Source organism: Labrys sp. Lb11 (genome assembly GCF_057554225.1).
The window spans coordinates 908,286-964,048 of record NZ_BAAJOT010000002.1 but is presented as its reverse complement, the minus strand read 5'-3'; the positions used below and the strand labels follow the sequence as shown (position 1 = coordinate 964,048).

Sequence of the window (55,763 nt, the reverse complement as noted above, 5' to 3'; positions counted from 1 at the left end):
GCCCAGCAGCACGGCGATGCCGAGGAGCGAGGTGGCGACCGGGCGCCGGATGAAGGGGGTGGAGACGCCGCTCATGGCGGCGCCGCGGCCGGCTGGCGGCGATGCCGGCCTCCCTCCGCCGCGGATGCCGGCGCCGCCGTCGAGTCGCTGGGCTCACCCTCGCCTTCGTCGGCGCCGGAGACCTGGACCTTGGCTCCGTCGGTCAGGCGGGCGAAGCCGGTGGTCACCACCTGGTCGCCGGCGGCGAGCCCCGCGGTCACCACCGCCCGGCGATCGTCCTGCTGGCCTACGGTGACGGGGTGGACGGCGACCGTCTGGTCCGGCTTGAGGCGGTAGACGAAGGTGCCGTCCGGGCCGCGCTGGATCGCCATGGTCGGCACCACGATCACACCCTTCAGCGTGTCGACCAGCAGCCGGGCATTGACGAAGGCGCCCGGCCACAGCGCCAGGTCCTCGTTGGGGAACACCGCCTTGAGGCGCACGGTGCCGGTGGTCTGGTCGACCTGATTGTCGATCACCTCCAGCGTGCCGCGGCCGGCGACCCCGCCGGCCTCGTCCAGAACCTCGACCGGCAGCGGCCCGGCCGCGCTGGCCTTGTTGATGCGCCCGAGCTGCTGCTGCGGCACGGTGAACAGCACGGCGATCGGCCTGATCTGGGAGACGGTGACGATCCCGGTGGTGTCACCGGCCTGCAGGAGGTTGCCCTCGTCGACCATGCGGATGCCGGTGCGCCCGTCGATCGGCGCGGTGATCACGGTGTAGCCGAGGGTGACGCGGGCGGCCTCGATCGCGGCGTCGGCGGCCTGCAGCAGGGCCTGCGTCTGCGCCACCACGGCGCGCTGGGTATCGGCCTGCTGCCTGGTCACCGAATTGCTCGCGACCAGGGCGGTGTAGCGCTCGAGGTCGCGCTTGGCGTTCTGAAGCGTCGCCTCGTCCTGCGCCTTCTTGGCCAGGGCCTGGTCCAACTGGGCGCGATAGGTCCGATCGTCGATCCGGGCCAGCACGTCTCCCTTCCTGACGTCCTGGCCCTCGCGGAAGCTGAGTGCGAGGAGCTGGCCGTCGACCTGCGGGCGCACGGTCACGGTGTTGAGCGGCTGGGCGGTGCCGACCCCGTCGACATGCACCGGCACGTCGGCGATCGCGGCGGGGGCGACCAGCACCGCGACCGGTCCCTGCTGCCCGCCGCCGAAGCGCCCGCGCCGGCCGGCCTGGCGCGGCGCCGGCTGCTGCTGCGTCGTCTCGGCGGTCTGCGGCGCCGGCGCGCGCAGCCAGCGGTCGCGCGTGAGGTAGGCGCCGGTGCCGAGCGCACCGACCAGGACGAGCGCCGTCAGGTTGCGACCGAGCCGCTTCATCACGACCGTCCCGGCGCGGCGTCGGGCTTGTCCCAGCCGCCGCCGAGCGCCTGGACCAGGGCGACGATGGCCTGGAAGCGCGACAGCCGTACCTCGACCAGGGTGTTCTCCGCCTGGAACAGCGTGGTCTGGTTGTTCAGCACGGTGGTGATGTCGATCGTGCCTTCGCGCAACTGCTGTTCCGACAGCCGGTAGGCGAGGCTGGCGCTCGTGACGACGTCGCGCTGCAGCGCCTCCTGCCGCGTCAGCTGGCGGATGGCGACCAGCGCCTTCTCGACATCGGCGAAGGCCGAGACCACGGCCTTGCGGTAATTGGCGAGGGCCTCGGCCTCCGCGCCCTTGGCCTGATCGAACTGGCCCTGCAGGGTGCCGCCGTCGAAGATCGGCTGGGTCAGGCCGGCGGCGATCGAATAGAAGGTGCTGGAGGGCTGCAACAGGCTCTTCAGCGCCAGGCTCTCGATCCCGCCCTGGCCGGTGAGCTGGATCGAGGGGAAGAACTGCGCCCGCGCCGCCACGACGTCGGCATGGGCGGCGGCGAGGCTTTCCTCGGCGGATCGGATGTCCGGCCGCCGCGTCAGGAGCTCGGACGGCAGGCCGGGCGTGATGCGCGGGCTGGCGAGACGGTCGAGGCTGCCGCCGGGGATCGACACCCGGGCCGGGGCGTGGCCGACCAGCACCGCCAGCGTCGCCTGGTCCTGGACGATCTCCTGCTCCAGCGGCGGGATCGAGGCTTTCTGCTGCGCCACCAGGCTCTGCTGCTGGGCGACGTCGAGGGCCGTGGCCGTGCCCGCGGCAAGGCGCTGCCGGATGACGTCGAGCACCCGGCCGGCGTTGACGACATTCCCGCGGGCGATGCGCAGGCGATCCTGCGTCGCCAGCATGTCGAAATAGGTGGTGGCCGTGCTGGCGAGGGCCGTGATCTCGACCGTGTCCCGGTCGAAGCGGCTGGCGCGGGCGCTGGCCAGGGCCGCGTCGAGCAATGCCCGGTTCTTGCCCCAGAAATCGATCTCGTAGCTGGCGCTGAGCGACAGGCCGTAGCTGGCGCGGCCGCGGCGCGGACCGGACGATGCGAGCCGGGCGCCGCGGGCGCGCGAGACGTCGGCGGCGCCGTCGAGCGTCGGCAGCAGGGCGGCGCCGTTGATCTCGGCCTGGGCGTCGGCCTGCCGGATGCGGGCGACGGCGGCGGCGATGTCGAGATTGCCGGTGCGCGAGGCTTCGACCAGGCGCGTCAGCTCCGCGGACCGGAAGCCGCGCCACCAGTCGGGCGACGGCGGCGCCGCGTCTGGTCTCGTCGCGGCCTGCCGGTAGCGGGCGGGGACATCGAGATTGGGGGCCGGCGCCGCGACGGTGACGCAGGCTGCGGCCATGGCGCCGAGACCGGAGACGGCGGCGAGCCGCAAGCCGGTGCCGGCTCGGGACTTGCCTCCGGCTGCCTCGCTCTGCGGCAGAAAACGCACGTCTCTACTCCCTGATCGCCGCCGTGTGAGCCCGGCCGGGCTCGCTTCGAACGCGGATCGCTCGGGAAGAGGTCTACCGGTTCCGCCGCCGGGTTGCTACCCGGCGGCGGACGAAGCCTAGGCCGGCCGGGTTTCGGAACGATCAGGGGAATGTAAAGAAATGTGAAGCGGGACGGGGGTCAGCCGCGCCCGTCCCGCACCATCAGCGCCAGCAGGCCGCGCAGCAGGGCCTCGGGCGTCGGCGGGCAGCCGGGGATGTGGAGGTCGACGGGGACGACGGCCGCGACGCCGCCGAGGCAGGCGTAGCTGCCGGCGAAGACGCCGCCGTCGCGGGTGCAGCCCCCGGCCGCGACCACCCATTTCGGCGCGGGCGTGGCCTCGTAGGTGCGCCGCAGCGCCTCGGCCATGTTGCGGGTGACGGGGCCGGTGACCAGCAGCACGTCGGCGTGCCGCGGCGAGGCGACGAAGCGCAGGCCGAAGCGCTCTAGGTCGTAGAAGGCATTGCCGAGGGCATGGATCTCCAGCTCGCAGCCGTTGCAGGAGCCGGCATCGACCTGGCGGATCGACAGGCTGCGGCCGAGTCTCGCCCGGGCGGCATGGTCGATCTCCGCCGCCAGCGCGGCGAGGCCGGGATCGAGGAGGCTCGGGCCGGGCTCGGTGAGCGGCGCGGAAACCAGGCCTTGGAGGAGGAATTTGCGCATGACCGGACCTACAGGTCGTGCCCGGAATAGGAGCAGTTGAAGGATTTGTTGCAGATCGGGAAGTCGGCGACGATGTTGCCCTCGATCGCGGCTTCCAGCACCGGCCACTGGAACCAGGAGGGGTCGCGCAGGTGGCAGCGCTCGACCCGGCCCTCGCCGTCGAGGCGCACCCAGGCGAGGATGTCGCCGCGGAAGCCTTCGGCCAGGGCCAGGCCCTCGGCCGGCACGCCCGGGCCGGCGAGCGGCGCGGCGAGGGGGCCGTCGGGCAGACGGTCGAGCATCTCGCCGACCAGAGCCAGGCTCTGCTCGACCTCGCGGATGCGGATGCGCACCCGCGCATCGACGTCGCCGGCCTGAAGCACCGGCACCTCGAAGCGCAGCGCATCATAGGGGGCATAGGCGAAGTCGCGGCGAGCGTCGAAGTCGCGGCCGGAGGCCCGGCCGACATAGCCGCCGCAGCCATAGTGCCGGGCGAGTTCCGGGCGCAGGCGTCCGGTGCCGACGGTCCTGTCCTGCAGCGAGGCCGTGCGGTCGTAGAGCTCCACCAGCGGCGGGAAGGCTTGGCCGGCGGCGACGAGGAGGGCGCGGACATGGCCGGCGCCTTCCGGCTGCAGGTCGGCCGCGACGCCGCCGGGCACGACGGCGTCCATCATCAGCCGGTGGCCGAAGCAGGCGGCGGCGGTACGCAGCACCCGCTCGCGCAGCACGCCGCAATGGGCGAGCATCAGCGCGAAGGCGGCGTCGTTGCAGATGGCGCCGATGTCGCCGAAATGGTTGGCGAGACGTTCGAGCTCGGCCATCAGGCCGCGCAGCCAGACCGCCCGCGGCGGCGCCTCGACGCCGAGCGCCGCCTCGACGGCACGGGCGAAGGCGCAGGCATAGGCGACGGTGCTGTCGCCCGAGACGCGGCCGGCCAGGCGCGCCGCCCGCTCCAGCGGGGCGCCGGCCATCAGCGCCTCGACGCCCTTGTGGGTGTAGCCCAGCCGCTGCTCCAGCCGCACCACGGTCTCGCCGTTGGCCGAGAAGCGGAAATGGCCGGGCTCGATGATGCCGGCATGCACCGGGCCGACCGGGATCTGGTGCAGATCCTCGCCTTCGACGGGCAGGAAGGCGTAGGCGACGGGGCCGGTCGGCGCCGAGGGCGCAGCCGCCAGCGGATGGCGCCGGTCCCATCGGCCGTGATCGAACCAGGGGCGCGGGTCGGGCAGACCGACGGGGACGAGGCCGACGAGGTCGTGCACGGCGCGCTCCGGCCGGATGGCCGGCGGATGCATCCGGCCGACCGAGGGGAAGCGCCCGTCCGGGCATGGGAGGCTGGCGACGCGGACGGCACGAGCCCCGGCGTCGTGCAAGGCCATGTGGACGGCGGCGTCCTCGCCCCACAGCCCGAGCAGCGGCCACGAGCCGGCGGCGAGCCCCTCGGCCAGCGTTCGCCAGGCCTCGGCGTCGACCAGGGTCCGCGGCCCGGGCCGCTGTGCGGCGGGGCCGCCGGAGGCGAGGATTTCGGCGAGCGTCGGCATCCCGGTGTCTCCGCTCATCCCAGCAGGCGTGCCACGTGCTGGAACCAGGCGACCAGCGGCGGCGGCAGATAGAGGCCGGCGGCCAGCACCAAAGCGATGTGGGCGAACATCGGCGCATGGGAAGCCTGCGCCGGGGCGGTGCTGCCGCTCGGTTCGCCGAAGGCCAGGCCCTGGAGGCGCAGCAGCAGGGCGCCGAAGGCGACGAGCAGGCCGAGGACCAGCGGCACCGCCAGCAGCGGCTCGCGGGCGAAGGTGGAGCTGACCAGCAGGAACTCGCTCATGAAGATGCCGAAGGGCGGCATGCCGGCGATGGCGAGGACGCCGAGCACCAGGCCCCAGCCGAGGAGGGGGTGGGTCGCGGTCAGTCCCTGGATGCGGGCGATCTTCTGCGTGCCCTTGATCTGGGCGACATGGCCGACGGCGAAGAAGATCGCCGACTTGGTCAGGCTGTGCATGGTCATGTGCAGGAGGCCGGCGAAATTGGCCAGGGGACCGCCCATGCCGAACGCAAAGGCCATGATGCCCATGTGCTCGATCGAGGAATAGGCGAAGAAGCGCTTCATGTCGCGGCGGCGATACAGCATGATGCCGGCGAACAGCAGCGACGCCAGCCCCATCGTCGCCATCAGCGGCCCCGGCGCGATCGCCCCGGCATTGGCGGCGAGCAGCATCTTGAACCGCAGCACGGCATAGAGAGCGACGTTGAGCAGCAGGCCGGAGAGCACGGCCGAGATCGGCGTCGGCCCCTCGGCATGGGCGTCCGGCAGCCAGGCATGGGCCGGCACGAGGCCGACCTTGGTGCCGTAGCCGAGCAGCAGGAAGACGAAGGCGACGTTGAGCAGGGCCGGATCGAAGGCCGGGACGCGGGCGATCAGCACCGTCCAGACCATGCCGTCCAGCCCTTCGCCGACCACAGGCCGCGCCGCCATGTAGACCAGGATGGTGCCGAACAGTGCCAGCGCGATGCCGACGCTGCCGAGGATGAAGTATTTCCAGGCCGCCTCGATCGCTTCGTGGGTGCGATAGAGCCCGACCATCAGCACCGTGGTCAGGGTGGCCATCTCGATCGCCACCCACATCAGGCCGATATTGTCGGCCGAGAGCGCCAGGTTCATGGCGAAGAGCAGCACCTGGTACATGGCATGGTAGAAGCGCAGATGTGCCGGGGTGAGCCGGCCCGTCTCCACCTCGTGGGCGATGTAGCTGGCGCTGAACACGCTGGTGGTGAAGGCCACGAAGGTGTTGAGGACGATGAAGATGATGTTGAGGTCGTCGACCAGGAGATAGGCGCCGGGCTCGGGCGCGTGCACGAACAGCGACAGGGCGGCGAGGAGGGTCAGGAAGGCCGAAGCCGCGTTGAGGCGGGCCGAAAGGCGATAGTCCGGCAGCAGCGCCAGGGCTGCGGCCGAGGCGGCGGGGATCGCCAGGATCAGGGTGAGGCCGTCGATCATGACCCGCCTTGCTCGCCACGGAACCGGTCGAGCGCCTGGACGTCGACGGTGTCGAAGCGCTCGCGGATGCGGAACAGGAAGATGCCGATCACGACGAAGGCGACCAGCACCGAGAAGGCGACGCTGATCTCCACCACCAGCGGCATGCCCTTGGCGCCGGTGGCGGCCAGGATCAGCCCGTTCTCCAGCGACATGAAGCCGACGACCTGGCTGACGGCGTTGCGCCGCGTCACCATCATCAGCAGGCCGAGCAGGACGACGCAGAGCGCGAAGGCCAGGTCCTCGCGCGCCAGCGGGTCGGCATCGGCGGTGACGCGCAGCATCACCACCATGGACAGGGCCACCAGCCCGATGCCGGCCAGCATGACGGGGCCGATGCCGGCGATGGTCTCGACCTCGCGATGGATGCCGAGGCGGGCGACGATGCGGTGCAGCGCCACCGGGATGACGATCGCTTTGAAGGCCAGGGCGATGATCGCGGTGATGAACAGGTGCGGCGCGTCCTGCACGTAGGCCTGCCAGGCGACGGACAGGGCGAGCATCACCGCCTGCAGGGCAAAGACGTTGAGCAGGGCGGGCAGGCGGTCCTGGTAGAGCATCATGAAGCTCAGCAGCACCAGGCTGCCGGCGAACAGGTGGGCGAGGTCGAAGGCCAGGTTTGCCATCTCACAGGCTCCGTGACACGAAGAGCAGCAGCGTGCCGAGCAGGCCGAGCATCAGGGCGGCGCCGAGGAAGTCGGGCACGCGGAACACCCGCATCTTGGCGACGCTGGTCTCGAACAGCGCCAGCAGGAAACCGCCGAGGGCGAGCTTGGCGACATAGGCGAGGACGCCGGCGCAGAGAGCGACGATGCCGGCGCCGGGCGGCGCCAGGCCCCAGGGCAGGAAGACGCAGCCGATCAGCGAGAGGTAGAGCACCAGCTTCAGGGCGGCGGCGAGTTCGATCACCGCCAGATGCCGCCCGGAATATTCCAGCACCATGGCCTCATGGACCATGGTGAGCTCCAGGTGGGTGGCCGGGTTGTCGACGGGGATGCGGCCGTTCTCGGCGATCGCCACCATCACCAGCGCGATCAGCGCCAGGCCGAGCGAGACGCGCAGGCCGACCGCGGGCGAGGCCATGAAGCCGGCGACGCCGGAAAGCTGGGTCGAGCCGGCGAGAAGGGCCAGCGTGAAGACGATCATGATCGTCGCCGGCTCGGCCAGCGTCGCGATCATCACCTCGCGGCTCGAGCCGATGCCGCCGAAGCTGGTACCGACATCCATGCCGGCGAGCGCCAGGAAGAAACGCACGCTGCCGAGCAGGGCGGTGACGACGATCAGGTCGGCCGACCAACTGAACAGCAGGCCGGCGCCGAAGGTCGGAACCAGGGCGGCGGCGACCCAGGTCGCGGCGAAGACGAGATAGGGGACGGTCCGGAACAGCCAGGAGGCGTTGTCGGCCAGGACGACCTCCTTGCGCATCAGGCGCACGAGGTCGCGATAGGGCTGAAGCAGGGCCGGCCCGCGGCGACGCAGCAGCCGGGCCTTCACCTTGCGCACGAAGCCGAGCAGCAGCGGGGCCAGCGCCAGCACCAGCAGCATCTGCGCGCCCTGGACGGCGAGGCCGGCGATCATTGCCATAGCGCCAGCACCGTCAGCAGGAAGATGAGCGCATAGAACACCAGGCTGAGATATTGCCGGATGGTCAGGAAGTGCAGCCGGTCGAGCCGGTCGGCGGCGAAGCCGACCGCGGCGGCCAGCGGGGCGTAGATCGCATCCCAGGCCCGATCGGCGAGCTCGAGCCGGAAGCGGGCCGGCGTCGTGGCGCCGGGCGGCGGCATCTCCACCGTCTCGCGCATGCCGTAGGCGACCGCGCCGAAGACGCGGCGGATCGGCTGCGAGAAGCTGCCGGCGCCGTACTGGGTCAGCGGACCGGCATCGGGAAAGCCGCAGTCCCAGGGCGGGGCACGGCGCAGGCGACGGGAGGCGAGGCGGTGGATGGCCGCGGCCGCGAGGGTGGCGGAGGCCGTGATGAAGAGGAAGACCAGGAGGCCGTTGTAGGAGCTGCGGCTTTCGGCGACCGGCACGATCGACAGCCAGGCCACGCCGGCCTGCGCCGGCATCGCATGGCCGATGACGAGGCGCACGGCGGGGGCCAGGGCGTCGATCGCCAGGCCCGGCAGGATACCGGCGACCACGCACAGGCCCGCGAGGGCGCCCATGGCGCCGAGCGACCAGCGATCGACCTCATGGGCGGCTCCGGCCGCCGGGGTGCGTGGCCGGCCGAGGAAGACGATGCCGTAGACCCGCACGAAGCAGGCGGCGGCGAGCGCCGCGGACAGGGCGAGCAGGGCGCCGACCGCCGGGACAAGGAGCTTCATGCCCCATTGCGGCAGCTGCGGGCTGAGCAGGATCGCCTGGAAGGCGAGCCATTCGGAGGCGAAGCCGTTGAGCGGCGGCAGGGCGGAGATGGCGGCGCAGGCGACCAGCATCACCACGCTGGTGACGGGCATGCGGTGGATCAGGCCGCCGAGGCGGTTCATGTCGCGCTCGCCGGTCGCGCTCAGGACGGCGCCGGCCCCGAAGAACAGGGCGCTCTTGAACAGCGTGTGGTTGAGCGCGTGGAACAGCGCCGCGGTCAGGGCCAGGGCGGCGGGGGCCGGCAGGTCGCTGGCGGAGAAGCCGAGCGCCAGGCCGAGGCCGACGAAGATGAGGCCGATATTCTCGATGGTGCTGCAGGCGAGCACGCGCTTGAGGTCGTCCTGCATCAGGGCGCAGAGCACGCCGAGCACGGCGGTGCCGCCGCCCACCGCCAGGACGGGGGCGCCCCACCACAGGGCAGGCGGGCCGATGAGGTCGAAGACGATGCGGATGAAGGCGTAGACGGCGACCTTGGTCATGACGCCGCTCATCAGCGCCGAGACGTGGCTCGGCGCCGCCGGATGGGCGAGCGGCAGCCAGACATGCAGCGGCACGAGACCGGCCTTCGAGCCGGCGCCGACCAGGGCGAGGCAGAGCACGGTGCCGGCGAGCAGCGGCGAAGGCCTGGCCTGGCGGATCGCGGCAAAGGCATAGGAGCCGTCCGCGCCGGCCATGAGGCCGAAGGCGAGCAGCAGAGCCAGCGTGCCGAAGCTGGCCATGACGATGTAGACGAAGCCGGCCCGGGCGTTGCCGGGATCACGGTGATGCGCCATCACCAGCGCCCAGGACGCCAGCGACATGAACTCCCAGGCGAGCAGGAAGCCGAAGGCGTCGGCGGCCAGCACCACCAGGTTCATGCCGGCGAGGAAGGCGGGAAAGAAGGGCAGCACGCGCTGCGGCTCGTGCTCGTGCCGGCCATAGCCGACCGCGTAGAGGCTGGCGGCGCCGGCGCCGAGATTGATCACTGCCAGGAAGAAGGCGGCGAGCGCGTCCATGCGAAAATGCGCGCCGAGCCAGGGCAGGCCGAGCGGCAGCACGACCTCGGACGCAACGGCGCCGGCGAGGAGCTGGGCCGCAGCAGCGAGGAGGCCCGCCAGCGAGACGACGAGACAGGCGGCGTAGATGGCGGCGCTGCCGCCGCGGCGGCGCGACGCCGGGACGGCCAGGGCCGCGAGGCCGAGAAGGGCCGCCACGCACCACAGCCCGACAGCCGTCATGGCGCCTAGCCCTCCGCCGCGTCCGTGCCGGACGGCCTGGAGGTGACGGCAGGCTCCTTCAGCCGCACGCCGCGTCCCCCGCCCTGGCTGACGGCGCCTTCGCCGATCAGCTCGATGCCGGCGGCGTCGAGGGCGCCGACCAGCTTCATCAGCGAATCGACCGTGCCGCGGATGACGCCGTCGCTGGCCTCCATGCGCTGGATCGTCGGCACGGAGAGGCCCGACAGCTCGGCGACTCGCCGCTGGTCGATGCCGAGCAGAGCCCGGGCCGCCCGCAATTGTGCCGCCGTGATCATGGCAGGACCATCAAAACCCACATCAGAACTATGATTTGTGGAGTTTGTCAGAAAGATAGTATGATTTCAAGTATGATTGATGATGTCTGAGACATCATCATCGAGCTGCGACACTGGGACCGGAGGCCGATAGCGCAGGGCGTCCACGAGCGGCCTGAACGCCGGGGAGGCGTGCCGGCGACCGGGGTAGTAGAGGTGGTAGCCAGGGCGCGGCGCACATGGACCTTTATGACGGTGCCGGCGCTCTCGCGGCGATCGGCAAAATGGTGCCGTTCTTCAGGAAGACCCTTGCGCCCGCGCCTGCGGCCCAGGCCGCCGGGTGAGGCCCCGAACCCGGGCTCAGCGCAGCCTTTCCAGGGGCCTGGACGTCGCGTCGCGCCGTCCGATCTCGATGGCGACGACCGTGGCGGCGAGCGAGGCCGCGACGGCGCAGGCGAGATAGGCCCACGGCACCGTGACGGCGTCGGGCGGCGGATCGAACGCTCCCTGCAGCAGCTTGACCAGCATCCAGGCGACGAGGGAGCCGGCCGCAAGGCCGATGAGGCCGCCGAGCCCGAAGACGAGGATGCCCTCGGCCCAGAGGAACGCGGCGGCCTGGCGCGGGCTGGCGCCGAGCAGCGCCAGGATCGCGAAGCTGCGCCGCCGGTCGGCGAGGCCGAGAGCGAGAACCAGGCCGGTGGACCCGACGAGGGCGAGGATCGCGAAGCCGAGCTCGACCTGGGTCAGGCCGCGGACACTGACGGCGGTCAGGCTGGAGCCGATCAGGCGCACCTCCTGGTCGATGTCGCGGACGCGCAGGCCGGGCATGTCGGGGAGGGCGGCCTGCACGGCCTCGCGCACCGCTGCCGGCTCCCCGTCCGCCCGGATCAGGACGGTCTCGGCCGCGTCCGTCCCGGTGGCCTTGGCGACATAGGCGGCGTTGGCGACGAGGAAGGAGTCGCGCGGGGCGGTCGGGAACTCGCGCACGACCCCGACGAGCGTGAACGGTACGCTCTCATAGGCCCGGGTGGCGGCGCTCAGGAGCCGCAGATTGATGCGGTCGCCCGGCGAGAGCTGGAAATCCGACACGGTCTCCTCCGAGACGAGGAGGCCGTCGGGCGTCCGGGCGAGCTCGTCGAGGAGGCCGCGGGCGTCGCCGCCGGCAAAATAGGCGTCCGACATCGTGGTGGCCTCGTCGATGTGCCGGGCGTCGATGCCGTAGAGATCCTGGAGATCGGTGCCGACATAGGCGTAGCGATGCTGCAGCGGCTGGGCTGCGGCCACGCCGGGGAGGGCGGAGAGACGGCCGAGCACAGCGCCGGCCGGAGCGGACGCGTCGCCCGCAACCACCACGTCCGCGCCGTTGGTCAGCCGGGCGTCGACCAGCGCCTGGCTCTGATAGCTGGCGTTGAAGATGGCGGTGGAGGCGGCGAAGGCGAAAGCCAGCGCGGTCAGCCCGACGCCGGCTGCCAGGCGCCGGCGTTGGCGCGACAGGGCCGAGGCGACCGTACCGGCGAGAACGCCGGCGAACGGCCGGGACGCCCAGGCGACCAGGGCGCGCCCCGGTCCGGCGAGCAGGACGGTGAGGCGCAGGGTGAGCAGGCCGATGCCGCACCAGGTCAGCAGCGGCGGCAGGAAGGCCCAGGCGTCGATGGCGGTGCCGGCGACGCCCTCCGGCGCCAGCACGACCTGGTAGCCCGAGGCGGCCGTCAGCCAGAAGAGGACCGCGGCGAGGCCGAGCAGAATGGCGTCCAGGTGGATGCGGAGCCAGAGCGGGCGGCGTCCGGGATCGGGGGATTGGCGGGCGCCGACCACGGTGAGCGCACGCGCGTCCAGCCAGGCCGGGACGAGGACGACGGCGAGGCCAAGGCCGAGGCCGGCGAGCAGGGACGAGGCCAGGACGCGCAGGCCGGGCGCGGCGAGGATCGGCATCCCGAGCAGCATGCGGGCCGCGATGTCCGCCAGCGCGACGGTCAGAGCTGCGGCGGCGAGCCAGACCGCGAGGGCCTCGGTGGCCGCCAGCCGCATCAGCATCGCCAAGGATGCCCCGCGCAGCCGCAGCAGGGCCTGGCCGCGCCGGCGCTGATCCTCGCCGGCGAGAGCCGCGCCGATGGTCAGGAATGCCGCGAGGGCCACGCCGGGCGCGCCGAGGAAGAGGAACAGCAGGCGGGCATAGAGCGCGTCGGCCCGGACGGCGTCCAGGCGGGCCGCCAGATTGTTGCCGAGGATCGCCTGGCCGGCCAGCCTGAGGCCGAGGGCATGCCCGGCCACGGTCACCGCCTGGAAGGCGGCCACCGGGTCGCGTGGCAGGGCGGCCCTGTCGAGCCGGGCGTGAACCTGCCAGCGCACGCTTCCGGGACGTTGCGCGGCCTGGTCGGCGAACAGGGCCTGCCACCGGTCGAGCGGCAGGATGAGCACGTTGTCGGGCGGGGCCTGGGGCGCCGCGCCCGGCGGCACGCCGATCGCCTGGAAAAGGGCGTCGGCATCGGGCAGGTCGACCACGCCGGCAATGGTCGTCGTCGCGTCGGACCCGCCCGGGCGATGGATGACGACGGTGTCGCCGACGCCGACATGCAGGTTCGCGGCGGTCTGCTGGGCGATCATCGCGCCGTCGGACGTGCCGCGCAGGACGCGGATCTCGGCCGGGAACGTGCGGACATAGGAGCGGGCGAGGCCCAGGACCTTGCCGGCTCCGGTGTTCTGCACCGTCTCGCCGGTGGCCGCCTCGAAGCCGTCGACCGCAGCATAACCCGCGCGCTCCCGGCGGGCGATCCGGGCGGCGGCGTCGAGCGCGGCGTCGGCCGCCGGCAGAGGCGTGCCCGGCATGAGCTCGACCTGCCAGTCGACCGGCACGGACGCGATGGCCCGCGCCGTCATCGACGCTTCGCTGGCCTCGAGGAAGACGCCGAGCAGCGCGAACAGCGTCATGGTGAGCGCGATGCCGGCGACGGTCCCGGCCGTCCGCCAGGGGCGCGTGCGCAGCATGCCGCCGATCCACCAGGCGGATTGCAGCAGGACGATGCGAGCGTGCGCATGCCTCATGCGGCATTCCCCAGCGTGGCGGGCTCGCCGGGAATGCCGAGCTGGCCGCGGTCGATGGTCCAGCGGCTGCCGAGCCTCTCGGCGACCAGCGGATCATGCGTGGCGACAACGAGGGAACAGTCCTGCTCCTCGCACCAGGCCAGGATCGCATCGATGGCCGCAAGGCCGGTGGCGTGGTCGAGCTGGCCGGTCGGCTCGTCGGCCAGCAGCAGGCGCGGGCCGGCCGTGACGGCGCGGGCGAGCACGGCGCGTTGCGCCTGCCCGCCGGAGATGCGGTCCGGCAGCTTGTCGGCCAGGCCCTCCAGGCCGAACCTGGCGAGGGCCGCTCCGGCCTGCGCCCGCGCCTGTGCGGGCGCGCTGCCCTTCAGCAGCAGCGGCAGGGCGACGTTCTCCGCGACGCTGAGGGCCGGGATCAGGCTGGGGGCCTGGAAGGCGACGGCGACATCGGCCGGGCGGCCGGCGCGGACCTGCAGGCCGGGCCAGGCGAGCGAGCCGCGATCCGGCGCGTCGAGGCCGGCGATCAGGCCGAGCAGGGTCGACTTGCCGCTGCCGGACGGGCCGATGAGGGCGATCCGCGCCCCCCTCGGGATGTGGAAGCTGGCAGGCTTGAGGGCAAGGGTCCGGGCCTGCCCGGCCCCGTAGGCCCGCTGAATGCGGTCGGCCTGGACCAGCGGGGGCGCGGCGTCAGCCATGGGCCAGCTCGCCGTCGACGAGTTCGATCACCCGGTCCGCCGCCGCGGCGACGCCGCGGCTGTGCGTGGCGATCAGCGCTGCGGCTCCGTGCCGGCACCGTCGCCGCAGCTCGTCGAGGATGCCGCGTTCGGTCGAGGCGTCCACCTCGGCGGTCGGCTCGTCGCACAGCAGGACCGGAGCGTCGGTGCACAAGGCGACAGCCAGGCCGGCCCGGGCCGTCTCCCCGCCGGAGAGCGAGCGCGGCAGCGCGTCGGCGCGCGGGGCGATGCCCAGAACCTCGAGCAACTGCGGGATGGCGGCCTCGTCGCCCCGCTCGGCGATCTGCTGCTGCAGGCGGATGTTCTGGCGGACGGTCAGGTTGTCGAGCAGCGTGCCCGCCTGGGTGAGCAGGCCGATGTGCCGGGCCCGGAGCCTCGCGCGCACGGCGTCGGGACGGTTGGTCATGCGGTCGCCGGCGATGGCGGCGAGGCCGGCGCTGGGCTCGTCCAGGCCGGCCAGGCAGGCAAGCAGGGTGGACTTGCCGCTGCCCGAGGCTCCGACCAGCGCGACGGTCTCGCCCGACGCCACCGACAGGCTGACGCCGCGCAGCGCCATCACCTCGTCGTCTCCGGCGCGAAAGATGCGATAGAGGCCCTTGCCCTCGATCATCGCCATCGTCTCACCGCCAGCGGAACGAGTTGGAGATGAGCAGCCATTGGTCGGCATTGTCGGCGCCGAGCGGCGCGGCGAGGTCGAGGCTGGCCTGCTTGCCGTTTCGGAAGAACACGTAGCGCTCGTGCTCGAGCCGGGTCTGGCGGCCGGTCACCGGGTTCGGGGCGGAATTGGAGCGGTAGACGATACGGATGGCCTTGCCGGCCTGCCGGTCGATGACCGCCACCGTCCTGATCTCGACGGCGCGCCCGTCGCGGGCGAGCTGCGGGATCTCCGTCGCCTCGATGGATTTGACGGTCGGGGCCTGCGCGGCCGCCGCGATGTCGAGGGAGATGACGTCGTACTTGTCGGCGAAGCGCACGCCGTGCGCCGTCGTGCTGCGAGCCCAGCCTTCCGGCGTCTTGACGGCATAGCCGTCCGGCGAGGCGTAGGTGATGAAGACCTGGCTGTCGGGAATGTCGCCGGGCGGATTGTGCTCGGCGGCGACGGGCTGCTCCGCACCGGCAGGGGCGGGCATGATCGGCGCCGACAGGCAGGCTGCGAGGCCCAGGGCAAGGACGCCTGGCTTGGAACGTCGCGGCATCGCACGTCTCTCCACGAAGGACTGCCCCTAGCGGCAATCTTGGTAGACCGGGAGATTTAGGAGGTGCTTAGGCGTCGCGCCTGGAGCGATTTTTCGCGAATGACGCCTCAGGGCCGGGCCCAGCCCCTGGCGATCAGCGGGGCGAACAGGATGCGGTAGAGATCGGTGGCCACCGGCAGGACATGGCGGCCCGCCACGGCCATCACCGCGGCGGCGATCGCCGCTCCGACGGCCGAGACCGCGAGCGCTCCGAGCATGTCGACCGGGAAGTGCACGCCGAGATAGATGCGGCACCAGGCGACGGCGATCCCCGTGGTCGCCATCAGCAGCGCCAGGCCGTGGCGGGCGGCGATGCGATAGGCGATGGCGGCGGCGAACAGGACGGTGGCATGGTCGCTCGGGAAGGAGGAGTCGGCGGCGTGATCGAGATAGGCATGCCCGAGCCCGGCCATCTGCGGCCGCGGAAAGAAGGTGAACATCCCGATGAGCCGGGCGATGCCGAGGGCGACCAGTATGGCCAGGAAGACCGTGAGCGCCGTGCGCCTGTCCTCCTCGCTCCCGCGCGGCCAGGACCAGACCAGGGCGAGGGGCACGACCACGATCGCATAGGTCGCGACGATCCTCGCCAGGTCGATCATGGCGGGGTCGGCGTCCGCGGCGGCATTGATGGCGAGGAACAGCGACTGGTTGAGGCCGAGGGACATGCGGAAACCGCCGGGAGGCACAGGCGGCTGGGCACTGCGCACGATGATCCTGGCGGCGAAGAATTAGCAGCGAATGAGAGGGAACGGTGCCCCGAAAGGGAGTAGAACTCCCGTCGACCACGGGGCCGAAGGCGATGCGCGTTCTCCTGATCGAAGACGACCCGATGATCGGCAAGGCGCTGGCGCAGGCGCTGCGGGACGAGAGCATGACGGTCGACTGGGTGCGCGACGGCAACGACGCCGAAGCGGCGCTGCAGAACGGCGGCCATGCCCTGGTGCTGCTCGATCTCGGCCTGCCCGGCCAGAGCGGCATCGCGCTGCTGCGCGCCTGCCGGGGGCGGGGCGACACCACGCCGGTGCTGATCATCACGGCGCGCGACGACCTCGACGACCGGGTGGAGGGCCTCGATCTCGGCGCCGACGACTATATCGTCAAGCCGTTCGAGCTCCGGGAGCTGCTTGCCCGCATGCGGGCCGTGTTCCGACGCCGCCACGGCGGCCAGGCCGTTTCGACGCTGAGCGCCGGCGAGCTGTCGCTCGACCTCGAAACCCACGAGGTGACCTATCGCGGCACGACCCTGGTGCTGCCGGCCCGGGAGTTCGCCCTGATGCGCGCCCTGATCGAGCGTCCCGGCGCGATCCTGTCCCGCGGCCAGCTGGAGGAGCGGCTCTACGGCTGGGGCGAGGAGGTCGAGAGCAACGCCGTCGACGTGCTGATCCACTATGTCAGGCGCAAGTTCGGCAGGGACGTCATCCGCAACGTGCGGGGCGCGGGCTGGGCCATCGGCAAGGCCGCTTCATGACGTCGCTCCGCCGCACGGCGCTGCTGTGGCTGTCCGGGCTGCTGGCCGCGGTCGGCCTCGCCAGCGCCGCCGCTTCCTACGTGTTCTCCCAGGGGGAAACCAGCGGCTTCCTCGACAGCCAGCTGCGCCAGATCGCCTATTATGTCGACGACACGCCGAGCACCCCGCGCCGGCCGGTGCCGGAGGAGCCGCTCTACGATCCGGAAGACGATTTCCTGGTGCAGATCTGGCGTGCCGACGGCGCATCGGTCCTCACGTCCGATCCCGGCGTCGCCCTGTCCCGCCGCTCCGCGACGGGCTTCTCCAACGAGACGGTCGACGGGGAGGCGTGGCGGACCTTCGCCTATGTGACGCCGGAACGCACGGTGCAGATCTCGCAGCGGCTGGTGGTACGGGACGAGCTGGCCGCCGATGCGGCCCTGCGCTCCGCCCTGCCCATCCTCGTCCTCATCCCCCTGGCATGGCTGCTGCTGGGATTGATCATCGACCGGGTGATGCGCCGCCTCGACCGCCTGGCGGCGATCGTCGACGCCCGCGACGCCGGCAGCCGCGAGCCGATCCCGCTCGAGGGCGTGCCGACGGAGATCGCGCCGCTGGTACGGGCCATGAACGAGCTGCTGGAGCGGCTGGGGCAGGCCATGGAGCGCCAGCGCCGCTTCGTCTCCGACGCCGCCCACGAGCTTCGGACGCCCCTCGCCGCGCTGCTGCTGCAGATCGGCAATCTCCGGCGCGTGGCCAGGGGACGCGAAGCGCTGTCCCGTCTCGCCGACGTGGAGGCCGGCGCGCACCGCGCCGCCAGCATGGTCGACCAACTGCTGCGGCTGGCCCGCTACGACGCCGACGCCGGCTCCGGGCCGGCGGAGGATGTCGACCTCGCGGCCCTGGCGCGCGCCTGCGTGGCCGAGATCGCGCCGGTGGCGGCCGATGCCGGCATCGCGCTGGATTTCCAGGGCGAGGCCAGGCTGCCCGTCCGCGGCCGGGCGGCGGATTTGCGCGTGCTCGTCGCCAACCTCCTGGACAACGCCGTCCGCTACACCCCGGACGGCGGGCGCGTCATCGTCCGCTCGACCCGGGCCGGCGACGGCCGAAGCCTTCTGGAGATCAGCGACAGCGGCCCCGGCATACCCGAAGAGCTGCGCGAGCGTGTCTTCGAGCGCTTCTTCCGCGCCGCCCCCGCCGAGATCGAGGGCAGCGGCCTCGGCCTGGCGATCGCCCGCTCGATCGCCGAGCGGCACGGCCTGTCGATCGGACTGGCGACACCCGAGGCCGGCGGCGGCCTGACCGTGCGGCTCGCTCCCCTGCACGGCGCTCACGGCAGGTCCTGATTCGCCTCGCCGTGCCGCAGCCGACGCGGCGGCGCCAACGCCGGCTCAGGGGAAGTTGGTGACCCAGTCGAAGGAATAGGCCACGCTTACGCCGACGGCGAACTGGTCGCGGCTGCCGAGGGTGGTGGAGATCGGGCTGTCGCCGGCGGAGCCGACGAGCCGGTCGTAGCGACCGAACACCGTGGTCGTCCAGGTGTCGCTCCACTTGTAGCCGAGCGCCGTCATGACGCCGACCGCCTGCACGCCGCCGCTCGGATCATAGGGCTTCACCCGCCCGTTGGCCGCGGCCTCGGCCGGGGTGATGCCGAAGTTCGTGTCCATGAAGGTGGCGTTGCCGAAGGTGAGACGCGGGCCGCCCGAAAGGGTGAAGGCGCCGAAACGTTGCACCCAGTCGATGGCGAGATCGCCGCTCAAGCCGGCCTCGCTGCGCAGGCCTTGCCGGAGTTCGACGCGGGCGCGCAGCTTATCCTCCAGCAGCCAGTAATTGACGAAGATGCCGGCCTCGACGGTCCAGGGCACGGAGTCCAGGCCGGTCAGGTTGCTGTCGTCGCTGCGGCTGCGGCCGGATCGCAGGTTCACGACCGGACCGACGCTGAAGGGGCCGGCATCGAACAGCGTGAGGTCGAAGCTGTCGTCGGGAGCGCTGTACTCGTCCGGCTCGCCGATCCTGCGCCAGCTGATGCCGGGCATGCCGTCCAGCCCGTACCGGCGGGCGCCGTCATACAGCGGTGCCACCCCGATGGTGCCGGTGACGGTGATGGTCCAGCCCGTGGGGAAAGCCGGGGTGGCCTCGTCCGCCGCCTGGACGGCAGTGCTGCCGAGGAGAAGCGCGAGCCCGGCCGCAATCACCGCGAGTCGGGGCGGGGACAGGCGTGGCCGAGGAAGCGTGTATTCGAGGGTCATCCGGCGGCCGGCCTTTCCAAACATTTTCGAGGCGGTGTCATCCGCCTCTCCGGGGCGCAGGTGCCGCCGCGGAACGACGTCGAGTTTCGACGAGGCCGGCATTCCAGTCAATTGCCGGCCCGTCCGGCCGGGCCGGAAGCTTCGGACCGTCTCCTATTCGCCACGGTCCATTCTCCGCCGGATGCGTTAAGGCGGACTTAGGGGAGGCTATGAGGAGGGCATCCCTGTGCGGCGGTCGGCGCGTGCCGCCGCGCACGGATGAGGCCGGTGCCCGCGGCTAGGCTGCGAACAGGTCAAACGGGGCGCAATGCCATGAAAACCGTCATCGTCGACATCGTCCTCAGCCTGTCGTTCCTCAGCGTCACCGCCCTGCCGCTGCTCGCCGCGGCGCTCTCGCCGGCCTGACGTTCCTCGGGGACATCCCGGCCGGACCACGCAACCGCGCGTGGGCGGCTCACCGCTCGATGGTCAGATCCCGCGCGGCGTTGCGGATCGACACGGAATAGCCGGCAATTACGTCGACGAGCGTCACCACCATCAGGATGAAGAAGGTCGAGCTCGCCGCCCGCCCGATCAGCAGGAACTCGACGAGATAGGCGATCAGCACCAGGGTCGACAGCAGATGGTCGATGATGGTCGAGGTGCCGGTGCGGGTGGCCTTGAGGATCTCGACGAACAGCAGCCCGAGGCTCAGCACGATCAGCGCCTCCCCCATGGTCATGGAGAAGCTGGCGCCCGACATCATCTCGACCCGCAGGGCCAGATCTTCCCAGGGGTTCACCTCCGCGCCGATGATGAAGAAGTTGTAGACCGCGAACGGCACCAGCATCAGCGGGAAGTTGATCAGGAACATGGAACCCTTCGGCGCCTGACGGCGGCCGCCTTGCCTTAGACTTCTACCCCGGGGCCCCCACGGCAGGACGATTCGTCGCTGCGCGCCGGCACTGTGGCAAATTTCGCGCCCGGTGCAAATGCCGCAGGCGACGGCTTCCTTTCCAAATCGGCGCGCGCCGTTTAAACAGGGGCGTGCTGCTACCGGTGCGAACGGCCTGTCCACAGGCTGGGCGAGGAAGGTTTCGTCGCGCCATGAAATCGTCCAGCCACAGTGATGTGTGCGGCGGACTTGCTTCGGGAATGAGACGGATGCGGATGACCGGACGTGGATTGCTGAATGTCGCCCTGGCGGGCCTGGCGCTGACCCTGGCGCAGTCTTCGGCCATGGCGGGCACCTCGATCGTCGTCGATGCGTCCTCGGGGCGGGTGCTGCACAACGAGGATGCGACGCGGCCGTGGTACCCGGCCTCGCTGTCGAAGCTGATGACCGCCTATGTCGTGTTCAAGGCGATTCGCGACGGCCGGATCAGCGCCGACACGCCGATCACCATCTCCGCCCGCGCCGCGAAGATGGCCCCCTCCAAAATGGGCTATCCGCCGGGCACGCAGGTGACGGTGGACAATGCGCTGAAGATGCTGATCGTGCATTCGGCCAACGACATCGCCGTGGCCCTGGCCGAAGGCGTTTCGGGGTCGGTCGAGCGCTTCGCCGCCGAGATGAACGCCAATTCGCAGGCGCTCGGCATGGGCCAGAGCCATTGGGTCAATCCCAACGGCCTGCCCGATCCCGGCCAGGTTTCTTCGGCGCGGGACATGGCGGTGCTGGCGCGCGCCCTGCTGGTCGAGTTTCCGCAATATGCGCCGCTCTACAGCATCCAGGCGATCCAGTCGGGCAAGCGGGTGATGCGAACCCACAATGCGCTGGTCTATCGCTATCCCGGCGCGGAGGGCATGAAGACCGGCTTCATCTGCGCCGCCGGCTTCAACGTGGTGGCGACCGCCTCGCGCGGCGGCCAGCGGCTGATCACCGTGGTGATGGGCTCGCCCTCGGCCAAGGCGCGCACGATCGAGGCGGCCGGGCTGTTCGAGGCGAATTTCGGCAGCGGCGGTTCGGCGACGCTGAGCCAGCTGCCGGCCTCGGCCTATGCGACGCCGCCGGATATCCGTGACGTTGCCTGCGGCCGCAAGAAGGGCGGCGAGGACCAGGCGGAACGGGAGGACATGGCCGAGATCAAGCCGCCGCCTGCCGCCCCGATCACGCCGCCGAATGTCCGGCAGGAAAGCGTCTATGCCGCGCTGGTCGCCCAGCCGCAGCCGCCGCAGGCCCAGCCGCAAGCTCCGCCCTCGACCGAGGATCTGCTGCTCAGCAACTGGGTGATGGCCCCGCCCGTTCCGGTCGGCCCCTACAAGGGACCGAAGCGGCCGGCCAAGGTCGCGCCCGACCCGGTCACCAGCTTTGCAGCGCCGGGCGCCGCGCTGGGGGCCATCCGCCCCGGCGCCACGCCGGCCATACCGCAGGCGCCGCTGCCGGGCCAGATCCGCCGCGCCAACGCCAATCCGCTGGAGAACCTGGCCTCCGACCCGCTGCCCGTCGACAAGAAGCCCGCCAAGCAGCGCGGCAAGGCGGCCGGCGCGGCGAAGGCCGAGTCGGTGCCGCTGCCGGCGCCGCGTCCGGCCAAGGCCAAGAAGAAGCCGCAGCCGCCCGCAACCTGAGGATATCGGGCGACACCTCGAACCCGCAGGCGCGCACCCCTTCGCCATGAATCGCGGCACCGTGCTCCTTGGTCTCGGCATGGCCTTGGGCGCGGCCATGGCCTACGGCGCCAACGTCCCCTACGCCAAGCTGTCGGCGCAGGCGGGCGTGAGCGGTCCCGACATCATCTTCTACCGCTCGTTCCTGATGCTGGCGGTGCTGCTGCCGGTGGTCCGGGTCGGCGGCGGCTCGTTGCGGCTGGCCGGCGCGGCACGCGGCCCGGTGCTCGGGCTCGGCCTCACCACCGCCGTCGTCGGGCTGTGCTACATCTCCAGCGTCGCCTTCATCCCGGTCGGCGTCGCCACGATCGTCTACTACACGTTCCCGCTGCTGATCCTGGTGGCGAGCCCGCTGATCGACGGCCATCCGGTCACGCTCGCCCGCATCGGCATCTTCTGCCTCGCCTTCGCCGGGCTGTTCGTGGCGATCGGCCCTGCCTTCACCGCGCTCGACCCGCGCGGGCTGGTGCTGGCGGCGATGGCCGCGCTGGGGGCGACCGGTCAGTTCTTCTTCGCGGCCCGGGCGACGCGGCTGGTCGAGCCGGTGGTGGCCGGCTTCTGGGCGCAGGCGGCCCTGCTGCCGGTGGCGCTGGCGGCCTGCCTGATGGTCGGCGGCCCGGTGCCGCCTTCGGCCCTGCTCGCCGCGGCCGTGCCGGTCGGCATCACCTGCGGCCTGTTCGTCATCGCCTTCGGCCTGCACCTCTCCTCGGCCCGGCTGGCCCCGCCGGCGGCGCTCGGCCTGATCTTCTGCATCGAGCCGGTGACGTCGACGCTGCTCGCGGCCCTGACGCTCGACGAGAGCCTGACGGCGGCCCAGCTCGCCGGCGGCGCGCTGGTGCTGGCGGCGGTCGTCGCCGCCGTCGCCCTGGAGGGGCGGGAGACCGCCGCCGCCAAGGGCTGAGAGCCCCGGGCCGGGCGCTCCGGCCGACTCCCCGACATCCGCGCTTGGTGATCCCGGCTTGCTGTCCGCCTGGGGCGCCGGCCGGACGGCCGCCGTCGCGTTCCGGAGAGCGGCGCCGCGTCGGCGCGGCATGATGCGAGGCGGCATCGGCAGCGCCCGCGAGTTGCCGCACGACTTGACTGATTGAACGTTCAAAATATTCTGCAGCCATGCCCGTGACCTCGCGCACCAACTCCCGTCATGCCCCGCGTCCGGTGCGGCTGCGCCGCGCCGACGCGGAGGATGTGCGCCGCCGCCAGCTGATCGAGGCGACGATCGGGTCGATCGCCGAGCTCGGCTTCAGCGCCACCACCATCGCCGAGATCGCCCATCGGGCCGAGGTCTCGACCGGGCTGGTGTCGTTCTATTTCGGCGACAAGGACGGTCTCCTGGAGGCGACGCTGCGCCATCTCGCCCGCGAGCTGTCCCGGGCCGCCGCCCTGCAGATGCGCGAGGCGACCACGCCGCGCGGACGCATCCAGGCCGTGATCGATGCCAACCTGGCCGACGCGCAGTTCGCCCGGGGGATTGCGACGGTCTGGCTGGCGTTCTGGGGGCAGGTGCCCCATTCGCCGCGCTTTGCCCGGGTGCAGCGCGCCTATCACCGGCGCATCGCCGGCAATATCGCCTTCGCCCTGAAGCCGCTGGCCACGCGCGAGGTCGCGCTCGCCATGGCCGAGTCGATGGCCGCCATGATCGACGGCGTCTGGCTGCGCGCCACCCTCTCCGGCACGCAGGACGGCCGCGCCGCGCGCGCGACCGCCGGCGCCTACGTCGATCTCCGGTTCGAATCCCTTCGCTCCCTCCCACAGGAATCCTCGCCATGAGCCGCTACGGTGTCGTCAAGCATCATGTCGGCGGGCGCTTCGTCGATGCGCTCTCCGGCGAACGTTTCACCACGGTCGATCCCGCCACCGGCGAGGTCCTGGCCGAGATCGAGCACGCCGGCGAGGCGGACATCGACCGTGCCGTCGCCGCCGCCCGGGCCGGCTTTGCCGTCTGGTCGCGCATGACCGGGGCCGAGCGCGGCCGCATCCTCAAGCGCACGGCCGACATCCTGCGCGAGAAGAACGGCGCCCTGGCCGAGATCGAGACGCGCGACACCGGCAAGCCGATCCAGGAGACGGTGGCGGTCGACATCCTCTCGGGGGCCGATTGCCTGGAGTATTTCGCCGGCATCGCCGCCACCATGACCGGCGAGCATGTCGACCTCGGCCCGTCGGCCTTCGGCTATGTCCGGCGCGAGCCGCTCGGCGTGGTGGCCGGCATCGGTGCCTGGAACTATCCGATCCAGATCGCCTGCTGGAAATCGGCGCCGGCGCTGGCCTGCGGCAATGCCATGATCTTCAAGCCGGCCGAGCTGACGCCCTTGACTGCGCCCTATCTCGCCGAGGCCTTCCGCGAGGCCGGGCTGCCGGACGGCGTGTTCAACGTGGTGCAGGGCGATGCCCGCACCGGCAAGGCGCTGGTCGCCCATCCCGGCATCCGCAAGGTGTCGCTGACGGGCGAGGCCGGCACCGGCCGCATCGTCATGGGCGCGGCGGCCGCGACGCTGAAGCACGTGACGCTCGAGCTCGGCGGCAAGTCGCCGCTGATCGTGTTCGACGACGCCAAGCTCGACAACGCCGTCTCCGGCGCGCTGCTCGGCAATTTCTATTCGGCCGGCGAGGTGTGCTCGAACGGCACCCGCGTCTTCGTGCACCGCAAGGTCAAGGACCTGTTCCTCCACAAGCTCCGGACGCGGGTGGAGAAGATGCTGGTGGGCGACCCGCTCGACCCGCGCACCCATGTCGGCGCCCTGATCAGCCAAGACCACATGGAGAAGGTGCTCGGCTACATCGAGAAGGGCAAGGCCGAGGGCGCGAGGATCCTCACCGGCGGCGAGCGTGTCGTCGTCGGCAATCTCGCCAACGGCGCCTTCGTCGCGCCCACCGTGTTCGACGGCTGCAGCGACGGCATGAGCATCGTGCGCGAGGAGATCTTCGGGCCGGTGATGACCGTGCTCGACTTCGACGACGAGGAGGAGGTGATCGCCCGGGCCAACGACACCGAATACGGCCTGGCCGCCGGCGTCTTCACCACCGACCTCGCGCGCGGCCACCGGGTCATCGCCCGGCTCGAGGCCGGCACCTGCTGGATCAACCAGTACAACGTCACGCCGATCGAGCTGCCGTTCGGCGGCGTCAAGCTCTCGGGCCTCGGTCGCGAGAATTCGCGCGCGGCGATCGAGCACTACACCCAGCTCAAGAGCGTCTACGTGGCGCTCGGCGACATCGAAGCCCCGTATTGAGAGGCCGCGCCGTGGCGGACAGCTTCGACTACGTCATCGTCGGCGCCGGCTCGGCCGGCTGCGTCATGGCGAGCCGCCTGACCGAGGACGGCCGGCACACGGTGCGCCTGCTCGAGTTCGGCGGTTCGGATTCCTCCGTGTTCATCCAGATGCCGAGCGCGCTGTCGATCCCGATGAACTCGCCGCGCTATGATTGGCGCTACCATGCCGAGCCGGAGCCGGCGCTGGGCGGGCGCAGCCTGCACACCCCGCGCGGCAAGGTGCTGGGCGGCTCCTCCTCGATCAACGGCATGGTCTATATCCGCGGCAACGCCATGGATTTCGACGGCTGGGAGGAGAGCGGAGCCCGCGGCTGGAACTATGCGGCGGTGCTGCCCTATTTCCGCCGGGCCGAAGGGCGCGAGGAGGGGGGCGACGCCTATCGCGGCGCCGACGGGCCGCTGAGGACCAGCTACGGCCCGATGCGCAACCCGCTCTACGGCGCCTTCATCGAGGCGGCGCGGCAGGCCGGCTATCCCGCCACCGACGACGTCAACGGCTACCAGCAGGAAGGCTTCGGGCGGATGGACATGACGGTCCACAAGGGCCGGCGCTGGTCCACCGCCAATGCCTATCTCAAGCCGGCGATGAAGCGGCCGAACCTGTCGGTCGAGACCCATGCGCTCGCCACCCGCATCCTGTTCGAGGGGCGGCGCGCCGTCGGCGTCGAATATGTCCGGGGCCCGCGCACCGAGCGGGTGATGGCACGGCGCGAGGTGATCCTGGCCGCCGGGCCGATCAACAATCCGCAGCTGCTCAACCTTTCCGGCGTCGGCGACGGCGCGGCGCTGGCGGCGCTCGGCATCGAGACGGTGCAGCATCTGCCGGGGGTGGGCGAGAACCTGCAGGATCACCTGGAGTTCTACTTCCAGGTCGCCTCGAAGGAGCCGATCACGCTCTATTCCGCGCTCGGCCTGGTCCCCCGGGCGCTGATCGGCATGCGCTGGCTGGCCTGGAAGGACGGCCTCGGCGCCACCAACCACTTCGAGAGCTGCGGCTTCATCCGCTCACGGCCGGGCATTCCCTATCCCGACATCCAGTACCATTTCCTGCCGGTGGCGGTGCGCTATGACGGCAATTCCATGGCCTCCGAGCACGGCTTCCAGGCGCATGTCGGGCCGATGCGCTCCAAGAGCCGCGGCCATGTCCGGCTGAAATCGCGCGATCCGCGCGAAGCGCCGAGCATTCGCTTCAACTATCTGAGCCATCCCGACGACTGGGTGGAGATGCGGGCCTGCGTGCGGCTGACCCGCGAGATCTTCGCCCAGAAGGCCTTCGACCGCTATCGCGGCCGCGAGATCCAGCCGGGCGCCGAGGTGGTGACGGACGAGGCGATCGACGCCTTCATCGCCCGCCACGTCGAGAGCGCCTATCACCCGTCCGGCACTTGCCGGATGGGCGACCCGCGCGACCCGGCGACCGTGGTGGACCCGCAGAACCGGGTCGTCGGCCTGGAGGGGCTGAGGATCGCCGATTCCTCGATCATGCCGCAGATCACCAACGGCAACCTCAACGCCCCGACCATCATGATCGGCGAGAAGGCCTCGGACCATATCCTCGGCCGCGACCCGCTGCCGCCGTCCAACGCCCCGGTGTACCGGGCGAAGGGGTGGGAGACGGCGCAGCGATAGGGCGGCCCGCCGTCGGTGCGGCCGACGGCTGGAGCAAAGCGCGTTTTGGTGGAAACGCGCCTTGCTCCAGCTCCTTGTTTCGACGCGTCTTTGCGACTTGACGCGATTCCGTCAAATCGCAAAACGCTTCAGGCGCGGAGGAACTGCCGGAACCGCTCCGAGCGGCTGTTGGCGAAGACCTCCGCCGGCGGGCCTGCCTCCTCCACCAGCCCCTTGTGCAGGAACACGACCTTGCTCGACACGTCGCGGGCGAAGCCCATCTCGTGGGTGACGACCAGCATGGTGCGCCCTTCCTGCGCCAGGGCGCGCATGACGCGCAGCACCTCGCCGACCAGCTCGGGGTCGAGGGCGGAGGTGGGCTCGTCGAACAGCATCACCTTCGGCCGCTGGGCGAGCGCCCGGGCGATGGCGGCGCGCTGCTGCTGGCCGCCGGACAGCTGCGAGGGATAGTGGTTGCGCTTCTCGGCGATGCCGACCTTGGCCAGAAGCGCCTCCGCCTCGGCGATGCAGTCGGCCCTGGGCCGCTTCTGCACATGGACCGGCGCCTCGATCACGTTCTCCAGCACCGTCATGTGCGACCAGAGATTGAAGCCCTGGAAGACCATGCCGACATGCGCGCGGATGCGCTCGACCTGACGGCGGTCGGCCGCGACCGTGCGGCCACGGGAGGAGCGCAGGCCGATGGCCTCGCCCGCGATGGCGATCTCGCCGCTGTCGGGCACCTCCAGCAGGTTGGCGCAGCGAAGCAGCGTCGATTTTCCCGAACCGGACGAGCCGAGGATCGAGACGACGTCGCCCTGCCGAGCCTCCAGGCTGACGCCCTTCAGCACTTCGAGCGCACCGAAGGACTTGCGCAGGTCGGCGATGCGCACCGCGGGCTGCCGAGGCTCGGTCATGCGGCGTCTCCCTGGCCGGCGAGGCTGGCCGGAGCCGGCCTCAGATGCGGGGTCATGCGGTATTCGAGATATTGGACCAGCCGCGTGACGACGAAGTTGAGGGCGAGGTATATGGCGCCCGCCACGATGAACACCTCGATCGCCCGGTAGGTTTCGGAGATCAGCCTGGCGGCGAGACCGGTGATTTCCAGCAGCGTGATGATGGAGGCGAGCGCCGTCGCCTTGATCATCAGGATGATCTCGCTGCCGTACGCCGGCAACGCCTGCCGCAGGGCGATGGGCAGGACGATGCGGTGCAGGACCTGGAAGCGGCTCATGCCGCAGGCCCGGGCCGCCTCGACCTGCCCGGCTGGCACGGACTGCAGGCCGCCGCGGATGATCTCGCTGCCATAGGCGGCGGTGTTCAGGGTCAGGGCGATCACAGCGCACCAGTAGGGCTCGCGCAGGATCGGCCAGAAGAGGCTGTGCCGGATGGCGACGAACTGGCCGAGGCCGTAATAGATCAGGAAGATCTGCACGAGCAGCGGCGTCGACCGGAAGAACCAGACATAGCCACGGACGAGGAGCGACAGGACGCCGACGCCCGAGACCCGCATCAGCGCCAGGGCCGCGGCGAGCACCGCGCCCAGCGCCACGGAGCTGATGGCGAGCTGCAGTGTCAGCGGCACGCCGGGCAGGAGAGTAAGAAGCGTCTGATAGAGGAAGGGCAAATCCATGGTTCACACCCTGCGCAGGCCACGGGTGAAGCGCCGCTCGCCCCGCGCGAGCATCCAGCCGCTGGCCGACGAGATGACGAGGTAGAGGATCGCGGCGGCGAAGTAGAACGTGAAGGGCTGGCGCGTGGATCCGGCGCCGATCTGCGACTGGCGGAGAATCTCCACGAGGCCGGTGACGGAGATCAGCGCGGACTCCTTCAGGGTGAGCTGCCAGACATTGCCGAGGCCCGGCATGGCGAAGCGCAGCACGAGCGGCGCCACGATGCGGCGGAACATCAGGGCCCTGGACATCCCCGTCGCCCGTGCCGCCTCGATCTCGCCGGGCGAGACTGCGGCGAACGCGCCGCGGAAGACCTCGGTGTGATAGGCGCCGGCGACGACGCCGATCGCCAGTGCGCCGGCCAGGAAGCCCGGCAGCGAGATGAAGCCCGTCGCGCCGAACAGCCGGCCGATCGGGCTGAGCACCGAGCTCGAGCCGAAATAGAACAGGTAGATGACGAGAAGGTCGGGGATGCCGCGCAGCGCCGTGGTGTAGGCGTCGGCGACGGCGCGTGTCGTGCGCCCGCCGGCGATCTTCGCCCAGGCCCCGAGCCCGCCGATGCAGGCGCCGAACGTGAAGCCGGTGACGGCGACGGCGATCGTCATCGCGGTCGCCGTGAGCATGGCCGGGCCCCAGCCGCCGGGGCCGAAGCCGAGGGTTGCAAGGAAGGAGAGGCCGTCCATCAGCACACCGCTCCGGCTGCCGCCCCGTCCCCGGACGGCGGGCTTGCGGATCCGGGGCCGCCCCGCCGGCGCCGTGGCGGGGGGAGGGGGCCGGCCTTCGGGGTGGAAGAGGTGGCCCGCGGCTGCGGGACGATCGGCGGGAGCGAGGACGTCGTCATGGCTCTGCGAGCCTCCCCTGGGGTCTGGTCGTCGTTCTGATCCGGGTGATCCAGCGCAGGGTGAGAAGCAGCGCCACCACGCCGAGCCCTGCCGCAAGCCCGATCCATATGCCTTGTCCCTGCAGGTCGAGGCCGAAGGCCAGGGCGAGTCCGATGGGAAGGCCCAGGCCCCAATAGCCGAAGCCGGCGAGCACCATGGGGACGAAGGTGTCGTGCAGGCCGCGCAACATGCCGCCGAGAACGCCCTGCGCGGCGTCCGCGATCTGGAAGAGGCCGGCATAGAGCAGGAACTGCCGCGCATAGGCGGTGACGACCGCGGCGTCCGGGCCGGCAGGGTCGACATAGAGGGCAATGATGCCCTCGGGAGCCGCGAGCAGCAGGGCCGCGGTGGCGCAGGCGAAGGCCGTCGCCAGGCCGAAGGCCGTCCAGCCCGCGCGCGCGGCAGCGATGCCGTCGCCGGCCGCCCGCGCCCGGGCGATCCGGATCGTCGAGGCCTGCCCCAGGCCGATCGGGACCTTGAAGGCGAGCGAGACGACCTGCATGGCGATGGAATGCGCGGCGAGCTGCTCGACCCCGAAGCGGCCGACCGCAAGCATCGCGGCGTAGAAGATGCCTGCCTCGAAGAAGATGGTGAGGCCAATGGGGATGCCGAGCCTCCAGAGCCGCCAGAAATCGGTCAGGTCAGGCCGCGCGGACCGATGGCGCCAGAGCAGGCGGACGAGCTTGCGGTCCAGGGCGATCCAGAGGGCCATGCCCGCGGCCATGGCGAGGGAGCCCGCGAAGGTGGCGAGGCCGACGGCCTCGACGCCGAGGCGCGGCGCGCCGAAGCGGCCGGTGATGAGGAGCCAGCCCAGTGCGGAATTGACGGCGACGCCCAGCGCCACCACGGCGAGGCTCGCGCCGGCACGGCCGGCGGCGCTGGAGACGGCGCGCAGGATCTTGAAGGCGAGATAGGGGATGGGCGCCCAGATCAGCCAGCGCATCGTCTCCTGCGCGGCGAGGGTGACCTCGTCCGGCATGCCGAGCAGCCGGCAGGCGGCGTCGACGTTCCACAGCATCGGCGCGAGTGCGAGGCCGGACAGCGCGACGCTGACCATGCCGTGGTCGACGATGCGGCGCGTCCGCCGCAACCGGCCTCTTCGTACGCCCATTGCCGTGCTGATGAGCGCCATCGCCGCGGCGTCGAGGCCCCCGAGCACGGCGAGGGCGAGATTGAGCAGCCCGAGCGCCAGCGCCGCTCCGGCCAGCTCGGTGGCGCCGAGCTCGCCGACGAAACTGAGATTGATGGCGGCGAAGGCGTTCGGCGCGATGTTGCTGAGCATCAGCGGCAGGGCGAGCCCCACCGTTGCCCGCACGTGGTGCGGGACCTGACGGGGCGCCGCGGCACCCCGCACCGCCATCACCGCCGCCACGCCGACGACCGCCGCATGGCGGCGGGAGCCGCGCGCTGCGCCCGTGGGAGGTCGCGGCGATCGTCGTCGGCGGGATGCGCCGGATGGTCCGGGTGCGAAGGCCGAGGCATGGTGCGGAGCCCTTCAGGTCGCGGCGCGGAGCGTGCCGGTGTTGCCGAGCGCATCGCCGGGCCGGACGGCCAGCAGCGAGCGTTGGCTGATGACGATGCCCGCGGCCTTGGCGGTGACGGGGACGGGCGGGCCGCCGAGGGCGTCGAGGGGGTAGAGCCGCGCCACCAAGTCTCCGACCGCGACCGCATCGCCGATCTTGACGCAATGTTCAAGGAGCCCGGCCGCGGGCGCCTCGAACATGTTGGCGGGGAGCACGTCGAGGTGCCGGCTGACGCAGGCCCGGCCCGCCGCGGGCGCCTCGCGGAGCACGCCGAATCCGTGCAGGCCGCGTTGGGCCGCCCTCAGGAGCGTCTCGGCGACGTCGCGCTCCAGCAGCGTCGTCCCGCCGCCCTCCAGCTCGATCGCAGCGATGCCGGCCTTCGCCGCCGCGCCGACGAAGGTCGTGTCGATGCCGTCCTGGTGGGTGATGTAGGGCAGCCCGAACGCCTCCATCGCGGCGGCGAGCCGCCCTGCCGGAACAGAACAGGCCGGCGAGTGGAAATAGAAGCCGATGGCCTCGCCCTTGTAGGTCGGCCCGCCGGAATGGACGTCGATCAAGAGATCGGCGCCGGCCAGCGCCTCGCCGAAGAGGAAGGCGGCGAGGCGCTGCGTCTCGCTGCCGTCGGCATCGCCGGGGAAGGTGCGGTTCATGTTGAGGCCGTCGGAGGGGGCGACGCGGGCGCCCGCGACGGCGGCGGGAAAATTCGCCTGCGGGATGATGACGAGCCGGCCGCGCACGGCGCCGGCCTCGGTCTCGTCGATCAGCCGCTGGAGGGCGAGCTGCGCCTCGAACTCGTCGCCATGGATGCCCGCGACGACGAGCACGTGCGGGCCGTCGCCGTTGTTGACGACGCAGATCCGGGTCTGTGCGGCCGGACCCGGGCCCTCCGGTCGGGCGAGCATCTGGATGGACTTGCCGGGGCGGGCGATATCGAGGGTGAAGGACATGGACGGGCTCCGGGAACGGGATATGCCAATGCGCGCCGGGACGTCAGGACCGCGCGGAGCGGAGCGCGCCGGTCTCGTCGAAGCGTTCGGGCGAGAACGGCGCGATGGGGATCGGGCTCGCGCCCCCCACGATCAGATCGGCGACGACGGAGCCGACGATGGGGCCGAGCTGGAAGCCGTGGCCGGAGAAGCCGAAGGCATGCCATAGCGTCTCGTGCCGCCGGCTGCGGCCGATGACCGGGATGACGTCGGGCATCAGCGCTTCCAGCCCCGCCCAGCTGCGCACGATCGTCGCCTGCCGCAGGATCGGAAAGAAGTCGCAGACGGTCAGGGCGCTCTCCACCATGCGGTCGGCCACCGTGTCGGCCGTCTCGGCCTCGAGGTCCGGATCGCCGAGGATGCCGCCGCCGATGACCACGGTGCCTTCCTCCGTCTGCTTGAAGGACAGCACGCGCTCGATGCCGATGACCACCGGGTCGATGAAGCGCGGCATGCGCGTCGTGACCATCAGCGTCGAGGCGAAGTGCGAGCGCGGGAAGGCCTCGCCGGCCATCTCGGCGATCTGCCAGGCCCATGCGCCGGCGCAATTGACGATCCGCTCCGCCTGGAACGGGCCGGCCGTGGTGTCGACGGTCCAGCCGGCGGCGCCGTGGTGCAGGCCGGTGACGCGGACGCGCTCGAAGATGTGGACGCCGAGCTGCTCGGCGCGCCGGCGGAAGGACTGCGTCGTCCGGAACGGATTGGCATGCCCGTCCCGGCGCGAGATGATGCCGCCCCGGCAGATGTCGGATACGGCCGGCACCAGCCGCCTGAGCTCGTCCGCGTCGATCAGCTCCTCGAAGTCATGGCCGAGGGCGCGCATCTCGGCGACGCGCTGCCCGCACCAGGCGAGCTCCTGCGGGGTTTCGGCGATGCCGATCTGGCCGACGCCGCCGATGAAGGCGCAATGGGCGGCAAGCTCGGGTCCCAGGATGTCGTCCAGCCTTTCCCATGCCGCCATGGCGGCGACGGAGAGCGGCACCTCGGCCACGTCGCGCATCAATTGCCGGACGCCGCCGGCATTGACGCCGGACGCATGGCGGCCGGCAATGTTCTTCTCCAGGACGATCGGGCGCAGCCCCTTCCTGGCGAGATGCAGGGCCGTGCAGCAGCCGTGGATGCCGCCGCCGATCACGATCACATCAGTCTTCATCGTACTGCGACCTTTCGAGGGCCATTCGCCGGAGGCTCAGATGCGCTGGCTGGGGTCGCCGGCCGCGACCGGCAGGACAGGCCTGGAGTTGCGGTCGGCGTTACCGAGTCCGGCAAGCTCCTGGATCGGCAGCGGCTTCACCGGCAGCCTCAGGCGATAATGGCCCACCTCCTCGACGGTCCGGCCCGAGCTTTCGGCCAGGAGGCGTGCAGCCGTGGGCGCGCACATGCGTCCCTGGCAGGGACCCATGCCGCAGCGGCTGTAGGATTTGAGCTGGTTGAGATCGCTGAAGCCTTCGGCAACCAGGGCCCGCAGCCGGCCGGCCGTCACCTCCTCGCAGCGGCAGGCGATGGTGGCATCGTCGAGCGGCGCCACCGATTCCGACGGCGGGTAGAGCGCGTCCAGAACGCCGCGGAATGCCTCCTGCCGCGCCAGCGCGGCGCGTTCGGCGCCGGCGCGCGCGTCCCGCTCTCCCGGCTTGATCCGGCCCAGCCTGCAGGCCGCGTCGAGCGCGGCCAGGCGCCCGAGGGCCGCGGCGGCCACCGCCCCGCGGATGCCGGCGCCGTCGCCCGCGACGGCGATGTGTTCGAGGTTGGTCGCGCCCCATTCGTCGCAGGCGGGCTGCCAGGCCGCCTGGACGGGGTTCCAGCGATGGGCGCAGCGGATGCTGGTCGTGATCTGGATGTTGGGGATGACGCCCTCGTGCAGCAGCAAGAGGCCGACCGCGAGGCTGCGCCGCTGCCCCCCGGTCTCGAAGGAGACGGCTTCGAGCGCCTCGCTCCCTTCCGCCCGCAGGGCGCGGGCGGGAATGAGCGGAACCCCTTTCAGCCTGAGCTCCGCCAGCCAGGCGAGCCCGCCGAGGACCTGCGGCAAAGCCCCGAGCATGGCTCGCGCATGCCGGGCGGCACGCAGCAGCGGCCTTGCCGAGGTGTCCAGTACCGCCGCGACCGTCACGCCCGCACGCAGGAGCTGCACGGCGACGAGATAGAGCAGCGGTCCGCTGCCGGCGATCGCCACAGGGCGGTCGGGCACGATCGCGGAGCCCTTCAGCAAGGTCTGGACCGCCCCGGCGCCCATCACGCCGGGCAGGGTCCAGCCGGGGATCGGCACGGGCCGCTCCATCGCTCCCGTCGCCAGGATGACGCGCCGTGCCTGGGTGAGATAGGCCCGGCCGGCCTGCGAGACGCCGAGCTTGCCGGTCGCCGTCACCTGCCAGATCGCGCTTCCCGGCTCATAGCCGGCGCGGCTGCCGCGGAAGGCCTGCGCCAGGGCGAGTCCCTGTGCCAGCGGCGGGCTATAGGCCCCCGCGCGCTTGCCGGGGTTGCTTGCGGCGGCTTCGACGTTGCGGTAGGCCTGCCCGCCGGGGGCTGGCTGCTCGTCGAAGACGACGGCCTCCATGCCGATCTCCGCGGCGAGCGTCGCCGCGGCGAGGCCGGCCGGCCCCGCGCCGACGATCGCCAGTTCGCACGCGCTGCGCCCCGTCATGACGCGGCGCCCGCGATGACGAACGCCTGCGGCCTGATCCGCATGCCCTCGCGGACGGGGACGAGGCAGGCCTGCCGGTCGGGTTGGCCGTCGATCTCGACGAGGCAGTCGAAGCAATTGCCGATCATGCAATAGGGCATGCGCGTGGCGCCGCTGACCGGGGTCTGCCGGAACCGGACGATGCCCGCGGCGAGAAGCGCCGCCGCGACGCTTTCGCCGGCGCGGCAGGCGACCGGGCGGTCGTCGAAATGGATCGTCACCGTGGCGGCGGCGGTATCGAGGCGTCGGAACATGCTGAAGCTCGCCGGATGCGTTGCGGGGCCGGGTCAGGCGAAGAAGCGCGCCGGCCTGAAATCGTCCAGCTCCGCCACGGACGCGCCGGCGACCTCCCGGGCGACGCTCCGGCCGATCCAGGGCGCGAGGGTGACGCCGCTGTGGGTGACGGCGGCGTAGTAGCCGCTGAAGCCGGGGATCGGCCCGATGGCACTCAGCCCGTCGCCGGGGATGGCGCGCAGCGCCAGCTTCATGGCCTCCGGTGCGACGCCCTCCAGGTCGGGATAGAGCGCCGCGGCCCGCGCGATCATGGTCCGGGCGACCGGGGCGATTTCCTCCGGGCGGCTGTCGAGATGCAGCGGCGCTTCGTCGTGCTCGCTCTGCAGCATCAGCCGGCCGGCGCCGTCGGGACGGAAGTTGCAGCCGCTGGTGCGGATGATGCGGCGCACGCCGGATGCCGAGGGACGGGCGATGACGAGGAGGCCGATGGTCGGCGCAAGCGGAAAGCGCAACCTGTCGTCGTCGGTGAGGTCGCGGGCCCAGCGGCCCGTGCAGTTGACGACGAGATCGGCCCCGATCGTCTCGCCGGCCGCGGTGCGGACGCCCCGGATGCTGTCCCTCTCGACGACGAGCCCGGCCACCGCGCCGCGCTGCAGGCGCGCGCCGAGCCGGCGCGCCCGTTCAAGGAAGAAGGCGATGTAGATGGCCGGATCCACCCAGCCCTCGGCCGGGAAATAGGCGATGTCGACATCCCGGGCGGCCTGTGGCGCAAGGGACGGCTCGAGATCCTGCAGATCGCGGCGCGAGATCCATTGTGCGTCGTAGCGCCAGCCCTGCAGGCGGGCGACGCGTTCGCCGAGCTCCGCAGCCTCGGCGGCATCGGCGCGCCATTCCACCGCGCCGCCGCCATGGTACCAGGGCCGCGAACCGAACTCGTTCTCGAGCGCCAGATGCGCGCACATGCCGAGCCGGTTGATCGTGTGGTAGCTCTCCGGCGTCTTCTCGTTGGCGTTCGTCCAGGCGAAGCTGGTGCCGCTCGTCCCCGCGGCCGGATGGTCGCGCTCGAGCACGAGGACCTCGTGCCCGGCCTCGGCCAGGCGATAGGCGACGGAGACGCCGACGATGCCGGCGCCGACGACGATGATGCGACTCATGGAATGGCCTCGATGCTGCAGGAGGGGGCCGCAGGCGCGGCCCGCCCGTTGGTCAGTCCTTGGGGGTGATGTCCGCCCCGAACCATTTCTCGACGAGCTTGCGGTTGAAGCCGTCGGCGTTGACCTCGCGAATGGCCTTGTCGAACTTCTCCTTCAGGGCGACGTCCTGCTTGCGCATGGCGACGTTCGCGGTGCCGCTGCCGAGCACGCCTTCGACGAAGGTCGGTCCGGCGAGGGTCGCGTCCGCGAGATCGGGCGAGGTGAGCGACTGCTTCAGCACGGTGATGTTGGCCATGACCAGGTCGATGCGCCCCGACGCCAGGTCGAGGTTGTGCTGGTCGACGGTCTTGTACTCGCGGATCGTCACCATGTCCTTGAGCATCGCATTGGCGAACATGGCCGCCGTGGACGAGCCCTGCACGCCGAGCACCTTGCCCTTGAGCGCCCCGGCCATGGCGGCGATCGCCGCCTTGGCTCCGTCGGGATTCGTGCGCAGGTTGAAGTCCTGCTGCGGGCCGAGGTCCTTGGCCAGGGAATTGTCCTTCATGACCATGAAGGTGTTGGGGGCCTTGGTGTAGGATTCGGAGAAGGCCGCGACCTTCTGGCGCTCGGGGGTCACGCCCATCGAGGCCATGATGGCGTCGAACTTGCCGGCGTTGAGGGCGGGCAGCATGCCGTCCCAGTCCTGCGCGACGATTTCGCACTTGGCGTGCATGCGCCGGCAGAGCTCCTCGGCGAGGTCGACCTCGTAGCCGACGATCTTGCCGTCGGCGGTCATGAAGTTCCAGGGAGGATAGGCGCCTTCGGTCGCGATCCTGATCGTATCCCAGTTCTGTTCCTGCGCCATGAGCGGCGCGCTGCCGGTCATGCCCAGGGCGAGCGCAACCGCCAGGGCGGCTATCCTCTTCAGCATTATCGTTCCCCAATGGAGTTCTTGCGAAGTCAGGCCCGCCGGCCGTGACGGCGAACCGAATTCGGCCACCGATCGGAGGCCAACCCCGGTCGAAACACAAATACGAAAAGCTGCGACTCCTATAGTCTGGGGCTATAGCTTATGCCGTGAAGGCGGATGAGAAGCGCCATGAACTATCGACAGATCGAAGCCTTCCGGGCGGTGATGGAGACCGGAACGGTGGTGGGAGCGAGCAACCTGCTCAACATCTCCCAGCCCTCGGTCAGCGTGCATATCGCCAATCTCGAGCATATCCTGAAGGTTCAGCTCTTCGTGCGGCGCTCGGGGCGTCTCGTCCCGACCGCCGAGGCGATGCTGCTCAACGGCCAGGCCGATCAGGTCGTGCGGGGGATGGCGCGGCTCAAGCGGCTCGCGGGCGACATCCAGCAGCTCGAGGCCGGGAAGGTGACGGTCGGCGTCTATCCCGCGCTGTCGAGCTTCGTGGTGCCGCGCTTCATCGGCGATTTCGCGCGACGGCATCCCAAGGCGTATCTGGCGCTGCTGCCGGAAGCCTCCGTCACGATCGCCCAGATGGCGGCGGCCAGGCAGATCGACGTCGGCCTGACGGCGATGCCCGTCATCGACCCGGCGACGACCTGCGACCTGATCTTCAAGACCTCGTCCGTCTGCGTGCTGCCGCTGACGCATCCCCTGGCCGACCGGGAGGTGATCCAGGCGGCCGACATCGAGGGCGAGACCTTCATCGCGCTGGGGCGTGAGGACGGCTCGCGCCAGGCGGTCGACCGCAGCCTGGACGAGGCGGGCGTGTCGGTGTCGGTGCGTTTCGAGACCTACTTTGCCGACAGTGCCTGCGCGCTCGTGGTCAACGGCCTCGGGATCTCGATCGTCGACCGGTTCGCCGCGGAGCGCTGGCGCGGCGCCATCGCGATCAAGGATTTCGAACCCGGCGTGCCGTGCTACGTCTACATGATCCGCAACCGGGCCCATGTGCCCTCGCTGCTGCAGGAAAGGCTGGAGCAGGACTTCCGGCTGTTCCTGGAGGATTTTTTCGGCGGCGGTCGTTGAGCACGTCCTTCCGAACCCGCTCGCACCTGCAAGTTCGAGCGGTGTTGACCTTGCATTGAAACCGCAAAATCAATGGTGACGAGAGCCCGGAGAGGCTGTTCGCCGCCGCCCTATGGCTTTTCCGGAGCCAGGAGCCGAAGCCGTCGGAAGAGGCCGGCCAGGGCCTCGACCGTGGTGTGATGGTGCGCCATCAGCCCGGCCGCCTCCGCGCCGGCGACGTTGGCGGGGCTGTCGTCGACGAACAGGGTGGCCGACGGCGACGTCCCGAGCCGGGCGAGGCAGCGTCGGTAGACGTCCGGATCGGGCTTGCGGGCTCGAAACTCGGCCGAAACGTGGAAGGCATCGCCGAAGATCGGCGGCAGCGCCGGGACGATGCCGCCGATCTCGCGGGCGACAAGGAGATTGTTGTTGGTCAGGGCCGCGACCCGCGCGCGCTGTCCGACCGCGCGGGCCAGCGCCAGCGCCGCCGGCAGCGGCGTCGTCGCGGCGCGCAGGCTTGCCACCCAGCCCGCCAGCGTCAGAGGATGATTCAGGCGTTCGCCGAAGCCGCGGAGATAGTCTTCGGCATCGAAGGCGCCGGCATCGGCCTCGTCCTCGAAGCCGGAGTCCCAGATCGCCGTGGCGACGGCGTCCGGCGGACGTCCGGTGATGGCGGCAAGTCCGGCGATCCGCACGCCCCTGTCATAGCGGCAGAGCACGTCGTTCATGTCGAACAGGACGAGGGCGATCTGCGGCATCGGCGCGGTCCCGGGTTCTCACCGGAGTCTACGCCGGCGGCGACGGCAAGGGAATCACCGCGGCGGAGCGCCGTGCTTGCGCCGCAGCCGGGCGTCGAGGGAGAGGCCGCCCGGCCCGAGGGCGAAGAGGGCGAGGAAGCCGCCCGCCATCGCCAGGTTCTTGTAGAAGTTGATGACCTGCTCCGGGTCACCGAAGTCGGTGTGGAAGAAGACCGCGGTCAGGACGCAGAACCCCGCCAGGGCCAGGGCGGCGAGACGGGTCAGGAGGCCGACGGCGATGCACAGGCCGCCGCCGACTTCGGTGAGGATGACGAGGGGCAGCAACGCACCGGGCACGCCGTGGTCCGCCATATATTGCTGGACATCGGCATAGGCGGTGATCTTGCCCCAGCCTTCGATCAGGAAGATCTGGGCGAGCAGCAGCCGCGCCGGCAGGGCGGCAAGGGGAGCGAGCCTGTCCATGGTCATGCCGCGGGCGGAGCCCCAAGGCCAATGTCAGACCTTGCCGGTCTGGATCGCCTGGGCGAGGTCCTCATATTCCTCGGTCTCGGTGCCGATGAGAGCCTTGATCGTGTCGAGCTGCTGGCGGGCGAGGTCGAGCTTGCCCTGCACGACATAGGCTTCGCCGAGATATTCGCGGACCTGCGCATAGGTCGGATCCAGGGCGACCGACTGGAGATAGTAGCCGATGCCTTCCTCGGTACGCCCGAGCTTGCGGGTGGCGTAGCCGCGATAGTTGAGCGCCTTGGCCGTCTTCGGGTTGCTCAGGAGGTCGAGCGTGTCGAGCGCCTCCTGGTAGCGGTCGGCCTTGGCCAGGGCGAAGGCATAGTCGGCCAGGGCGTCGTCCGGCAGGATGCCGCTCGTCGCCTTCAGGCACCGGCGCTTGGCAGTGCTCCAGACCTGGCCCTTGGGGCAGGTGGTCATGTCGGTGGTCCGGCCGCCACCGTTGCCGCCGCCCCCGCCGCCCCCACCTCCGCCGCCCCCGCCACCTCCGCCCCCGCCTCCGCCTCCGCCCCCTCCGCCGGCGGCGAAGGCCGTCGCGGGCGCAAGCGCCAGGGCGACGGCCAGGACAAGGATGGAGACGGCGCGGCGCGGCCCTCTTCCGACGTGCCGATCGCTGGACATGGGTGTCTCTCCTGCATTGTGGATGCGCGGTGAACACCCCAGGGGACGATTTATTCGGCGGCGGGACGGGGACGTCGCCGCCGGCACCGGTCTGCGACCACGGCGGGCGGGTTCGGGCTCGACCATGTCGGCCAGGATGCGCGCGTCCGGGCGATCGGCATGGCGATGCTCCCCGGGGTCATCGACGGCCCGGCTCACGGATCGGAGCGGCGACCTCCGCCTCCGGGCCGGTCTTCCGCCCGACGCGCCGCGCATGACGGTCGCGGTGCGGCGCGATCCGGTGTAAGGCTCCTTCTTCCCTCCTGTTGCTGAGCTGACCCGGCGCCATCATGAAGTTCCTCGACCAGGCCAAAATCTACGTCAAGGCGGGGGACGGCGGCGGCGGAGCCGTGTCGTTCCGGCGTGAGAAGTTCATCGAGTTCGGCGGGCCGGATGGCGGCGACGGCGGGCGTGGCGGCAACATCGTCGCCGAATGCGCCGACGGCCTCAACACGCTGATCGACTATCGCTACCAGCAGCATTTCAAGGCACGCACCGGCGTGCACGGCATGGGCCGCAACCGGGCCGGCGCCAACTCGCCCGATGTCGTGCTGAAGGTGCCGCAGGGCACGCAGATCTTCGAGGAGGACGGCGAGACCCTGATCGCCGACCTCACCGAGGTCGGCCAGCGCGTCGTCCTGTGCAAGGGCGGCAATGGCGGCTTCGGCAATGCCTATTTCAAGTCATCGACGAACCAGGCGCCGCGCCACGCCAATCCGGGGCTGCCGGGCGAGGAAAAGACGATCTGGCTGCGGCTGAAGCTGATCGCCGACGCCGGGCTGGTCGGCCTGCCCAATGCCGGCAAGTCGACCTTCCTGGCCACGGTCACGGCGGCCAAGCCGAAGATCGCGGACTATCCCTTCACCACGCTGCATCCCGGGCTCGGCGTGGTGCGGGTCGACGGCCGCGAATTCGTGCTCGCCGATATCCCCGGCCTGATCGAGGGCGCCCATGAAGGCCACGGCCTCGGCGACCGCTTCCTCGGCCATGTCGAGCGCTGCCGGGTGCTGCTGCATCTGGTCGAGGGCACCTCGGAGCATGCCGGCAAGGCCTACAAGATCATCCGCAAGGAACTGGAGGCCTATGGCAACGGCCTGGCGGACAAGCCGGAGATCGTGGCGTTGTCCAAGGCTGACTCGCTCTCGCCCGAACTGCTCAAGGAACAGGTGGCGCGGCTCAAGCGGGCGGCCAAGCGGGCGCCGCTGGTGTTGTCCTCGATCGCCGGGGAGGGGGTGCAGGAGGCGCTGCGGCGCCTGTTCGAGGTGATCGAGGCCGCCCGCCTGGCCGAGGGGCAGGCGACGAAGCCGATCCTGGAGAAGAACGACACCTGGCGGCCGTGACGGTGCTGCGGACGGCCCTGGCGAAGCGCCGGGGATGCGCTATCTATTCTCTATGAGACGTCGAAGCGTGATCGCGATCGCAGCCGGCCTGGCTGCCCTGCTGCCGGCGGCCCCGGCCGCCGAGGCTGCGGACATCACGCCGCGCCAGGCGATGCAGATCATGCAGAAGGCCGGCTACTGGGGCATCGGCGGCGTGACCCACAACGATCCCTATTACTTCGCCGCTGCGGTCAGCCCGGAGCGCAAGCGGGTGCGCGTCACGGTCGATGCCCGCACCGGTGCGATCGTCAGCGTCCTGGCCCTGCCGCGAGGCGCCGGCGCGCCGACGCCGGCCCAGAGCAGCGTCGCCCTGCCGGCCGAGCCCAAGGTCACCGTCGACAAGACGCCGATCCCGCCGCGGTCCTACTACCAGCCGCCGCAACAGGTGCAGCCGATCGGCACCGTGCCGATCCCGGGCACGCCGGCGTGGACACGGGCGCCGCTGCGCTGCCGGATGGGTTATCCCGCCGGCTGCTGAGGGACCGCCGCCCGAATGCGGCAGGCCGGGCTGCGGGAGCCGGGACAGCTTTCTCGTTCCTCGCCAAACGAAAAGAGCGTCCCGGTTTCCCGGAACGCCCTCCATGCCTTCAACCGATGACCGGCTCAGGCGGCTTGCTTGGCCTCCACGACCTTGGTCTCGACCGCGTTGGCGTTGATCGGGATCAGGCGGGGCTTCTTGGCCTCCGGCACCTCGCGGACGAGATCGACATGGAGCAGGCCGTGAGCGAGCTCGGCGCCGGTCACCTGCACGCCGTCGGCAAGCTGGAAACGGCGCTCGAAGGCGCGGGCAGCGATGCCCTGATGCAGGATTTCGCCCTTGGACACGCTCTTGTCCTCGGCCTTCTCGCCGCGAATGCTGAGGGCGTTCTCCTTCACCTCGATGGTGAGGTCCTTGTCGGAGAAGCCGGCGACGGCGACGGTGATGCGATAGCCGTTCTCGGACGTGCGCTCGATGTTGTAGGGCGGGTAGGTCGGCGCGGACGGGCTGTCGAACCCGGGAGCCTGGTCGAGCAGCGAGAAGAAGCGGTCGAAGCCGACGGTCGAACGATAGAGGGGGGAAAGATCAAACTGACGCATGGCATATCCTCCTGAAGCGACATGCAGTGGATGTCCCGCCAAAGGGGCCGGGACCCGATCGCGCACCCCGCATGGGCTTGCGCTGACCGGGAGATGGGGGCAGGTTTTTCAGCTTTCAAGGGGGGATTTTCGGAAATCCCGCGGCCGGCCGGCAATGGCGCCGCGCCGTATTCTGATCTAGGGTCCCGCTCCCTGTCCTTCGTCCTCGGTGCCGTCCATGACCCACGCCCGTGCTTTCGTTCCCGCCGCCGCCATCGGCCAGCGTCCCTTCGCCGACAGCGTCGTGCTCAGCTTTGCCGAACGCCGCCGCCGCCGGGGCACGGTGACGACGCTGGGCGGGCTCGAAGTCGAGGTCGAGCTGCCGGAAACGCCCGTCCTCGTCCACGGCGACGCCTATGAGCTGGAGGATGGCCGGCTGGTCGAGGTCGTCGCCGAGGCGGAGGACCTCCTGGAGGTGCGCGGCCGCGATCCGCAGCACCTGCAGCGCCTGGCCTGGCACCTGGGCAGCCATCTGGTGGAGACCGAGATCGGGCCGAAATGGCTGCGCATCCGCCGCGACAGCGCCATTGCCGACATGCTGACGCGGCTCGGCGCCAAGGTGGCCGAGATCCAGGGGCCGTTCCAGCCCGACGGCGAAGCCCGCGCCCAGGACCGGCACGACCATGACCATGCGGGCCACCATCATCACGGGCACGACCACGGGCACGGCCATGACCACCACGGGCATGACTGCGAGCACCACGACCATGCGCATGGCCACGACCACCATCACGGCCACGACCACCATCACGGCCACGATCATCATCACGGCCACGATCATCATCATGACCATCACGGCGGCGCCTGCGGCTGCGGCCACGACCACAAGCACGGCTGAGAGGCGGACCGTAAGTCGGCCGGGCTCTGAACGCCGCGGCCGGCGCCTCAGCGGGCGCGCAGGCAGGAGAGGACCAGGTCGTCCCGGGCGGCGGCCTGGGAGAACTCGTCGAAGTGGAAAGCGAACACTCCGGGCTGTTTCCGCCGGTAGAGGCCGAATTTGAAATAGGGACCGGCGAGATCGACGCGGGCGGGGCGGACGAGGCGGTTGCCGAAATTGCCCTCCACGCGCACGATCTTGCGGCCGTTCGCCCAGATCTCGATCTCGCCCTGCTGCTGCGGGCCGTATTCGTTGTCGGTGCGGCCGCCCCTGATCCGATACACCATGTCGACCCAGTCCTTGCGCGGGTCGGGCAGCAGCCCGCCGTCCTGCGGCAGGATGCGGATGCCGGCCGGGCCGATATAGCGCTCGGGCTCGGCGACGAAGGAAATGGCGCGGAAGGCGGGAACGAGATCGCCGCGGCCGAGATGCAGCAGCCTGGCGACATCGGCTGCCTCGAGCCTGGCGCCGGGGTCGTCCAGCGATCGCAGCAGGTCGCCGGAGAACAGCCGGCCGGCGAGGCCGGGCTGGCTGCGCCGCATGGCATAGAGCGACTGCAGCGCCTGCACACCTTCGGCCGTCTCGCGGTTGGCCGGGTCGAGGCCGGCGAGCAGGTCCTGCGCCGCCAGGGTCCGGTCGAAGCCGTCCGAGGCCTGGGCGACCACACGGCGCACGCCATTGTCCTCGACGGTGATGTGGAAGACGCCGTTGTCGAAGCGCTGGGCCAGGAACGGGCTGTCGTCGCCGGGGGCCTTCCATTGACCGATCACGGTCCGGGCGCTGCCGATCGAGGGCACGTCGGCGTCGATGCGGAAGGAGAAGGCGAACCAGACCTCGTCGCCGTAATTCGGCTGCAGCGTCCTGTCGACGCGAAGCTCCGCCCGCTGGCAGCGTCCCTTCTCCTCGGCCGGGCAATCCTCGCCGCCGTCGCTGTCGCGGGTGAGGATGGTGACGGCGCCTGCGCCGCAGCGCCCGGGCGCGGCGAAGAGGATCTGCCGGGGCTCGATCTGGCCGGTGGCCCAGATCGTCGTGTCGAGCGGCCCGGCATCGAAGGAATCATGCACCGTCCCTGCGGTGCCGGGCTTCGTGGCGGCGGCGAGGAGAGCCGCCAGCAGGACGGCGCGGACGGTACGGCGCATTGAACCTCTCCAGCTGGGACGACCAGCATGCGCCGCCTGGCTGCCCCTACGCAATGCTTGCACGGCGGGCGCCGTCGCGGCATCCATGCGGGGAGGGCCGCCGCGGCCCACCAGTGCTCCGACGCCGACGGCCCGCACCCGGCCACCGGCCCGGAATCCTGGCTGATTCAATGCCTTGTGTCGTGGTTCCGTCACGGCGATCGGACTGGAGCACTGGGACCACGACACCGGGGGTGAGAGAGCCGCGCTCATGGCCATACTCGGGATTGATCTCGGCACGACCAATTCGCTGGTCTCCGTCTTCACGGAGACCGGGCCGAAGCTGATCGCCAATGTGCATGGCGAGATGCTGACGCCGTCCGTGGTCGGCCTGCACGAGGACGGCACCATGCTGGTCGGGCGGGCGGCCCGCGACCGGTTGCTGACCCATCCCGACCGGACCGTCGCCTCCTTCAAGCGCTTCATGGGCACCGACCGCGTCACGCGGCTCGGCCGGCAGCGCTTTCGGCCGGAGGAACTCTCCGCCTTCGTGCTGCGGGCGCTCAAGGCCGATGCCGAGGCCGAGCTCGGCGAGACGGTCGAGCAGGCGATCGTCTCGGTGCCGGCCTATTTCAATGTTCACCAGCGCAAGGCGACCATGGATGCCGGGCGCCTGGCCGGCCTCAGGGTCGATCGGGTGGTGAACGAGCCGACGGCGGCGGCTCTGGCCTACGGCTTCGGCGAGGCCTCCGAGGGCAAGTACCTCGTCTTCGACCTCGGCGGCGGCACCTTCGACGTCTCCATCCTCGACAAGTACGAGGGCGTGATGGAGGTGCGCGCCACCACCGGCGACACCCAGCTCGGCGGCAACGACTTCACCCTGGCCGTGGAGCGGCATATCCTGGCCGCCCACAAGCTGGAGGCGGACAGGCTGAGCCCGGCCGAGGCGGCGCTGCTGCGCCGCAGTGCCGAAGGCCTCAAGCTGGCGATGACCTCGGAGCAGGGGGCGTCCTACCGCATCGCGCTTGCCGCCCGGGCCGTCGAGGGGGACTTGTCGCGCGAGGTCTTCGAACAGCTCGGCGAAGGCTTGCTCCGGCGCCTCCGCGCTCCGGTCGAGCGGGCGATCTCCGATTCACGCCTGAAGCCGAGCGAGCTCGACGCCGTCATCCTGGTCGGCGGGGCGACGCGCATGCCGATGGTGCGCTCGCTGGTGGCGCGGCTGTTCGGCCGCCTGCCCTTCATCCATGTCGATCCGGACACCACCGTGGCGCTCGGCGCCGCGGTGCAGGCGGGCCTGGTCCAGCGCGCGACTGCGCTCGACGACGTGGTGATGACGGACGTTTGCCCGCACACGCTCGGCATCGCAGTCCAGACGAGCCCGAGCGACGACCGGCTGGAAATCTCGCCGCTGATCGAGCGTAACGCCATCGTGCCGGTCTCTCGTTCGGATCGCTACCACACCGTCGCCGACAACCAGCGCTCCATAAGGGTGCAGGTTTACCAGGGCGAGAACCTGCGGCCCGACGACAACGTCCATGTCGGCTCTCTGGATGTCGCGGTCCCTCCGGCTCCGGCTGGCAGCGAGGCGATCGAGGTACGCTTCACCTATGACATCAACGGGGCGCTGGAGGTCGAGGTCGCCGCGCTTTCGACCGGCACGCGACATCGTGAGGTGTTCCAGAACAGTGCCGGCCTGTCGCAGGACGAGCTGGACCGGCGCTTCGCGGCACTGGCTGAGATCAAGCTGCACCCGCGCGACCGGGTGGAGAACAGCGCCCTGATCGCCCGGGCCGAGCGCCTCTATGCGGAAAGCCTGGGTGAACGGCGTGATGAGCTGCGCTCGCTGCTGCATCGGTTCGAGCACGACATCGAGGACCAGCAAGCGCAACCCGAAGCTCTCCAGGCTGCGTTCGCGGGAGCCCTGGATGCGTTCGAGCGCAACGGCTTCAAATGGTAACTGCCGAGCCCTGGACGCTGCTTGGCCTCCGGCCGGATGCCGATGTGGCGGCGATCCGCCGGGCCTATGCGCGCAAGCTGAAGGTCACCCGGCCCGACGACGATGCGGCGGCGTTCCAGGCCTTGGTTGCGGCCCGGGACTACGCTCTGCGCCATGCCGAACGGCGCCGCACCTGGGAGACGGAGGCGGACGAGAGCGAATACGACGCGGACAATCTTGCCGATGGGTTTGATCCGGGGCCGCCCGAGTGGCCACCGCTGCAGGCCCACTGGCCATCGCCCGACGTCCATATCGAGCTGGTCCCGCCGGAGGCGCAGGCCGATCCGTTGCCGCTGTTCCACGGCGAGTTGTCGCCGTCGCAGCTCCGTCCGGCCTGGTTCTCCTCCGTAATCCATGTCGAGTTGCCGCTGCCGGAGGCCCGAGCCGAGCCATCGCAATCATCGACGGGGCAGTATCGGGGCTCACGGCCGCATCTGGAGTTTTCACCGGACAGGGCGGCGACGGCGACAGACGCCCTGCTCGCCCGTCTGGCCGACGCCGATGCCGCCGATCCGGACATCGCGGCGTGGCACGACCTGCTGCGCGCGCTCGGTGACCTGTCGGATGCCGAGCGTCGGGCGCGAGAGCCGGTGGTCGTGCGCCTTCTCGGGCGCATCCTCGCGACCGCCAGCGCGCGCACGCGCTCGCCCAGGTGGCATGAGCCGCTGAGCTTGTTCCGGGGTGAGGCCTTGCCGGACCCCGACGCCTTTCTGCGCGACACCTCGCTGGCCGATCTTGTGGCCGCTTTCGACGAAGAGTTCGGCTGGAGGCGCGCGGACAGGAGGGTCTATGCCGCGCTTCCCAGCCGACGGGAGGCCGATGCGTTCATGTGGCGCCTCGGCTCCCTGCTGGCGACGCGAGAAGGGGAGGGAGCGCGGCGCCTCGACGACCACGGTATACCCGTCATCGCTCCGTCCGATGCGACGCTGCTGTTCGGCGCTGACGACAAGCGCTATCTGGCGCTGATCAAGCGGGCCTCGCAAAGCGGGCGCTGGCCGATCGCCTGGAAATGGAACTGTTTCCTGCTCGCGCCATTCTGGGCCCTCGTTTACCGGGTCCCCGTCTATGCCGGCATCTGGTTGGCGGCCGCGATGCTCTGCGTGTATTTGAACTCGCTCCTGGTGTCGGCGGGACTGCGGGGAGGCGGCGCGGATCTGCTCGTCCTCGCGCCGCTTATTGCCGTCCACCTGTGGTGCGGCGCCTTCGGCTATCGCGCCATCATCCGCAGTGGCCATCGTGTTCTGCTGCAGGCCGATCGCCGCTTCTTCCCGGACCAGGCGGCGAGATCGGCCTATCTCGCCCGATCGATGCGCAAGCCCCGGCACATCAGCGGGCGACAAGCCCTGGGCCGCCTGCTGTTCTGGGCGCTGCTGTTCCTGCTGTGGTCCTTCGTGCGGGGAAAGCTCCTCGGAACCTGGCGCTGACCCTGTGCCGGCTCAGGCCTTTCGGCCATAGGCCGCCATGAACATGTGAACGGCAGAGTCCACGACGGTGCGGATGCGTTCGGGCGTCGGCAGTTCGGTGCTGCCGAAGAACATCGGCTTGACGACCGGGGCCTGCGCCAGCTCCAGGAACTGCGCCGCGGCCAGCATCAGGTCGGGGATCTCCAGCTGGCCGGCGGCGACGCGGCTTTCCAGATAGGCGGCGAGACGCCTGCGGCCGACGCAGGGGCCGTTCTCGTAGAACTCCTTGCCGAGGTCGGGCATGCGCTCGGAGATGCCCATCACCACCCGCATCGCGGAAAGGATGCGCGGGTTGATCAGGAAGCCGATCAGATTGGTGCCGACCCGGGTCAGCACGCTCTCGATGTCGGGATCGGTATCGTCGATGGCGAAGACCTCGGCCACGTGCGTGTACCGCTCCTCGGCGACGATGGCGGCGAACAGGCGCTCCTTGTTCTCGAAATAGACGTAGAGCGTGCCCTTGGAGACCCCGGCCGCGCGGGTGATGTCGTTCATGCTCGCGCCTTCGAAACCTTGCGCCAGGAAGACCCGGCGGGCGCCGTCGAGGATCTGGCGGCGCTTGGCGCTGTCGAGGGCGGGTTCGATGGCGATGGAGGGAGCGGCGGCGGCTGACATTTTGTTGACCGAACGGTTCAGTTCTCTCTTGCCTATCGAAAGATTCGGTGCTAGTCAACGTTCAAATGACTGAACCGTTCGGTTCGATCCTGGCAACGCCCCCTCCCCAGCCGGGGTCCCAGCGGTTCTGCGGGCGATGGCCGTCGCGAGCGGCCATCGCCCGGCCTTTTGCAGAGTACGCCCCCGCTCCGCGCAGGGCGCGACGATGGAGATGCCGCGATGGACGCTGCCCGCAACACGGCTGCAGCCGACTCGACCGACGAGAGCACGAACGTCGTGCTGCTCGACCGCCCGCGCAGCGAGGCCAAGTCCGAGCCGAAGCCGGCCGAGGAGCCGGTGGCCAAGCGCACCCAGGAAGCCCCGGCAAAGGAAGCGCCGGCCGCCCCCGCCGCTCCGGCGAAGAAGCGTTCGCGCGCCCGGGGCGTGCTGCCGATCCTGCTGGTCGCCCTGCTGGGCGGCGGCGGCTGGTACGGCTACAAATGGTGGACCGACGGCCGCTTCTTCGTCTCCACGGACGATGCCTATGTCCAGGCCGACGTCGCCACGCTCGGCACCAAGGTGTCCGGCTACATCGCCACCGTTCCGGTCAAGGACGGCGCCGCCGTGAAGGCGGGCGAGGTGGTCGCCACGCTCGACGATACCGACTACCGCCTCGCCCTCGACGCCGCCAAGGCCAAGCGCAACACCCAGGCCGCCACGATCGACCGCATCCAGCAGCAGGTCGTCGCCCAGCAGGCTCAGATCGAGAGCGCCAGGGCCGGCATCGCCTCGGCCGAGGCCGCCTCGGTGCGGGCCGTCGCCGCCTATGACCGGGCAAAGGCGCTGGCACAGCAGAATTTCTCCTCCAAGGCGACGCTCGACCAGGCGACCGCCGATCGCGACCAGACGGCCGCGGCCGTGACCTCCGCCCAGGCGGCGCTTGCGGCGGCCCAGGCCAATCTCGGCGTGATCCAGGCCCAGAAGGCCGAGGCCGAGCAGGTGGCCAAGGAGCTCGACACTGCCGTCGCCAAGGCCGAGAGCGACCTTGCCTTCACCGTGATCCGCGCGCCCGCGGACGGCGTCATCGGCAATCGCGCGGCCCAGCCGGGCCAGTATGTGGCGCCCGGTTCGCGGCTGATGGCGCTGGTGCCGTTGCAGAGCGTCTACGTCGCCGCCAACTTCAAGGAGACGCAGCTCGGCAGCATCCGCCCGGGTCAGTCCGTCGAGCTGGAGGTGGATTCGGTGAAGGGCCGCACGTTCGAGGGCCGGGTCGAGAGCGTCTCGGCCGCCTCGGGCGCGACCTTCAGCCTGCTGCCGCCGGAGAACGCCACCGGCAACTTCACCAAGATCACCCAGCGCGTGCCGGTCAGGATCGAGGTGCCGGCAGACGTGGCGGCCCTCGGCGTGCTCAGGCCCGGCCTGTCGGTGACCGCCTATGTCGACACCCGGACCGGCCCGAAGTCGTGACCGGCCGCGCGAGCCTGCCCTCCAGACTGCCCGATTGCCGCCGCGAGGCGTGACGGCGGGCGGCGGGGCAGGTCGTTCTCCTGAACCGTCGAGCGCCCTTTCGAAAGGATGGCCGCCATGGCCGCCGTCACCGCCGGATCCCCGCCCTTCGCCGCCCCCGCCGAGGAAGCGATCGACAAGCGCAAGCTGATCACCTTCCTGGGCATGGTGTTCGGCATGTTCATGGCGATCCTGGACATCCAGATCGTGTCGGCCTCGCTGTCCGAGATCCAGGCCGGCCTCGGCGCCTCGGCCGACGAGATCTCCTGGGTGCAGACGGCCTACCTCATCGCCGAAGTGATCATGATCCCGCTGTCGGGCTTCCTGTCGCGGGTGATCTCGACGCGCTGGATGTTCACCATCTCCGCCGGCGGCTTCACGCTGATGAGCTTCCTGTGCGGCACGGCGACATCGATCGACCAGATGATCGTCTATCGCGCCCTGCAGGGCTTCATCGGCGGCGGCATGATCCCGACCGTCTTCGCCTCGGCCTTCACCATCTTCCCGCGCTCCAAGCAGCCGGTGATCTCGCCGATGATCGGCCTGGTGGCGACGCTGGCCCCGACCATCGGCCCCACCGTCGGCGGCTACCTCACCCAGCTCCTGTCCTGGCACTGGCTGTTCTTCATCAATGTCGGCCCGGGCATCGTCGTCACCATCATGGCCTTCACCATGATCGACTTCGACAAGCCGGACTTCGCCCTGTTCCAGCACTTCGACTGGTGGGGCCTCCTGTCGATGGGGGCTTTCCTCGGCAGCCTGGAATATGTGCTGGAGGAGGGGCCGAACAACGACTGGTTCGACGATCAGGCCGTGCTGGTGCTGGCCATCGTGGCGGCTGTGGGCGGGGTGGTGTTCTTCTGGCGGGCCTTCACGGTGAAGGAGCCGATCGTCGATCTGCGCGCCTTCGCCGACCGCAACTTCGCCACCGGCTCGCTGTTCTCCTTCGTCATGGGCATCGGCCTCTACGGCCTGACCTATCTCTTCCCGATCTATCTGGGGCGGGTGCGCGGCTACGACTCGCTGATGATCGGCGAGACCATGTTCGTCACCGGCCTGTGCATGTTCTTCACCGCGCCCGTCGCCGGCCGGCTGATGCGCATCCTCGACCCCCGCGTGATGCTGTTCCTCGGCTTCGTCGGCTTCGGCGCCGGCACATGGATCATGTCCGGCCTGACCCATGACTGGGATTTCTGGGAGATCCTCGTGCCGCAGGTCCTGCGCGGCGTGTCGCTGATGATCTGCATGGTGCCGATCACCAACATCGCGCTCGGCACGCTGCCGCCGCAGCGCATCAAGAACGCCTCGGGCCTGTTCAACCTGACGCGCAACCTCGGCGGCGCGGTCGGCCTCGCCGTGATCAACACCGCCCTCAACACCCGCGACGATCTGCACCTGCAGCGCCTGCGCGAGAGCGTCGGCTGGGGCAGCCAGACGGCGCTGGAGACGATGGACAAGATCCAGCAGGGCTTTGGCACCTTCGGAACCAATGCCGAGGCCATGGCCACCAGCCGGCTGGTCGGCATGCTCCGGCGCGAGGCCCTGGTGATGAGCTTCGCCGACGTGTTCCTGCTCCTGACCATCCTGTTCGTCGCGCTCGGCTTTGCCGTGTTCCTGGTGCGACGGCCGCAGATGGCCGGAGGGGCCGCAGGCGGCGGGCACTGAGCCGCGGGCGTGAAAGCCTTGCACCGGTCCGGCCGAAGGCGTAACTCGGCGGGGATTTTTCGAAAGGGAAGCCGGGCATGCCCGACGACAGCCGCAGCATCGACAACGTCGCCGCCTTGATGGCGCGGATCGGCCGTGACGCCCGCGCGGCCGCGCGACCGTTGGCGTTGGCGACGAGCGAGGCCAAGGCGACGGCGCTGCGCGCCATGGCCGCCGCGCTGAGATCCCGTTCGGCCGCCATCCTCGCCGCCAATGCCGAGGACGTCGCCGGCGCCCCCGGCCTGACCGGCGCCTTCCTCGACCGCCTGACCTTGACCGAAGCGCGCGTCGCCGCCATGGCCGATGCGGTCGAGGCCATCGCCGAGCTGCCCGACCCGGTCGGCAAGGTGCTGGCCCATTGGACCCGGCCGAGCGGGCTCGACTTCGAGCGCGTGGCGACGCCGCTGGGCGTGGTCGGCGTGATCTTCGAGAGCCGCCCGAACGTCTGCGCCGATGCCGGCGCCCTGTGCCTGAAGGCGGGCAACGCCGCCATCCTGCGCGGCGGCTCGGAGAGCCTGCGCACCTGCTCCGTCATCGCCGAGGCGCTGCACGAGGGCCTCGCCGCCACCGGCCTGCCCGCGGCGGCGCTGCAGGTGGTGCCGACGCGCGACCGCGCCGCGGTCGGAGCCATGCTGGCCGGCCTCGACGGCAATCTCGACGTGATCGTGCCGCGCGGCGGCCGCAGCCTGGTGGCGCGCGTCCAGGACGAGGCGCGCGTGCCGGTGTTCGCCCATCTCGACGGCCTGGTGCACAGTTATGTGCATGCGGCTGCCGATCTCGACATGGCCCGGACGCTGGTCGTCAACGGCAAGATGCGGCGAACCGGCGTCTGCGGCGCCACCGAGACGCTGCTGGTCGACCGGGCGGTGGCGGGCAGCCATCTCGCCCCGCTGGTCGCGGCGCTGCTCGAAGCCGGCTGCGAGGTGCGCGGCGACGCGGCGACGCAGGCAGTCGACGCCCGGGTCAAGCCGGCGGTCGAAGCGGACTGGTCGACGGAATATCTCGACGCCATCATCTCCGTGAAGGTGGTGGACGGACTCGATGCGGCCATCGCCCATATCGAGCATTACGGCTCGCACCACACCGATGCGATCATCACCGCCGACGCGGCGGCGGCGGCGCGATTCATGGCCGAGGTCGATTCCGCCATCGTGCTGCACAATGCCTCGACCCAGTTCGCCGACGGCGGCGAATTCGGCTTCGGCGGCGAGATCGGCATCGCCACCGGCCGCATGCATGCGCGCGGCCCGGTCGGCGTCGACCAGCTCTGCTCGTTCAAGTACCGCGTGCGCGGCCAGGGCACGATCCGCCCGTAGCTGCCTGGTTCCGGCATTTGCCGGAGCGGGCCGCTCGAGGCGGAGCGTTTGCCGCCGGGTAGCAAACCGGCCGCCGGATTGCTACATTCCGGGCATGGGCCACAGCCACTCGCACGACCACCCCCATGCTCCGGTGTTCGCCGCGCCCGAGCACGACCATGCGCATTGCGCCGAGGCGGCGCTGGCGCGGGCCGACCGGCTCTGCGCCGCGCGCGGGGTGCGGCTGACGCCGATCCGCCGCCAGGTGCTGGAGGCGCTGGCCGCGACCCACACCCCGATCGGCGCCTATGAGCTGATCGAGCGTCTCGAGGACGGGGACGGCCGGCGGCCGGCGCCGATCACGGTCTATCGCGCCCTGGATTTCCTGCTGGAGCAGGGGCTCGCGCACCGCATCGAGAGCAAGAACGCCTTCGTCGCCTGCGCCCATGACCATGAGGGGGGCGGCGTCGTCATGTTCCTGATCTGCGAGAGCTGCGGCGCGGTCGGCGAAGCGGTGTCGGACGCGGTCGGCGCGGCGCTGGCCAAGGCGGCCGGCGGGGCCGGCTTCCACCCGCGGGCCCAGGTGATCGAGATCGCGGGGGAATGCGGCCATTGCCGGGCCAGGCGCGCGGCCTGACCCGGGCAGGGCACCGGGAGCCGCAGGCTCCCGGCGGGGACGAAAGCGGACAGGCGTGCGGCGGCCGGTGTGCGATCCGTCACATCGCCATTTCGTGGCTCACTGCTCGACGTTGACCTTGTTGCGGCCCTGCTGCTTGGACTTGTAGAGCAGCGCGTCCGCCCGTTGCAGCAGGCCGGGCGGATCGAGCGCGGCGGCCGGATCAGCCACGATGCCCCCGGAACTCACGGTGACGATGCCGTTTCCGCCCAGGCCGTGATGGGGGATGCCGAGGGCGATGACGTCGCGGCGGAGCCGCTCCAGCAGGGCTTCCAGATCGACCACGCCGGGCAGGAGCAGGGCGAACTCCTCCCCGCCATAGCGTGTCACCACGTCGCTGGAACGTCGGCCGATGCCGGCCAGGACCTGGGAGATCCGGCGCAGCGCGTCGTCGCCTGCGCCGTGGCCGTGATGGTCGTTGTACTGCTTGAAGTGGTCGACATCGACCATCGCCAGCCCGAAGGGCTCGCCGATCTGGGCCGCGCGCCGGCAGGTGCGCTCGAAGGCGAGGTCGAAATGGCGGCGGTTGGCGAGCCCGGTCAGCCCGTCCTGCTCGGCGATGCGGGCCAGTTCCCGGCGCTGCGTCACCAGCTTGAGGTGATTGCGGATGCGGGCGCGCACGATGGCCGGCCGGATCGGCTTGGGCACGTAGTCGGCCGCGCCCAGCAGCAGGCCGCGCTCCTCGTCCCGTTCGTCGGTCTGGCCGGTGATGAAGATGACGCTGATGTCGGCGGTGCGCCGGTCCGCCCGCAGCAATTGCAGGATCTCGTAGCCGTCCATGCCGGGCATCGACACGTCGAGCAGGATCAGGGCGATGTCCGTTTCCTCGGCGATGCGGCGGAAGGCCGACGGACCGTCCTTGGCCAGCACCAGCCGGCATTCGCCCTGCAGCAACTCGGCCAGCGCCGTCCGGTTGATGCGGTCGTCGTCGACGATGAGGACGGTGGGCGGGTCGGTCGTGCTCACGGCAGGGCCTTGCCCTCCTCCCGGAGGCTGGCCTTCAACTGGCGCAGGACGGCCCCCGCGGCGTCCAGCTCCAGTTCCTCGTAATAGGTTCGGGCCTCCAGGGCGAGACGGCCGGCCGGCCGGCCGGCGAGGCTGCGGCAGACCTGCTCCAGCAGCGGCTGGGCGGCGTAGTCGCCGTGCTCGATCAGCGGCTCGGCCTGGGCGACGAGGGCGAGGACGGCATCGGGATCGAAGGGACCGGCCGTCCCGCCTTCGGCGGGATCGGCGAGCCCGTCGGCGACGAGGCCGAGCACGGCTTCCAGCCGCTCGCGGAACAGCGGCGCCCTGCGCCGCATGGCGGTGTCGTCGCCCTGCCGCGCCGCCTCCTCCAGCGCCTCGGCAGCGGCGCAGGCCGCGTGCGCGTCGAGATAGCCGGCGGTGCCCTTGACCTTGTGGGCGAGGGTGGCGATCGCGTCGGCGTCGCCGGTCTGGAGATGCTCGTCCAGCCGGGTGGGGGCATCGGCAAAGTCGCGCAGGAAGCCCTGCAGCAGGCGTTCGAGCCGGGCGGCATTGCCGCCGAGGCGCCGGAGCGCCGCCGTCAGGTCGATCGCCGCCGTTGCGGCAGCAGGCTCGACCGGTCCTGTCCCGATGCCGTCGGGCTCCGCCCCCGGCGCCAGCACCTCCAGGAGGGTGCGGTAGAGCGCGGCCTCGTCGATCGGCTTGGTCAGGTGGGCGGTCATGCCGGCTGCAAGGCTGGCGCTGCGGTCCTCGACCCGGGCCTGGGCCGTGAGGGCGATGATCGGCAGCGTCGCCCAGCGCGCCTCCCGGCGGATGGCCCGTGCGGTGCTGAGGCCGTCCATCTCCGGCATGTGCATGTCCATCAGAACGACGTCGTAGGCGCGACGTTCCATCTGGCTCAGCGCATCCACGCCGTTGACGGCCGTGTCGACGGCCATGCCGGCTGCGGCCAGGAAATCGCCGGCGACCTCGCGGTTGAGGGCGTTGTCGTCCACCACCAGCACGCGCCGTCCGGCCAGCGCCGCCAACCCGGCCTCCGGCCGGCTGAGCGGGTCCTCGGCGGTTGCCGGTGCGGCGTCGCCGCGAGCCGGCATCGCGCCGGGCGGCGCCAGGATGTCCAGGATGGTGTTGAACATCACCGATTCCGTGATCGGCTTGATCAGCACGCCTTGCAGCCCCAGCCGCTCGGCGCTGCGCAGCACCTCCTCCCGGCCATAGGCGGTGACCATCAGCACGGCCGGCATGTCGGGCAGTGCGGCATCGGCGCGGATACGCCGTGCCGTCTCCAGCCCGTCCATGACCGGCATGCGCCAATCCATCAGCACGATGTCGTAGGGCGTCCCGCGGGCAGCGGCGGCGCGCAGGGCGGTGATCGCCCGGGCGCCCGATTCCACCGTGGTCGGGATCAGCCCGAAGGAACGCACCATCGCCGAGAGGATGTCGCGGGCGCTGGCATTGTCGTCGACGATCAGGACGCGCCGGCCTTCCAGGTGGGCCGAGCGCAGCGGCGCGCTCTCCTGCGGC

General features: G+C 70.8%; 52 protein-coding genes (2 of these 52 cut by a window edge). 17 read left to right on the top strand and 35 right to left on the bottom strand.

Features of this window, described 5'->3' with window-relative positions; genetic code table 11:
- The 15 genes from AC27L4_RS09570 to AC27L4_RS09500 all read right to left on the bottom strand — a co-directional run.
- Positions 1-75, bottom strand: partial view of an efflux RND transporter permease subunit gene (locus AC27L4_RS09570; RefSeq protein WP_487141857.1) — the 5' end (the start) only. It extends 3,042 nt beyond the left edge of the window; 75 of the gene's 3,117 nt are visible here — the first part of the coding sequence; it begins with the start codon at positions 73-75; its stop codon lies off the left edge, out of view.
- Positions 72-1,352, bottom strand: coding sequence for an efflux RND transporter periplasmic adaptor subunit (locus tag AC27L4_RS09565; RefSeq protein ID WP_487141856.1), 1,281 nt, complete (start codon positions 1,350-1,352; stop codon positions 72-74). The genes AC27L4_RS09570 and AC27L4_RS09565 overlap by 4 nt, the downstream gene beginning before the upstream one ends.
- Complete coding sequence (locus AC27L4_RS09560) at positions 1,352-2,809, bottom strand: efflux transporter outer membrane subunit (RefSeq protein ID WP_487141855.1); 1,458 nt, start codon at positions 2,807-2,809, stop codon at positions 1,352-1,354. The genes AC27L4_RS09565 and AC27L4_RS09560 overlap by 1 nt, the downstream gene beginning before the upstream one ends.
- Before the next feature lie 179 nt (positions 2,810-2,988).
- On the bottom strand, positions 2,989-3,510 hold the full coding sequence (locus AC27L4_RS09555; RefSeq protein ID WP_487141854.1) for an NADH-quinone oxidoreductase subunit B family protein: 522 nt from the start codon (positions 3,508-3,510) through the stop codon (positions 2,989-2,991).
- 8 nt (positions 3,511-3,518) lie between these two features.
- Complete coding sequence (locus AC27L4_RS09550; RefSeq protein WP_487141853.1) at positions 3,519-5,030, bottom strand: hydrogenase large subunit; 1,512 nt, start codon at positions 5,028-5,030, stop codon at positions 3,519-3,521.
- A gap of 14 nt (positions 5,031-5,044) precedes the next feature.
- Positions 5,045-6,481, bottom strand: coding sequence for a hydrogenase 4 subunit F (locus AC27L4_RS09545; protein ID WP_487141852.1), 1,437 nt, complete (start codon positions 6,479-6,481; stop codon positions 5,045-5,047).
- Positions 6,478-7,146 carry a hydrogenase-4 component E gene (locus tag AC27L4_RS09540; protein ID WP_487141851.1) on the bottom strand — a complete coding sequence of 223 codons (669 nt, stop codon included), beginning with the start codon at positions 7,144-7,146 and terminating at the stop codon, positions 6,478-6,480. Before AC27L4_RS09540 ends, AC27L4_RS09545 begins: the two co-directional genes overlap by 4 nt.
- A 1-nt stretch (position 7,147) precedes the next feature.
- The gene (locus tag AC27L4_RS09535) at positions 7,148-8,104 is read right to left on the bottom strand and encodes a respiratory chain complex I subunit 1 family protein (protein ID WP_487141850.1); all 957 of its coding nucleotides are present in this window, start codon (positions 8,102-8,104) and stop codon (positions 7,148-7,150) included.
- Entirely contained in the window at positions 8,095-10,101 is a 2,007-nt protein-coding gene (gene hyfB / locus AC27L4_RS09530) for a hydrogenase 4 subunit B (protein WP_487141849.1), read from the bottom strand. Before hyfB ends, AC27L4_RS09535 begins: the two co-directional genes overlap by 10 nt.
- 5 nt (positions 10,102-10,106) lie before the next feature.
- Positions 10,107-10,397: a helix-turn-helix domain-containing protein gene (locus tag AC27L4_RS09525; protein WP_487141848.1), complete on the bottom strand. Its 291-nt coding sequence runs from the start codon at positions 10,395-10,397 to the stop codon at positions 10,107-10,109.
- Between the two features lie 339 nt (positions 10,398-10,736).
- Complete coding sequence (locus AC27L4_RS09520) at positions 10,737-13,418, bottom strand: ABC transporter permease (protein WP_487141847.1); 2,682 nt, start codon at positions 13,416-13,418, stop codon at positions 10,737-10,739.
- On the bottom strand, positions 13,415-14,110 hold the full coding sequence (locus tag AC27L4_RS09515) for an ABC transporter ATP-binding protein (RefSeq protein WP_487141846.1): 696 nt from the start codon (positions 14,108-14,110) through the stop codon (positions 13,415-13,417). The genes AC27L4_RS09520 and AC27L4_RS09515 overlap by 4 nt, the downstream gene beginning before the upstream one ends.
- Positions 14,103-14,765: an ABC transporter ATP-binding protein gene (locus tag AC27L4_RS09510; RefSeq protein WP_487141845.1), complete on the bottom strand. Its 663-nt coding sequence runs from the start codon at positions 14,763-14,765 to the stop codon at positions 14,103-14,105. The genes AC27L4_RS09515 and AC27L4_RS09510 overlap by 8 nt, the downstream gene beginning before the upstream one ends.
- 4 nt (positions 14,766-14,769) lie before the next feature.
- The gene (locus AC27L4_RS09505) at positions 14,770-15,345 is read right to left on the bottom strand and encodes a hypothetical protein (protein ID WP_487141844.1); all 576 of its coding nucleotides are present in this window, start codon (positions 15,343-15,345) and stop codon (positions 14,770-14,772) included.
- A 107-nt stretch (positions 15,346-15,452) separates the two neighbouring features.
- Complete coding sequence (locus AC27L4_RS09500; RefSeq protein ID WP_487141843.1) at positions 15,453-16,049, bottom strand: phosphatase PAP2 family protein; 597 nt, start codon at positions 16,047-16,049, stop codon at positions 15,453-15,455.
- 134 nt (positions 16,050-16,183) lie between these two features.
- On the opposite strand from AC27L4_RS09500, the gene AC27L4_RS09495 reads away from it, so the two are divergent.
- A complete protein-coding gene (locus AC27L4_RS09495; protein ID WP_487141842.1) occupies positions 16,184-16,852 on the top strand; it encodes a response regulator in 669 nt (222 codons plus the stop codon).
- Complete coding sequence (locus AC27L4_RS09490) at positions 16,849-18,177, top strand: ATP-binding protein (protein ID WP_487141841.1); 1,329 nt, start codon at positions 16,849-16,851, stop codon at positions 18,175-18,177. The genes AC27L4_RS09495 and AC27L4_RS09490 overlap by 4 nt, the downstream gene beginning before the upstream one ends.
- Positions 18,178-18,222: 45 nt before the next feature.
- Here the strand turns inward: AC27L4_RS09490 and AC27L4_RS09485 are convergent, their stop codons facing one another.
- On the bottom strand, positions 18,223-19,080 hold the full coding sequence (locus AC27L4_RS09485; RefSeq protein WP_487141840.1) for a MipA/OmpV family protein: 858 nt from the start codon (positions 19,078-19,080) through the stop codon (positions 18,223-18,225).
- Between the two features lie 454 nt (positions 19,081-19,534).
- Positions 19,535-19,933, bottom strand: coding sequence for a hypothetical protein (locus AC27L4_RS09480; RefSeq protein WP_487141839.1), 399 nt, complete (start codon positions 19,931-19,933; stop codon positions 19,535-19,537).
- A 296-nt stretch (positions 19,934-20,229) separates the two neighbouring features.
- On the opposite strand from AC27L4_RS09480, the gene AC27L4_RS09475 reads away from it, so the two are divergent.
- From AC27L4_RS09475 to betA, 5 genes are all read left to right on the top strand, one after another.
- Positions 20,230-21,627, top strand: a complete 1,398-nt coding sequence (locus tag AC27L4_RS09475; RefSeq protein ID WP_487141838.1) for a D-alanyl-D-alanine carboxypeptidase family protein — start codon at positions 20,230-20,232, stop codon at positions 21,625-21,627.
- A 46-nt stretch (positions 21,628-21,673) separates the two neighbouring features.
- Positions 21,674-22,567 carry a DMT family transporter gene (locus AC27L4_RS09470; RefSeq protein WP_487141837.1) on the top strand — a complete coding sequence of 298 codons (894 nt, stop codon included), beginning with the start codon at positions 21,674-21,676 and terminating at the stop codon, positions 22,565-22,567.
- 215 nt (positions 22,568-22,782) lie between these two features.
- On the top strand, positions 22,783-23,433 hold the full coding sequence (betI, locus tag AC27L4_RS09465; protein ID WP_487141836.1) for a transcriptional regulator BetI: 651 nt from the start codon (positions 22,783-22,785) through the stop codon (positions 23,431-23,433).
- Positions 23,430-24,896 (top strand): betaine-aldehyde dehydrogenase, encoded by a 1,467-nt coding sequence (gene betB / locus AC27L4_RS09460; protein WP_487141835.1) that lies wholly within the window; start codon positions 23,430-23,432, stop codon positions 24,894-24,896. The genes betI and betB overlap by 4 nt, the downstream gene beginning before the upstream one ends.
- 11 nt (positions 24,897-24,907) lie before the next feature.
- Positions 24,908-26,566, top strand: a complete 1,659-nt coding sequence (gene betA, locus AC27L4_RS09455; protein ID WP_487141834.1) for a choline dehydrogenase — start codon at positions 24,908-24,910, stop codon at positions 26,564-26,566.
- Positions 26,567-26,694: 128 nt separating this feature from the next.
- On the opposite strand, the gene AC27L4_RS09450 is transcribed toward betA, so the two are convergent.
- The 10 genes from AC27L4_RS09450 to AC27L4_RS09405 all read right to left on the bottom strand — a co-directional run bounded on the left by AC27L4_RS09450 (position 26,695) and on the right by AC27L4_RS09405 (position 36,586).
- Positions 26,695-27,462 (bottom strand): ABC transporter ATP-binding protein, encoded by a 768-nt coding sequence (locus AC27L4_RS09450; protein ID WP_487141833.1) that lies wholly within the window; start codon positions 27,460-27,462, stop codon positions 26,695-26,697.
- Positions 27,459-28,178 (bottom strand): ABC transporter permease, encoded by a 720-nt coding sequence (locus tag AC27L4_RS09445; RefSeq protein ID WP_487141832.1) that lies wholly within the window; start codon positions 28,176-28,178, stop codon positions 27,459-27,461. Before AC27L4_RS09445 ends, AC27L4_RS09450 begins: the two co-directional genes overlap by 4 nt.
- Before the next feature lie 3 nt (positions 28,179-28,181).
- Positions 28,182-28,901 (bottom strand): ABC transporter permease, encoded by a 720-nt coding sequence (locus AC27L4_RS09440; protein WP_487141831.1) that lies wholly within the window; start codon positions 28,899-28,901, stop codon positions 28,182-28,184.
- A 154-nt stretch (positions 28,902-29,055) separates the two neighbouring features.
- Entirely contained in the window at positions 29,056-30,459 is a 1,404-nt protein-coding gene (locus tag AC27L4_RS09435) for an MATE family efflux transporter (protein WP_487141830.1), read from the bottom strand.
- Between the two features lie 135 nt (positions 30,460-30,594).
- Positions 30,595-31,569 carry a succinylglutamate desuccinylase/aspartoacylase family protein gene (locus AC27L4_RS09430; protein ID WP_487141829.1) on the bottom strand — a complete coding sequence of 325 codons (975 nt, stop codon included), beginning with the start codon at positions 31,567-31,569 and terminating at the stop codon, positions 30,595-30,597.
- A gap of 43 nt (positions 31,570-31,612) precedes the next feature.
- Positions 31,613-32,761 (bottom strand): NAD(P)/FAD-dependent oxidoreductase, encoded by a 1,149-nt coding sequence (locus AC27L4_RS09425; protein WP_487141828.1) that lies wholly within the window; start codon positions 32,759-32,761, stop codon positions 31,613-31,615.
- Positions 32,762-32,797: 36 nt separating this feature from the next.
- Positions 32,798-34,246, bottom strand: a complete 1,449-nt coding sequence (locus AC27L4_RS09420) for an FAD/NAD(P)-dependent oxidoreductase (protein WP_487141827.1) — start codon at positions 34,244-34,246, stop codon at positions 32,798-32,800.
- Complete coding sequence (locus tag AC27L4_RS09415) at positions 34,243-34,539, bottom strand: (2Fe-2S)-binding protein (protein WP_487141826.1); 297 nt, start codon at positions 34,537-34,539, stop codon at positions 34,243-34,245. Before AC27L4_RS09415 ends, AC27L4_RS09420 begins: the two co-directional genes overlap by 4 nt.
- 33 nt (positions 34,540-34,572) lie before the next feature.
- The gene (locus AC27L4_RS09410; RefSeq protein WP_487141825.1) at positions 34,573-35,673 is read right to left on the bottom strand and encodes an NAD(P)/FAD-dependent oxidoreductase; all 1,101 of its coding nucleotides are present in this window, start codon (positions 35,671-35,673) and stop codon (positions 34,573-34,575) included.
- Positions 35,674-35,725: 52 nt separating this feature from the next.
- Positions 35,726-36,586, bottom strand: coding sequence for a transporter substrate-binding domain-containing protein (locus AC27L4_RS09405; protein WP_487141824.1), 861 nt, complete (start codon positions 36,584-36,586; stop codon positions 35,726-35,728).
- A 168-nt stretch (positions 36,587-36,754) separates the two neighbouring features.
- On the opposite strand from AC27L4_RS09405, the gene AC27L4_RS09400 reads away from it, so the two are divergent.
- Positions 36,755-37,651: a LysR substrate-binding domain-containing protein gene (locus tag AC27L4_RS09400; protein WP_487141823.1), complete on the top strand. Its 897-nt coding sequence runs from the start codon at positions 36,755-36,757 to the stop codon at positions 37,649-37,651.
- Between the two features lie 110 nt (positions 37,652-37,761).
- On the opposite strand, the gene AC27L4_RS09395 is transcribed toward AC27L4_RS09400, so the two are convergent.
- The 3 genes from AC27L4_RS09395 to AC27L4_RS09385 are packed head-to-tail and all read right to left on the bottom strand — an operon-like array spanning position 37,762 to position 39,312.
- Positions 37,762-38,388, bottom strand: coding sequence for an HAD family hydrolase (locus tag AC27L4_RS09395; RefSeq protein ID WP_487141822.1), 627 nt, complete (start codon positions 38,386-38,388; stop codon positions 37,762-37,764).
- Positions 38,389-38,442: 54 nt separating this feature from the next.
- Positions 38,443-38,856 (bottom strand): DoxX family protein, encoded by a 414-nt coding sequence (locus tag AC27L4_RS09390; RefSeq protein ID WP_487141821.1) that lies wholly within the window; start codon positions 38,854-38,856, stop codon positions 38,443-38,445.
- A gap of 27 nt (positions 38,857-38,883) precedes the next feature.
- Positions 38,884-39,312 (bottom strand): tetratricopeptide repeat protein, encoded by a 429-nt coding sequence (locus AC27L4_RS09385; RefSeq protein ID WP_487141820.1) that lies wholly within the window; start codon positions 39,310-39,312, stop codon positions 38,884-38,886.
- Positions 39,313-39,842: 530 nt separating this feature from the next.
- Between AC27L4_RS09385 and obgE the strand changes: the two genes are divergently transcribed.
- Positions 39,843-40,892, top strand: a complete 1,050-nt coding sequence (obgE, locus tag AC27L4_RS09380) for a GTPase ObgE (RefSeq protein WP_487141819.1) — start codon at positions 39,843-39,845, stop codon at positions 40,890-40,892.
- 67 nt (positions 40,893-40,959) lie between these two features.
- Positions 40,960-41,409 (top strand): hypothetical protein, encoded by a 450-nt coding sequence (locus AC27L4_RS09375; RefSeq protein ID WP_487141818.1) that lies wholly within the window; start codon positions 40,960-40,962, stop codon positions 41,407-41,409.
- Positions 41,410-41,534: 125 nt separating this feature from the next.
- Here AC27L4_RS09375 and AC27L4_RS09370 read toward each other — a convergent pair whose 3' ends face one another.
- Entirely contained in the window at positions 41,535-42,008 is a 474-nt protein-coding gene (locus tag AC27L4_RS09370; RefSeq protein ID WP_487141817.1) for an Hsp20 family protein, read from the bottom strand.
- A 217-nt stretch (positions 42,009-42,225) separates the two neighbouring features.
- Between AC27L4_RS09370 and AC27L4_RS09365 the strand changes: the two genes are divergently transcribed.
- On the top strand, positions 42,226-42,885 hold the full coding sequence (locus AC27L4_RS09365) for an urease accessory protein UreE (RefSeq protein WP_487141816.1): 660 nt from the start codon (positions 42,226-42,228) through the stop codon (positions 42,883-42,885).
- Positions 42,886-42,932: 47 nt separating this feature from the next.
- On the opposite strand, the gene AC27L4_RS09360 is transcribed toward AC27L4_RS09365, so the two are convergent.
- On the bottom strand, positions 42,933-44,063 hold the full coding sequence (locus tag AC27L4_RS09360; RefSeq protein WP_487141815.1) for a heparin lyase I family protein: 1,131 nt from the start codon (positions 44,061-44,063) through the stop codon (positions 42,933-42,935).
- Between the two features lie 250 nt (positions 44,064-44,313).
- On the opposite strand from AC27L4_RS09360, the gene AC27L4_RS09355 reads away from it, so the two are divergent.
- Positions 44,314-45,999 (top strand): Hsp70 family protein, encoded by a 1,686-nt coding sequence (locus tag AC27L4_RS09355; protein ID WP_487141814.1) that lies wholly within the window; start codon positions 44,314-44,316, stop codon positions 45,997-45,999.
- Between the two features lie 44 nt (positions 46,000-46,043).
- Positions 46,044-47,462 carry a hypothetical protein gene (locus AC27L4_RS09350; RefSeq protein WP_487141813.1) on the top strand — a complete coding sequence of 473 codons (1,419 nt, stop codon included), beginning with the start codon at positions 46,044-46,046 and terminating at the stop codon, positions 47,460-47,462.
- Between the two features lie 12 nt (positions 47,463-47,474).
- Here AC27L4_RS09350 and AC27L4_RS09345 read toward each other — a convergent pair whose 3' ends face one another.
- Entirely contained in the window at positions 47,475-48,116 is a 642-nt protein-coding gene (locus AC27L4_RS09345; protein WP_487141812.1) for a TetR/AcrR family transcriptional regulator, read from the bottom strand.
- Between the two features lie 219 nt (positions 48,117-48,335).
- On the opposite strand from AC27L4_RS09345, the gene AC27L4_RS09340 reads away from it, so the two are divergent.
- From AC27L4_RS09340 to AC27L4_RS09325, 4 genes are all read left to right on the top strand, one after another.
- Positions 48,336-49,562: an HlyD family secretion protein gene (locus AC27L4_RS09340; RefSeq protein ID WP_487141811.1), complete on the top strand. Its 1,227-nt coding sequence runs from the start codon at positions 48,336-48,338 to the stop codon at positions 49,560-49,562.
- Positions 49,563-49,670: 108 nt separating this feature from the next.
- Positions 49,671-51,266, top strand: a complete 1,596-nt coding sequence (locus AC27L4_RS09335) for a DHA2 family efflux MFS transporter permease subunit (protein ID WP_487141810.1) — start codon at positions 49,671-49,673, stop codon at positions 51,264-51,266.
- Positions 51,267-51,343: 77 nt separating this feature from the next.
- A complete protein-coding gene (locus AC27L4_RS09330; RefSeq protein WP_487141809.1) occupies positions 51,344-52,621 on the top strand; it encodes a glutamate-5-semialdehyde dehydrogenase in 1,278 nt (425 codons plus the stop codon).
- Between the two features lie 94 nt (positions 52,622-52,715).
- A complete protein-coding gene (locus tag AC27L4_RS09325) occupies positions 52,716-53,237 on the top strand; it encodes a transcriptional repressor (protein ID WP_487141808.1) in 522 nt (173 codons plus the stop codon).
- Positions 53,238-53,336: 99 nt separating this feature from the next.
- Here AC27L4_RS09325 and AC27L4_RS09320 read toward each other — a convergent pair whose 3' ends face one another.
- Both AC27L4_RS09320 and AC27L4_RS09315 read right to left on the bottom strand, forming a co-directional pair.
- Positions 53,337-54,242: a GGDEF domain-containing protein gene (locus AC27L4_RS09320; protein ID WP_487141807.1), complete on the bottom strand. Its 906-nt coding sequence runs from the start codon at positions 54,240-54,242 to the stop codon at positions 53,337-53,339.
- A protein-coding gene (locus tag AC27L4_RS09315) for a PAS domain S-box protein (RefSeq protein ID WP_487141806.1) crosses the window boundary here: on the bottom strand, positions 54,239-55,763 show its 3' end. The gene runs 3,515 nt beyond the window's last position; the window shows 1,525 of its 5,040 coding nt (coding positions 3,516-5,040); the start codon falls outside the window, past its right edge; it ends in the stop codon at positions 54,239-54,241. Before AC27L4_RS09315 ends, AC27L4_RS09320 begins: the two co-directional genes overlap by 4 nt.

Excerpts from the sequence above, each read along its gene's own strand:
- AC27L4_RS09415 (WP_487141826.1), bottom strand. The coding sequence starts at position 34,539 with ATGTTCCGACGCCTCGATACCGCCGCCGCCACGGTGACGATCCATTTC.
- AC27L4_RS09340 (WP_487141811.1), top strand. The coding sequence starts at position 48,336 with ATGGACGCTGCCCGCAACACGGCTGCAGCCGACTCGACCGACGAGAGC.
- AC27L4_RS09535 (WP_487141850.1), bottom strand. The coding sequence starts at position 8,104 with ATGGCAATGATCGCCGGCCTCGCCGTCCAGGGCGCGCAGATGCTGCTG.
- AC27L4_RS09520 (WP_487141847.1), bottom strand. The coding sequence starts at position 13,418 with ATGAGGCATGCGCACGCTCGCATCGTCCTGCTGCAATCCGCCTGGTGG.
- AC27L4_RS09470 (WP_487141837.1), top strand. The coding sequence starts at position 21,674 with ATGAATCGCGGCACCGTGCTCCTTGGTCTCGGCATGGCCTTGGGCGCG.
- AC27L4_RS09510 (WP_487141845.1), bottom strand. The coding sequence starts at position 14,765 with ATGGCGATGATCGAGGGCAAGGGCCTCTATCGCATCTTTCGCGCCGGA.
- AC27L4_RS09370 (WP_487141817.1), bottom strand. The coding sequence starts at position 42,008 with ATGCGTCAGTTTGATCTTTCCCCCCTCTATCGTTCGACCGTCGGCTTC.
- AC27L4_RS09325 (WP_487141808.1), top strand. The coding sequence starts at position 52,716 with ATGGGCCACAGCCACTCGCACGACCACCCCCATGCTCCGGTGTTCGCC.
- AC27L4_RS09525 (WP_487141848.1), bottom strand. The coding sequence starts at position 10,397 with ATGATCACGGCGGCACAATTGCGGGCGGCCCGGGCTCTGCTCGGCATC.
- AC27L4_RS09390 (WP_487141821.1), bottom strand. The coding sequence starts at position 38,856 with ATGACCATGGACAGGCTCGCTCCCCTTGCCGCCCTGCCGGCGCGGCTG.
- AC27L4_RS09490 (WP_487141841.1), top strand. The coding sequence starts at position 16,849 with ATGACGTCGCTCCGCCGCACGGCGCTGCTGTGGCTGTCCGGGCTGCTG.
- AC27L4_RS09385 (WP_487141820.1), bottom strand. The coding sequence starts at position 39,312 with ATGACCACCTGCCCCAAGGGCCAGGTCTGGAGCACTGCCAAGCGCCGG.
- AC27L4_RS09435 (WP_487141830.1), bottom strand. The coding sequence starts at position 30,459 with ATGGCGGTGCGGGGTGCCGCGGCGCCCCGTCAGGTCCCGCACCACGTG.
- AC27L4_RS09405 (WP_487141824.1), bottom strand. The coding sequence starts at position 36,586 with ATGCTGAAGAGGATAGCCGCCCTGGCGGTTGCGCTCGCCCTGGGCATG.
- AC27L4_RS09495 (WP_487141842.1), top strand. The coding sequence starts at position 16,184 with ATGCGCGTTCTCCTGATCGAAGACGACCCGATGATCGGCAAGGCGCTG.
- AC27L4_RS09480 (WP_487141839.1), bottom strand. The coding sequence starts at position 19,933 with ATGTTCCTGATCAACTTCCCGCTGATGCTGGTGCCGTTCGCGGTCTAC.
- AC27L4_RS09365 (WP_487141816.1), top strand. The coding sequence starts at position 42,226 with ATGACCCACGCCCGTGCTTTCGTTCCCGCCGCCGCCATCGGCCAGCGT.
- AC27L4_RS09420 (WP_487141827.1), bottom strand. The coding sequence starts at position 34,246 with ATGACGGGGCGCAGCGCGTGCGAACTGGCGATCGTCGGCGCGGGGCCG.
- AC27L4_RS09410 (WP_487141825.1), bottom strand. The coding sequence starts at position 35,673 with ATGAGTCGCATCATCGTCGTCGGCGCCGGCATCGTCGGCGTCTCCGTC.
- AC27L4_RS09430 (WP_487141829.1), bottom strand. The coding sequence starts at position 31,569 with ATGTCCTTCACCCTCGATATCGCCCGCCCCGGCAAGTCCATCCAGATG.
- AC27L4_RS09555 (WP_487141854.1), bottom strand. The coding sequence starts at position 3,510 with ATGCGCAAATTCCTCCTCCAAGGCCTGGTTTCCGCGCCGCTCACCGAG.
- AC27L4_RS09540 (WP_487141851.1), bottom strand. The coding sequence starts at position 7,146 with ATGGCAAACCTGGCCTTCGACCTCGCCCACCTGTTCGCCGGCAGCCTG.
- AC27L4_RS09515 (WP_487141846.1), bottom strand. The coding sequence starts at position 14,110 with ATGGCTGACGCCGCGCCCCCGCTGGTCCAGGCCGACCGCATTCAGCGG.
- AC27L4_RS09335 (WP_487141810.1), top strand. The coding sequence starts at position 49,671 with ATGGCCGCCATGGCCGCCGTCACCGCCGGATCCCCGCCCTTCGCCGCC.
- AC27L4_RS09440 (WP_487141831.1), bottom strand. The coding sequence starts at position 28,901 with ATGGACGGCCTCTCCTTCCTTGCAACCCTCGGCTTCGGCCCCGGCGGC.
- AC27L4_RS09505 (WP_487141844.1), bottom strand. The coding sequence starts at position 15,345 with ATGCCGCGACGTTCCAAGCCAGGCGTCCTTGCCCTGGGCCTCGCAGCC.
- AC27L4_RS09425 (WP_487141828.1), bottom strand. The coding sequence starts at position 32,761 with ATGAAGACTGATGTGATCGTGATCGGCGGCGGCATCCACGGCTGCTGC.
- AC27L4_RS09545 (WP_487141852.1), bottom strand. The coding sequence starts at position 6,481 with ATGATCGACGGCCTCACCCTGATCCTGGCGATCCCCGCCGCCTCGGCC.
- AC27L4_RS09565 (WP_487141856.1), bottom strand. The coding sequence starts at position 1,352 with ATGAAGCGGCTCGGTCGCAACCTGACGGCGCTCGTCCTGGTCGGTGCG.
- hyfB (WP_487141849.1), bottom strand. The coding sequence starts at position 10,101 with ATGACGGCTGTCGGGCTGTGGTGCGTGGCGGCCCTTCTCGGCCTCGCG.
- AC27L4_RS09450 (WP_487141833.1), bottom strand. The coding sequence starts at position 27,462 with ATGACCGAGCCTCGGCAGCCCGCGGTGCGCATCGCCGACCTGCGCAAG.
- AC27L4_RS09400 (WP_487141823.1), top strand. The coding sequence starts at position 36,755 with ATGAACTATCGACAGATCGAAGCCTTCCGGGCGGTGATGGAGACCGGA.
- AC27L4_RS09475 (WP_487141838.1), top strand. The coding sequence starts at position 20,230 with ATGACCGGACGTGGATTGCTGAATGTCGCCCTGGCGGGCCTGGCGCTG.
- AC27L4_RS09550 (WP_487141853.1), bottom strand. The coding sequence starts at position 5,030 with ATGCCGACGCTCGCCGAAATCCTCGCCTCCGGCGGCCCCGCCGCACAG.
- AC27L4_RS09500 (WP_487141843.1), bottom strand. The coding sequence starts at position 16,049 with ATGTCCCTCGGCCTCAACCAGTCGCTGTTCCTCGCCATCAATGCCGCC.
- AC27L4_RS09360 (WP_487141815.1), bottom strand. The coding sequence starts at position 44,063 with ATGCGCCGTACCGTCCGCGCCGTCCTGCTGGCGGCTCTCCTCGCCGCC.
- AC27L4_RS09445 (WP_487141832.1), bottom strand. The coding sequence starts at position 28,178 with ATGGATTTGCCCTTCCTCTATCAGACGCTTCTTACTCTCCTGCCCGGC.
- betB (WP_487141835.1), top strand. The coding sequence starts at position 23,430 with ATGAGCCGCTACGGTGTCGTCAAGCATCATGTCGGCGGGCGCTTCGTC.
- AC27L4_RS09485 (WP_487141840.1), bottom strand. The coding sequence starts at position 19,080 with ATGACCCTCGAATACACGCTTCCTCGGCCACGCCTGTCCCCGCCCCGA.
- AC27L4_RS09345 (WP_487141812.1), bottom strand. The coding sequence starts at position 48,116 with ATGTCAGCCGCCGCCGCTCCCTCCATCGCCATCGAACCCGCCCTCGAC.
- AC27L4_RS09395 (WP_487141822.1), bottom strand. The coding sequence starts at position 38,388 with ATGCCGCAGATCGCCCTCGTCCTGTTCGACATGAACGACGTGCTCTGC.
- AC27L4_RS09330 (WP_487141809.1), top strand. The coding sequence starts at position 51,344 with ATGCCCGACGACAGCCGCAGCATCGACAACGTCGCCGCCTTGATGGCG.
- AC27L4_RS09355 (WP_487141814.1), top strand. The coding sequence starts at position 44,314 with ATGGCCATACTCGGGATTGATCTCGGCACGACCAATTCGCTGGTCTCC.
- obgE (WP_487141819.1), top strand. The coding sequence starts at position 39,843 with ATGAAGTTCCTCGACCAGGCCAAAATCTACGTCAAGGCGGGGGACGGC.